We start from the raw sequence: 55,527 nt of genomic DNA on the forward strand, positions 1-55,527 counted from the left end.
CAGTACAGCAGGCTCCAGCAGCAGGAGCAGATGCTGGCGAACGTGCAGGAAATGCACGAGATGCGGGTGGTGCGCGAGCGCACCAAGGGCGACCGGATGGAAGACCGCATGAAGGAGGCGCGCGACGCCGAGGACCGCGCGGCCGCGGACGACGCCATCTACGATCTCATCGACCAGCATCTCGCCTACAGGTCGGACGACACGTAGGTCCTTTCGACTATCCGGCCAAATATCCGGAAAGACAGGCGATTTACCGTCCTCTCATCAAGCTTGCGTGAAAATGGATTTGGCAGCCGGTAGCGTCACGGCTTCGTCATCCGCCACCAGCCTCCCGTAAGGTTGAGCAGCGATAGTCGCATCAGGACGATGACGAGGTTTGCCGAAGCAGCCGTGGCAATGGCGCGGGCGGACCGGATGTCCACGATGGTCATGAGGCCGGCGGACCGCCATGAGGACGGGTCCGGCACGCGGGAATCACCTGAAAGGCTTTGAGACGTGGCAATAACTCCCCCCAGCGATCTGGTGCTCGACGTTGTGCGCGCCGCCGATCCGGCACAGGTTCAGGAAGCGCAGGCCAAGCTGAAATCGAACAGGGCCGCCTTCGAGGCGACCAGCCTTGCCGAGGCGGGCGCCGGCTTCCAGGCCGCCGTCGGCATTCTCAATCGGGACACGACCACCGCCAGCCACGCGGCGAGCGCGGGCGTTCAGGCTGTCGGCGGGAAGAATATCCCGGAGCACCTGCGCAAGTTCGAATCCATGGTGCTGCAGAATTTCGTGAAGTCGATGATGCCCGCCGAGAGCGAGGAGCTTTACGGCAAGGGCACGGCCGGCGAGATGTGGCGCGGCATGATGGCCGACCAGCTCGGCGATGCGATCGCCAAGGGAGGCGGTATCGGTATTGCCGAAAGCCTCGCCAAGAAGAGCGGCATCACCACCAATCCGCGGGACAAGGATGTCGACCGCGTCGCCGCCGGCATGGTGCAGACCATGCAGCGCGAGGCCTTTGCCGATCTGACGCCCGGCATCAAGGACGATCACAAGAAATCGCATAAGGTTTAAGCGGAGCATAACAAAATGGAACAGGCGAACAACGAACTCCGGATCCGCACCGTTCTCGGCCGACTCGAGACGATCATCGACAACGAGAACGACAGCATCGGCAGCGACCCGGAATTCGACCTGCCGACGTCGAACGCCCACAAGAGCCGCTGCCTCTATGAGCTCGCCATGCTGACGCGTGACGTGCCGCCGGACGAAGTGCCGCCGACCTTCTCCACGCAGCTCGGGCGCCTGCGCGAAAAGCTGGCCACCAACGCCCAGCGCATCTCCGCCCATCTGGAAGCCGTGCGCGAGGTCGTCACCATCCTGAAGAATGCCGTGCAGGACCTCGAGGCTGACGGCACCTATTCGCAGGAACAGTTCCGCCTGGGTTACGGCACATGATCAAGCTCGTCGGCACCGGCGTCTGGATCCTCGCGATCACGCTCGCCTCGGTCTATTTCTCGCTGAAGATGGCCTCGGCTCCCAAGGTCGACACGGCCGCCGCCGCGCGCGAGGCCGCGATGGAATTCGTCAGCGGCTATACGACCACCGTGCCGGTGATCGGCGAGGGCGGCGTCAGCGGCTATCTGCTGACCAAGCTCGCCTACAAGGCCAACAAGGAGCTTGCCGCCAAGCAGGTCGTACCGCTGCCCGAGATGATCACCGACGAACTCTACACCCTGCTCGTCGGCAAGAAGATGATCGATGTCGGGGCGACCGGCAATTTCGATCTCGACGCCTTCCGCGGCGTGGTGAAGGAGGGGCTGAACCGCCGTTTCGGCGCGGAGGTCATCGCCGAGGTCTATGTCGAGCAGATCGACTATCTCACCACCGCCTCGGTGGAGGACCCGCCGCAGAAGAAGGGCGTGACCCTTTTGAAGGGCGAAGTCCCGACCGTCGAGCAGACGCAAAAAAGCGGGCACTGATCCCCGCCATATAGCAATTCCAGCAAAAGTGCGCAGCGGTTTTGCGTCCGGAGTTGCGTAGAAACAAGGAGATAGAGCGTTTTCGCGATTCGGGGAAAAGCGGAAACGCTCTAGGAGTGCAGGAAGGCCGGTTCGTCAGATCGAGCCGGCCTTTGCCGTTGCTGCCGGGCCGTGCGCCGGCCTTGGTCGCGCCAGCTTGTGGCGAAGCACATGGCAAAGGAGGAGGGGAGCGGCGAAATCGGGCTTCCGGGCAAGGCGGGCGGTGATGCCCTGCCTGCTGGCGGCCTCGGGACGCCGGGAACCGTCGGCCGGCACATCGAACAGTCCGCGCACGCTGAGGACGAGCCGCGCATCCCCGGCGCCGACATGGCGGTCGATCCACTTTTCCTGCGCGGGGCTTCCCATCGATACGACGAGGATATCCGCACGGGCGGCGCGGACGCGGTCCATGATCGCGCCGGATTCTTCCGGGTCGAATGCGCCGTCGGCGATCGGCAGGATGGTGTGCCAGGGGGCATGGCGCTGCAGGTCCCCGGCCGCCTGCTTCAGTGTTTCCGACGTGCCGCCGATCAGGGCGACGCGCATCGGCCTGGCGAGGTAGGTCAGGAGCGCCGGAACGAAGGCCGTGCCGGTGAAGCGTGCCGGAAAGCGCTTGCCGTGCAGCATGCGCGAGGCCATGTCGATGCCGCTTCCCTCGGGCATGACGATCTGGCGCTCCAGCACGGCGCGGTATTCCGCATCCCATGTCAGGCGATTGGCGTTTCTTGCATCGAGGAAGGCGATGACGTTCTGGCCGAAGGGCATGGTCGCCACTTCCTCGGCAAGCGAGAAACTTTCGGCCCAGCCGAGATCGCAGACCGCAAGGCCGAGTATCTCCCGCTGGGAGGCGACGATGTTGCCCGATGCGAAGGCCATGGCCCGGTTCCCTCATACGACTTTCGGCAATCCCGCTTCGAACGGATTGCTTCGCGGCCGGTCTAGCAAGTCCGGCTGAAGGGCCGTTTAAGGAATTCCGGAAAAGGTGAGGGAAGGTGTTCATCCTTCGCTAACCATGAGGCCAAGGCATTGATGTTGCCTATCATTTCTTCGAGAAAGGCTGCCGCTGCTGTGAAAATCCTCCGGGCAACATGGAACAAAGGCCGGCGATCTGAGTGGTTTCGCCATGCCGCATAGCGGCTCCCCTCATCGCTGACAGGAAAAAGGGCCTGCGGTCGATTTCGTGTGCTCTTCCCGTCGATGGCGCTTGAATTTATGTGTTTTGGACAGCATAGGGCGTTGAGAGGCCATCCCGCCGAACGGCCGCCCCGTTAGGGTGGCGCAATTCATTCAGGGAGAGAAATGTGACCACCATTATCGATGGGAAGCAGGTTGCCGCTTCCGTGATTGACGCCGTGAAAGCCGCGACCGTCGCGCTCGAAAAGGACGCCGGCTTTAAGCCCGGTCTTGCTGTCGTCATCGTCGGCGACGATCCGGCCAGCCACGCCTATGTTTCCTCCAAGAGCCGCATGGCCAAGGAATGCGGCTTCAACTCCGTCCAGCACACGCTGCCGGAGGAGACGACGCAGGAAGAGCTCGCCCATCTGGTGGAAACGCTGAATGCCGACGAGGCCATCCACGGCATCCTCGTGCAGCTTCCGCTCCCGAAACACCTCGATTCCGACCCGATCATCCAGTCGATCCGGCCCGAGAAGGACGTCGACGGCCTGCATGTCGTTAATGCCGGCAAGGTGGCGACGGGCGATCTCGACGGCGGCCTCGTCTCCTGCACGCCGGCCGGCGCCATGGTCTTCGTGCGCCGCATCCACGGCAACGATCTCTCCGGCCTCAATGCCGTGGTGATCGGCCGCTCCAACCTCTTCGGCAAGCCGATGTCGGCCCTGCTGCTCGCCGCCAATGCGACGGTGACGACGGCCCATTCGCGCACGAAGGACCTCGCCGCCGTCTGCCGCAACGCCGATATCCTCGTTGCCGCCGTCGGCCGGCCGGAAATGGTGAAGGCCGATTGGGTCAAGCCCGGCGCGACCGTCATCGATGTCGGCATCAACCGCGTTCCCGCGCCGGAAAAGGGTGAGGGCAAGACGCGCCTCGTCGGCGACGTCGCCTTCGAGGAATGCGCGAAGGTCGCGGGCGTCATCACGCCGGTTCCCGGCGGTGTCGGCCCCATGACCATCGCCATGCTGATGGCCAATACGGTGATCGCCGCCTATCGCAAGGCCGGCAGGACGCCGCCGAAGTTCTGAACCGCTTTCCCGCAAAAGGCGCCCTCGGGGCGCCTTTTCATCTGGCGGGTGCCGGCCCCGTGGAGGCGCGCACGATGAGGTCCGCCTTCCACAGTTCCTGCTGCGGCACCGTTTCGAGCTGCAGGATCTCCGCGATGAGCCGCCGCGCGATGCGCTGGCCGGCGGCGCGCAGCGACGAGCGCGTCGTCGTCAGCGGCACCATGAAATTCTCCGGCTTCAGCATCGGCAGCACGTCGTCATGGGCGATGAGCGAGATATCCGTACCCAGTTTCAGGCCGGCCTGGTTGATCGCCCGCACGGCCCCGAGCGCCAGCACGGTGCTGGAGCAGAGCACGGCCGTCGGCGGCGTCTCCAGCCGGAGGAAGCGCTCCATGGCGCGGAAGCCGTATTCGTCCGTCATCTGCGAATGCTGTACGCAGTCCTCGCGCAGCACGAGCCCGTATTCGCCCAGCGCCCGCTCGGTGCCCTTGCGGCGGCGCATCGCGAAGGTGAGGTAGTCCGGTCCGTTGATGAGGGCGAAGTGCCGGTGGCCGAGCTGGGCGAGCAGACGCGCCGCATCGTAGAAGACACCGGTATTGTCGATGTCGAGGAAGGGATAGTCGGACGGAATGCCGATGGAACGCCCATGCACGATGAAGGGCGTCTTGAGCGACTTCATCATGGCGATGCGCGGGTCCTTCTCGCGCATATAAGCGAAGAACAGCGCATCCACATTGCCGCTTGCCACCAGCCGCCGGCAGGTGGCGACCTCGTCCTCGGGATGGCTCGGATTGATGACGAAGTGGAAGTCGTGCTTGACCGCCTCGTCGCCGAGCCCGGCCAGGAACTCGCCGAAATGCACGTCGGACTGGATGCCGTCGGCCGTCGGCATGACGAGGCCGATGGAGCCGGCGCGGCCGGTCGCAAGGCGCTGGGCCGCGCGGTTGGGGCGGTAGCCGGTCTCCCGGACGGCATCGAGCACGCGCTGGCGGGTTTCGGCATTGACCTCCGGATAACCGTTCAAAGCCCTGCTCACGGTTGTCTGGGAGAGGCCCAGCAATTGCGATAACTGCTTGAGATTCACATGCTTAGCTTTCTAGAACCATTCAAAGCGCTTTGGATTTCTGGCGCGCATATCTCCGGATTGTCCCAAGGCGCCCCGGCATCTAACATCAGCAAATCCGCGAGTAAAAGCGGATTTGGGCTTTTTGCGTTGCAAAACTACGCTGCGCTGCGTCAGCCTCGCGCCTTTCGTTCAAGTCGGGAAGGGTACTTGACGAAGGCGCGGGGGAAATGGGATGAAAGTGCATCCAAAGCGCTTTGAATTTGGGGGCGTTTTTGAAAATGCCCGCCCGGGGAGAGGGCGGGTTTGCTATGGGAGGCAAATCAGGTGAAGAAGACCTTGTTGATGACCGCTGCCCTCGCGCTCTTCATGGCGGGCAGCGCCGTTTCGGCCGATCTGAAGTTCAAGCCCGGCGAGGATTCCCGGTTCAACTGGCAGAGCCTGGAGGATTTCAGGAAGGGCCACGACCTCAAGGGCCAGACGCTCACCATTTTCGGCCCCTGGCGCGGCGAGGACGAAGCGCTCTTCAAGAATGTCTATGCCTATTTCGTCGAGGCGACGGGCGTCGACCTGAAATACTCCTCCTCCGAGAACTACGAGCAGCAGATCGTCATCGACACGCAGGCCGGCAGCCCGCCGGACGTCGCCATCCTGCCGCAGCCGGGTCTCATCGCCGACCTTGCCTCCAAGGGCTACCTGACGCCGCTCGGCGACGAGACCAAAAAGTGGCTGCTCGACAACTATGCCGCCGGCCAGTCCTGGGTCGATCTTTCGACCTTCAAGGGCAAGGACGGCACGGCCGCGCTCTATGCCTTCCCCTACAAGATCGACGTGAAGTCGCTCGTCTGGTACGTGCCCGAAAACTTCGAGGACGCCGGCTATGAAGTGCCGAAGACCATGGAAGACCTCAAGGCGCTGACGGAAAAGATCGTCGCCGATGGCGGCACGCCCTGGTGCATCGGCCTCGGTTCGGGCGGCGCCACCGGCTGGCCGGCGACCGACTGGGTCGAGGACCTGATGCTGCGCACGGCATCGCCGGAAACCTACGACAAGTGGGTCAAGAACGAGATCCCCTTCACCGATGCCGCCGTGGTCGGCGCGCTCGACGAATTCGGCTGGTTCGCCAAGAACGACACGTTCGTCGACGGCGGCGCGGCGGCGGTCGCCTCCACCGACTTCCGCGACAGCCCGAAGGGCCTCTTCGCCTCGCCGCCGAAATGCTACCTGCACCATCAGGCATCCTTCATCCCGTCCTTCTTCCCGGAGGGCACGGTGGTCGGCCAGGACGCGGACTTCTTCTACATGCCGCCCTATGCCAGCAAGCCGGAGCTCGGCAACCCGGTCCTCGGCGCCGGCACGCTCGCCATGATCACCAAGGATACGCCCGCCTCGCGCGCCTTCATCGAGTTCCTCAAGACGCCGATCGCCCATGAGGTCTGGATGGCGCAGTCGAGCTTCCTGACGCCCTTCAAGAGCGCCAACAAGGAAGCCTATGCCAACGCCCCGATGAAGAAGCAGGGCGAGATCCTGCTCGATTCGACGACCTTCCGCTTCGACGGTTCCGACCTGATGCCGGGCAAGATCGGCGCGGGCGCGTTCTGGACGGGCATGGTCGATTTCGTCGGCGGCAAGTCGGCCAACGACGTCGCGGCCGATATCCAGAAGGCCTGGGACGCCATCAAGTAATCCGGCGAACCGGCCGGCATCCGCCGGCCGGTTTCCCACGCATGCGAAGTGCACCGGACATGCGGCAAGGCCGCGTGGACGATCGATGCGCCTCCGAGGGTTCTTGAGGGGAGCATTCCTGGGGAGGAGCTGCCATGTCGCAATTGTTATTCGCCGTCTTCACGATGGTCGGGGGCGTGCTCGCCTGTGCCGCCTATTTCTTCGGGACCAACTGGCTGCTCGACAGGATATTCCCCTCCAAAGGGCGGACGGGGGCCGAGGCGTCCCGCAACCTCAGGATCACCAATGCCATCCGGCCGTGGCTCTTCATGGCGCCGGCGCTCTTCGCGCTCGCCATCTATCTCGTCTATCCCGTCTTCGAATCGGTGCGCCTCTCCTTCCACGACCGTTCCGGCACCCGCTTCATCGGCTTCAGCAACTTCGCCTGGATGATCAATGACGGCGAGTTCCGCCAGTCGATCTTCAACAATTTTCTCTGGCTGCTGGTGGTGCCGGCGCTCGCCACCTTCTTCGGCCTCGTCATCGCCGCGCTCACCGACCGCATCTGGTGGGGCAATATCGCCAAGACCCTGATCTTCATGCCGATGGCGATCTCCTTCGTCGGCGCCGCCGTCATCTGGAAATTCGTCTACGACTACCGCTCGGAGGGCTCCGAGCAGATCGGCATCCTCAATGCCGTCGTCGTCGCCCTCGGCGGCACGCCCGAGGCGTGGATGACCATTCCCTTCTGGAACAACTTCTTCCTGATGGTGATCCTGATCTGGATCCAGACCGGCTTTGCCATGGTCATCCTTTCGGCCGCGCTGCGCGGTATTCCGGAAGAGACCATCGAGGCGGCCGTCATCGACGGGGCGAACGGCTTCCAGATCTTCTTCAAGATCATGGTGCCGCAGATCTGGGGCACGATCGCCGTCGTCTGGACGACGATCACCATCCTTGTCCTCAAGGTCTTCGACATCGTGCTCGCGATGACCAACGGCCAGTGGCAGACGCAGGTCCTGGCCAACCTGATGTTCGACTGGATGTTCCGCGGCGGCGGCGATTTCGGGCGCGGCGCGGCCATCGCCGTGGTCATCATGATCCTCGTCGTTCCGATCATGATCTGGAACATCCGTAACGCCACCCGGGAAATGGAAGGCCATTGAGATGATCGCATCGTCCCGTTCGCCGCTCATCATCCTCGTCCATCTTTCGGTCCTGCTGCTCGTCGCGCTCTGGACGCTGCCGACCGCCGGCCTGTTGATCTCCTCGCTGCGCGACAAGGACCAGCTCGCCGTCTCCGGCTGGTGGACGGCGCTCTCCACCTCCTCGCAGAACCTCACCGGCCGCGCGAGCGCGCCGGATGCCCAGATCGAGCGTGACGGCAAGTTCGTCATCTCCGGCAACCTGACGGAGGGCGGTCCAGCGAAGGTCTCGGCCTTCGGCGTCCGCCCCATGCAGCCCGCCGCCTTCGAGCCGGGCACGGCCGCCGATATCGGCGACGGCCAGACACTGACCGTCAACGAGGACGGCAGCTACGAGCTCGTCTCGCCGGCGAGAATGGAAGGCACGCGCGGCCAGCGCATCTTCTACACCGCCTCCGTCCCGCCGCGCTTCACGCTCGACAACTATCGCGAGGTGCTGAGCGCCGCCGGCATCGGCTCGTCCTTCATCAATTCGCTGACGGTGGCGATCCCCTCGACGATCATCCCGATCCTCGTCGCCGCCTTCTGCGCCTATGCGCTCGCCTGGATGCCGTTCCCCGGCCGGGCGATCCTCATCGCGGTCATCGTCGGCCTGCTCGTCGTGCCCCTGCAGATGTCGCTGATCCCACTGCTCCGGCTCTATAACGGCGTCGGCGCCTTCTTCGGCGTGCCGGCCAAGACCTATGTCGGCATCTGGCTCGCCCATATGGGCTTCGGCCTGCCGCTCGCCATCTACCTCCTGCGCAACTACATGGCCGGCCTGCCGCGCGAGATCATGGAATCGGCCCGCGTCGACGGCGCGTCCGATTTCGACATCTTCGTGAAGATCATCCTGCCGCTCTCCTTTCCGGCGCTCGCCTCCTTCGCCATCTTCCAGTTCCTGTGGACATGGAACGACCTGCTCGTCGCCATGGTCTTCCTCGGCACGGGCAATGACGAGCTGGTGCTGACCGGGCGCCTCGTGAACCTTCTCGGATCGCGCGGCGGCAACTGGGAAATCCTCACGGCCTCCGCCTTCATCACCATCGTCGTCCCCCTCATCGTCTTCTTCAGCCTGCAGCGCTATCTCGTGCGCGGCCTGCTGGCGGGGTCGGTCAAGGGCGGCTGACGCATACCTATAGGACAAGCAGAATGACGACGTCGGATTCCACCCTTCTCACGCCGGACAAGGACTGGTGGCGCGGCGCGGTGATCTACCAGATCTATCCGCGCTCCTTCCAGGACACCAATGGCGACGGGATCGGCGACCTCAAGGGCATCACCGAGCGCCTTGCCCATGTCGCGTCCCTCGGCGTGGACGCGATCTGGATTTCGCCCTTCTTCACCTCGCCGATGAAGGACTTCGGTTACGACGTCTCGGATTATCTCGATGTCGACCCGATCTTCGGGGAGCTTGCCGATTTCGACGCGCTGATCGCCGAGGCCCACCGCCTCGACATCCGCGTGATGATCGATCTCGTGCTGTCGCACACTTCCGACAAGCATCCCTGGTTCGTCGAAAGCCGCTCGCGGCGGACCAATCCCAAGGCGGACTGGTATGTCTGGGCGGATTCGAAGCCCGACGGCACGCCGCCCAACAACTGGCTGGCGATCTTCGGCGGTTCCGCCTGGCAGTGGGACGCGACGCGCCTGCAATATTACATGCACAATTTCCTGACCTCGCAGCCGGATTTGAACCTGCACAATCCGGAAGTTCAGGACGCGCTGCTCTCCGTCGCCCGCTTCTGGCTGGAGCGCGGCGTCGATGGCTTCCGCCTCGACACGATCAACTTCTACTTCCACGACAAGGAATTGCGCGACAACCCGTCGCTTCCCCCCGAGCGCCGCAACGCGCAGACGGCGCCCGCCGTGAACCCCTACAACTACCAGGAACATCTCTACGACAAGAACCAGCCGGAGAACCTCGAATTCCTCAAACGCTTCCGCGCGCTTCTCGAGGAATTCCCGGCCATCGCGGCGGTCGGCGAGGTGGGTGACAGCCAGCGCGGCCTCGAAATCGCCGGTGAGTACACCTCCGGCGGCGACAAGATGCACATGTGCTACGCCTTCGAGTTTCTGGCGCCCGATCCGCTGACGCCGGCCTTTGTCGCCGAGACGCAGCATGCGCTGGAAAAGGCGGCGCCCGAAGGCTGGGTCTGCTGGGCCTTCTCCAACCATGACGTCATGCGCCATGTCAGCCGCTGGGGCTTCGGCGTGACGGATCACGAGGCGCATGCCAGGCTGCTGGCGAGCCTCCTCATGTCGCTGCGCGGCTCCGTCTGCATCTACCAGGGCGAGGAACTGGCCTTGCCGGAGGCCGAGCTTGCCTACGAGGACCTGCAGGATCCCTACGGCATCCAGTTCTGGCCGGATTTCAAGGGCCGCGACGGCTGCCGCACGCCGATGGTCTGGAGTGCCGGCGAGCAGTCCGGCGGCTTCAGCGATGGCAGGCCCTGGCTGCCGGTCTCGGTCGCCCATCTGGAGCGCGCGGTCGACATGCAGGAGGGGGACGAGGCGTCGGTCCTGTCGCACTACCGCCGCTTCCTCGCCTTCCGCAAGGAGCATGTGGCGCTGGTCAAGGGCGAGATCGAATTCCTTTCGGCCGAAGGGGCGATCCTCTCCTTCGTGCGCAGCCACGGCAACGAGAAGGTCTTCTGCGCCTTCAACATGAGCCCGGTGCCGCGCCTTGCCGACCTGCCGTCCGGCACGCTGGAGGTGCTGGAAGGCCATGGCTTCGCTAGCCTGATGCATGAGGAAAATATAGAACTTCCGGCCTGGAGCGGGTTCTTCGCCCGCTTCGCGTGACGACGGCGCCAAAACGTAAAGGGGAGAGAGACATGACAGGGCTGGTGCTCAGGGATATCCGCAAGTCCTACGGCGCGGTGGACGTGATCCACGGCATCGATCTCGATATCAAGCAGGGCGAGTTCATCGTCTTCGTCGGCCCGTCCGGCTGCGGCAAGTCGACCCTCCTGCGCATGATCGCGGGCCTCGAAGAGATCACCGGCGGCGACATGACCATCGACGGCGAGCGCGTTAACGACGTGCCGCCCTCCAAGCGCGGCATCGCCATGGTCTTCCAGTCCTACGCGCTCTATCCGCACATGACCGTCTACGACAACATGGCCTTCGGCATGCGGATCGCCGGCGAGAGCAAGGAGGAGATCGACCGGCGTGTGCGCTCGGCCGCCGATATCCTCCAGCTCACCCAATATCTCGACCGCCTGCCCAAAGCGCTTTCGGGCGGCCAGCGCCAGCGCGTCGCTATCGGCCGCGCCATCTGCCGCGATCCGAAGGTCTTCCTCTTCGACGAGCCGCTGTCGAATCTTGATGCCGCCTTGCGCGTCGCCACCCGCATCGAGATCGCCAAGCTCAACGAGCAGATGGCCGACACGACGATGATCTACGTCACGCACGACCAGGTGGAGGCGATGACGCTCGCCGACCGCATCGTCGTGCTCTCAGCCGGCCATATAGAGCAGGTCGGCCCGCCGCTCGAACTCTACGAGCGCCCGGCGAACCTCTTCGTCGCCCGCTTCATCGGCTCGCCCGCCATGAACATCATCCCGGCGAAGATCACCGCCGCTGGTGAGGCGACCGCGCTGGAACTGACCGGCGGGCGCACCTCCAGCGTCGATATCCCGACGGCGGCCTCCGAAGTCGGCAAGACGGCGAGCTTCGGCGTGCGGCCGGAAGACCTGCAGATCACCACCGGCGAGGACTTCCTCTTCGAGGGCACGGTCTCCATCGTCGAGGCGCTCGGTGAGGTGACGCTGCTCTATATCGAGGGTCTCGTGCCGGGCGAGCCGATCATCGCGAAGATCCCCGGCATCCTCGCCGTCAGGCGCGGCGACAAGGTCCGCTTCACCGCCGACAAGGCAAGGCTGCATCTCTTCGACGCCGCCGGGAACAGCTACCGCGCCGCTTGAGCGTGGGCGCTGAGACAGGGACGGGCAGCAGGATTTCGCCTTGCCGCTCAACCCGTTATTAAGCCTTGCCGGGCTAGCTTTCCCGCAAATCGAAAGTGCCGGGGCAGCAGGCGGATGAGCATCTATGGGCAAGGGCAGCGGGGCAGCTACCTGAACAAGGAAGAGTCCTTCATGTACGATCGGGAAAAGTCCTTCCCGATGGAGGATACCTGCAACGAGGCCCGCATCGAGTTCACCGAGAGCGGCGGGCTCGTCAACCTTGTCTCCCGCCGCGGCATCATCATCAAACTCTCGCGCAGCGGCGCCGTCATCACCATGACGACCAAGTTCCAGCTGCCGCGCAATTTCTACCTCGACATCGTCAGCGCCCGCATCCCGATGATCGGATGCCTGACACAGCGCATCTATACGAACGACGTGGTGGAGGCCCGCTTCCTGCGGCTCCTGTCCGACAAGGACCTGCAGCGCATCTTCGTCTACTCGACCCACCGGAACCATCAGGGCCGGACGCTGGATATCTATAGCTGAGGGCTTGGGAGGCGCTGCCCCTCATCCCGCTGCCGTTTCCCATGAATTGAAGGAAACCCGTGCGGCAATGTCCCTTCTCCCCGCCTGCGGGGAGAAGGTGGCCGGCAGGCCGGATGAGGGGCCGCCCGCCCGATTACGCGAACAGCACGCTCGCTCCATGATCGGCCGGCCCCGCGATTGCGCGGAAGGGCGCGAAGAGCTCGCGGCCCATGCCGAATTCGTTGCCGGAAAGATCGGTCGTCGCCTGCGGGCGGGCGTCGAATTCCGCGGCTTCCACCAGAACCTCGATGGTGCCGTGGGCGGCGTCGAGCCGGATCGTGTCGCCGCTGCGGATGCGGCCGATCGGACCGTTGTCGACCGCTTCGGGCGTCACATGGATGGCCGCCGGGACCTTGCCGGAGGCGCCGGACATGCGGCCGTCGGTGAGCAGCGCCACGCGCTGGCCGCGGTCCTGCAGGATGCCGAGCACGGTGGTCAGCTTGTGCAATTCGGGCATACCGTTGGCCTTCGGGCCCTGGAAGCGGACGACCGCGATGAAGTCCCCCGTCAGCTCACCGTTCTTGAAGGCGACATTGAGTTCCTGCTGGTCGTGGAAGACCTTTGCCGGCGCTTCGATGACATGGCGCTCCGGCTTGACGGCGGAGATCTTGATCACCGCCTTGCCGATATTGCCCGTCAGCATCTTCAACCCGCCGGTCGGCTGGAAGGGCGCCTCGATGCTGGCAAGGATCTTCGGATCGTGGCTGACCTTCGGTGCCGGCTCGCGGCGCACGCTGCCGTTCTCGCCGAGCCTCGGATCGATCGTATAAGCCTGCAGGCCCTGCCCGTAGACCGTACGCACGTCGTCATGCAGCATGCCGGTCTTCAGCAGTTCCTGGATGAGGAAGCCCATGCCGCCGGCGGCATGGAAATGGTTCACGTCGGCAAGCCCGTTCGGATAGACGCGGGCGAGCAGCGGCACGACGTCGGAAAGATCGGAGATGTCCTTCCAGGTCAGCACGATGCCGGCGGCGCGCGCCATGGCGAGAAGGTGCAGCGTGTGGTTGGTCGAGCCGCCGGTGGCGTGGAGGCCCACGACGCCGTTGACGATGGAGCGCTCGTCGATCATCTCGCCGGCCGGGGTGAACTCGTTGCCCTCAGCGGTGATGGCGAGCGCCCGTTTGGCGGCTTCCTTGGTCAGCGCGTCACGCAGCGGCGTGCCGGGATTGATGAAGGAGGCGCCGGGCATGTGGAAGCCCATGATCTCCATCAGCATCTGGTTGGAATTGGCGGTGCCGTAGAAGGTGCAGGTGCCGGGGCCGTGATAGGACTTGGATTCGGCCTCCAGCAGCTCGGCGCGGCCGGCCTTGCCTTCCGCATAGAGCTGGCGCACGCGGGCCTTCTCGTCGTTCGGCAGGCCGGATGTCATGGGGCCGGCGGGAATGAAGACGGCCGGCAGGTGGCCGAAGGTCAGCGCCGCGATGGTGAGGCCCGGCACGATCTTGTCGCAGACGCCGAGATAGACGACCGAATCGAACATGTTGTGCGACAGGCCGACGCCCGCCGCCATGGCGATGAGGTCGCGCGAGAAGAGCGAGAGCTCCATGCCCGGCTGGCCCTGGGTGACGCCGTCGCACATGGCCGGCACGCCGCCGGCGACCTGCGCCACGCCGCCCGCTTCCCGCGCGGCCTCGCGGATCAGCGCCGGATAGGTCTCGAAGGGCTGGTGAGCCGAGAGCATGTCGTTATAGGCGGTGATGATGCCGAGGTTGGGAACGCGCTCGCCGGCGAGCGCGTCCTTCTCGGCGGGGGAACAGACCGCAAAGCCGTGCGCAAGGTTGCCGCAGGAGAGCACGGCGCGGTGCACGCCCTTGGAGGCGGCGGCCTGCACGCGCTCCAGATAGGGCAGGCGGTGGGGCTTCGAACGTTCGACGATGCGGGCGGTAATGGCTTCGATGCGTTTGTCGGCGGACATGGGATCTATCCTGACTTTCTCGATTGCATTCTTGCACGGCAAGGCGAGCGGGAAAGCTGCGCCATCCGCGGGGGCAATGGCGTCCCTCGACGCCGGTCATGTTCGGCTTCAGCCGGCCGGGTGCTCTAGGGCGCCCAGTAGATATCGAGCGGCGTCGCCGCGCGCCGGAGAATGGCGCGGATCGGCATGTCGGCCTCCGGTCCGTCCTCCTTAGCGGCAGAAAGAACGTCCATCTTGCCCTGGCCCTCGATATGCAGCACCAGAAGGCGGGCATCCTGAAGGCTGGTAAAGGTGAAGGTGAGGCGGGTTTCGCCCGCGCCCTCCGCTTCCATGGTGATCACGCCGCGCGGCGTCTCGGATGAGATCGCCTCGGCAAGGTTGCTGCCGCCGGGGAAGAACGAGGCCGTATGGCCGTCCGTTCCCATGCCGAGAATGGCGACGTCGAAGGGGTGGTCGAGGCTTGCGGCATCGGCCGAGGCGATCTTCGCCGCTTCTTCCGCGCTGCCGGCGTCCCGGTAGAGCGGCAGGAAGGCGGCTGCCTTCGCCTTGCCCTGCAGCAGGTTGTCGGCGACGAGCAGGTGGTTCGAGCGCGGATTGTCCGCCGGCACGAAGCGCTCGTCGACGAGCGTGACCGTCACCTTGCTCCAGTCGATGTCGCGGGTGGAAAGCGCCTTGAAGAAGGCCTTGGGCGTCGAGCCGCCCGATACCGCGATGGTCGCGCGGCCGCGCGCGGCGATGCCGTCCGCGAGCGCGGCGGAAACCCGGTCCGCCAGCCCCTCGGCCAATGCCGCGCCATCCTTGAATTCATGCAGTTGCGCGCTCATCGGGCTTCCTTACGTTTCGTGCCAGGTGCGGCCGTCGCGCTCGATGAGGGCGATGGCCTGGCTCGGGCCCCAGGTGCCGGCGGTGTAGCCCTGCGCCTGCTGGCCGGTCGCTTCCCATGCCTTCAGGATCGGGTCGACCCAGCGCCATGCGGCTTCCACCTCGTCGCGGCGCATGAAGAGCGTCTGGTTGTTGCGGATGACGTCGAGCAGCAGGCGCTCGTAGGCGTCGGCATTGCGCGCGTCGAAGGCCTCGGCGAAGCTCATGTCGAGCGAGACGTTGCGCAGGCGCATGCCGCCGGGACCCGGGTCCTTGATCATCAGCGACTGCTTGACGCCCTCATCCGGCTGCAGGCGGATGATGAGCTGGTTGGCCTCGATGCGGCCCGCCGAGGGATCGAAGATCGAATGCGGGATCGGCTTGAAGGTGATGACGATCTCGGACATGCGCGTGGCAAGACGCTTGCCCGTGCGGATGTAGAAGGGCACGCCCGCCCAGCGCCAATTGCCGATCTCGGCCTTGATGGCGACGAAGGTCTCCGTGTTGGAGACGCCGCCTTCCAGCTCTTCGAGATAGCCCTTGACCGGGCCGCCCGAGGAGGCGCCGGCGCGGTACTGGCCGCGCACCGTCAGGCGCTCGACATTGTACTGGTCGATCGGCTTCAGCGCGCGCAGCACCTTGAGCTTCTCGTCACGCACGGCTTCGGCGTCCATGGAGGAAGGCACTTCCATCGCCACGAGGCAGAGAAGCTGGAGGATATGGTTCTGCACCATGTCGCGCAGCGCGCCCGCCTTGTCGTAGTAGCCCGCGCGGCTTTCGAGGCCGACCGATTCGGCGACCGTGATCTGCACATGGTCGATATGGGCGGAGTTCCACAGCGGCTCGTAGAGCGCGTTGGCGAAGCGCAGCGCCATCAGGTTCTGCACCGTCTCCTTGCCGAGATAGTGGTCGATGCGGAAGATCTGCTCTTCATGGAAGACCTTGCCAATCGTGTTGTTCAGCTCGTTGGCGGAGGCAAGGTCGCGGCCGATCGGCTTTTCGACGACGATGCGCGTCTGCTTGGTGATCAGCTTGTGGTCGCGGATCTTTTCCGAGATGTCGCCGAAGATGGCGGGCGCCACAGCGAGATAGAAGGCGCGCACGCGGTCCTTGCCCTCGTCGAGCAGGGCCTTCAGCTTGTCCCAGCCCTGGTCCGACTTGGCGTCGACCGCGACGTAGAACAGCCGGTCGCAGAAGATCCTGACCTGCTCGTCGTCGAATTCGCCGGCCTTCAGATGCTCCTTCAGCGCATCGACGGCGAACTTGCGGTATTCCGCATCCGTGAAGGCGGTACGCGACGCGCCGATGATGCGCGTCGGGTCCGAAAGCTGGCCGGCGAGCTGCCGGTGGTAGAGGGCCGGAAGGAGCTTGCGTTCCGCAAGGTCGCCGGTTCCGCCGAAGACGACATAGTCGAAGGGTTCAACGGGAATGATCTGGCTGCTCATCGGATATCTCGATCTCGTTCTGTTGGCGGGTGTTATAATCTAATCGATTTAAAAACGCCAGCGTGCAACGCAACAAAATCGGTGTTTCCATTCGATCAGAGCCTGTCGCGCAGCGCGTACCACGTCATGGCGAGGAACAGAAGCGGCGAACGGAAGCGCTGACCGCCCGGAAAGGCCGGAATTTTCAGGGCCTTCATCAGGTCGAGATCGCTGCTGCCGCCCGTTACCTCGTCGGCATAGAGCTTGCCGCAATAGTTTGACAGCATGACGCCATGGCCGGAATAGCCGCCGATGGTGGTGATGCCGGGCATGACCTCGCGCACATAGGGCTTGCGCGGCATGGTGATGCCGACGGAGCCGCCCCAGGCATGGGTGAGCTCGATGCCCTTGAGCTCCGGATAGACCTCCTCGATCTGCCGGCGGATCGGCGGCGTCATGTCGTCGAGGTTTTCCGAATAGGCTTCGCGGCCGCCGAAGAGCAGCCGGCCGTCGCGGGTCTTGCGGAAATAGCGCACGACGAACCGCGTATCGGCGATGGCCTCGCCGCCGGGAATGACCGAGGGGAACCTGTCGAGCGGCACCGTCGCGCCGATGAAGGAGCGGATCGGCATGACATGCGCTTCCGTCTTCGGCTCCAGGTCGCCGATATAGGCATTGCAGGCGATCAGTGCCTTGTCGGCGCGGATCGTGCCCTTCGCGGTGGTGATCACCGCCTTGCCGCCGGCACGCTCGATCTTCAGGGCAGGGGTCTTTTCATGCAGGCTGGCGCCGGCGGCCTGTGCAGCGCGGGCGACGCCGACCAGCAGCTTCATCGGGTGGATGTGGCCGGTGCCGGTGTCGCGGATACCGAAGAAGAAGCGTTTCGAGCCGACGCGCTCCTCCGTCTCCGCCCGGTCCATATAGGTCATGTGCGGATAGTCGTAGCGCGTCGCGGCGATTTCGACGTGATCGCGAAAATCCTTCTCGAAACTCGCCTTGTGGCTGACATTGAGCTGGCCGGGCACATAGTCGATGTCGAGGTTCTGGGAACTGGCGAAGTCGTGGATATGGCGCTTGGCGTCCTCGGCCATGTCGAAGAGGGCCTTTGCGCGTTCGTAGCCGAGTTCGGCTTCCAGTTCCTCCGCCTCGGCGCGCTGGCCGGTGCCGAGCTGGCCGCCGTTGCGCCCGGACGCGCCGTCGCCGAAGCGGTGCGCCTCGATGAGCGTGACGCGCACGCCCTTCCGCGCGAGATTGTAGGCGGCCTGCAGGCCGGTGAAGCCGCCGCCGACGATGGCGACATCGGTTTCGACGGAGCCGTCGAGGGCCGCATATTCGGGGCGCTCGCCGACGCTTGCCTCATACCAGGAGACGCCGGGGGAAATCGGGCTTTGCCAGGGCATTGCACACACTCATGTTCAAGAGGGTGCAGCGGCGTGCCGGGGCGCCGCCGCTCTCAGGGTCTGGTCTCTTGCAGCGGCCCGGACCGCCGGCCGCTCAGACGTTGAGCAGCAGGAACTCGCGTTCCCAGGGGCTGATCACCTGCATGAAGGTCTCGAACTCGCCCCGCTTGACGCCGGCATAGAGGCCGATGAACTCGGCGCTCAGCACCTCGGCCAGAGCCGGATCGGATTCGAGCAGCGACACGGCCTCAAGCAGGCCACGCGGCAGGTCGATAGAGCCCTCGTTGGCGGTGTCCTCCGTCGGCGCGGTCGGCTCGAGCTTGTTCATGATGCCGAGCAGGCCGCAGCCGAGCGAGGCCGCGAGCGCGAGATAGGGGTTGGCGTCCGAGCCGGGAAGCCGGTTCTCGATGCGCCGCGCCGCGGCATCCGATACCGGCACGCGGAAGGCCGTCGTGCGGTTGTCGTAGCCCCAGGCATTGTTGACGGGCGCCGACATGTCGGGCGTCAGGCGCCGGTAGGAGTTCACATAGGGCGCCATCATGACGAGCGTCTTCGGCACATAGGCCTGCATGCCGCCGATGAAGTGGAAGAATTCCTGCGAGGCCGAGCCGTCCGGATTGGAGAAGACGTTCCGGCCTGTCTCGATCTCCACCACGGACTGGTGGATGTGCATGGCCGAGCCCGCCTGTCCCTGCATGGGCTTGGCCATGAAGGTGGCGTAGATGCCGTGCTTCATCGCCGCTTCGCGGATCGTGCGCTTGAACAGGAACACCTGGTCGGCAAGCTCGACGGGATCGCCGTGGCGCAGGTTGATCTCGAGCTGCGCCGGGCCTTCCTCGTGGATCAGGGTATCGATCTCGAGCCCCTGCTTTTCCGAGAAGTGGTAGATGTCGTCGATCAGCTCGTCGAATTCGTTGATGCCGGCGATGGAATAGCCCTGGCCGCCCTGGATGGCGCGGCCGGAGCGGCCCTTCGGCGGATGCAGCGGATAGTCCGGGTCGTCGTTGACGGCGACGAGGTAGAACTCGATCTCCGGCGCCACCACCGGCTTCCAGCCGCGGTCGCTATACATCTTGACGACGTTTTTCAGCACGTTGCGCGGCGTGTAGGGCACGTTCTCGCCGGTCGAACCGACGATGTCGCAGATGACCTGCGCGGTCGGATCGGTCTCCCACGGCACGACGGAAAGCGTCGAAAGATCCGGCACGAGCTTCAGGTCGCTGTCGCGTGGCTCGTAGCGGAAATTGCCGGTCTCCTCCGGATAGTCGCCGGAGATCGTGTGGCGATAGAGCGCCGACGGCAGCGCCAGCGAGGTGTTCGAGGTGAACTTCGACGACGGCATCATCTTGCCGCGCGGCACCCCTGCAAGGTCCGGCGTGATGCATTCGATGTCTTCGATGCCGCGGGCGCGAAGCCAGTCTGCGGCGTCCTTCCAGGTCTTTACCCCGCGCGGCACGCTGATGGCGGGAGGGATTTTAGAGGAGCGTGCGGCCTTTTCGATGGTGGGGGTAACGACTTTCTTTTTGGACGGCATGAGACACCGGGTTTGGTTGACGATGCGCCATCATAGCCGGAGTTTGACCCTTGGCTAGCTCCCCCCGGGGGGTAGAAAAGACGATTTTTCAGGAATTTGCGCGCTTTTCGCCGGTTGACTTTCGCTCGTGATGGCCGAAAGGAAGGCGAAACGGGGATCGGACACGTGGCGGAACGGCGGGACGTCGTCATCATCGGAGCGGGCGCGGCGGGCATGATGTGCGCCATCGAGGCGGGCCGGCGCGGCCGCCGCGTGCTGGTGCTCGACCATGCCCGCGCGCCCGGCGAGAAGATCCGCATTTCCGGCGGCGGGCGCTGCAACTTCACCAATATCCATGCCGGGCCGAAGAACTTCCTCTCGGCCAATCCGCATTTCTGCAAGTCGGCGCTCGCCCGCTACACGCCGCGCGATTTCCTCGACCTCGTCGAGCGCCACCGCATTCCCTGGCACGAGAAGACGCTCGGCCAGCTCTTCTGCGACAATTCGGCGAAGGACATCATCGCCATGCTGCTGGCGGAGATGAAGGCCGTTGGCGCGGACCTGCGTCTTTCCACGTCGATCAGCGCCGTCGAGCATGACGGTGCATCCTTCCGGGTCGTCACTGAAAACGGAACGGTGGACGCGGCATCGCTGGTGATCGCGACGGGCGGCAAGTCGATCCCCAAGATGGGCGCCACCGGCTTTGCCTACCGCATCGCCGAGCAGTTCGGCCTGCCGCTGGTGGAAACGCGCGCCGGCCTCGTCCCGCTGATGCTCGATCCGGCGACGCTCGGCGCCCATGAGGGCCTGCCCGGCGTGTCGGTGGAGGTCGTCGCCCGCCACGGGCGGACGGAGTTCCGCGAGGCGGCGCTCTTCACCCATCGCGGCCTCAGCGGCCCCGCCATCCTGCAGATCTCGTCCTACTGGCGGGAGGGCGAGGAGATTGCCCTGACGATCCGTCCCGATGTGGATTTCGCCGCGATCGTTGCCGCCGCCCGGCGGCAGAACGGCCGCCAGGCGCTGCAGACCGTGCTGGCGGAGCACATGCCGAAGAAGCTGGCGCAGCTCCTCGTCACCGAGCTCGGCATCGACGGCCCGCTCGCCGAGCAGTCGGGAAAGCGTATCGAGGCGCTCGTCCAGCGCCTTCGCGACTGGCGCCTGCGTCCGCCGGCCTCGGAAGGCTACCGCACGGCGGAAGTCACCCTCGGCGGCGTCGATACCGCCGCGCTCGATTCGCGCAGCATGGCGGCGAAGGCGGTGCCGGGGCTCCATTTCGTCGGCGAGGCGGTGGACGTCACCGGCTGGCTCGGCGGCTACAATTTCCAATGGGCCTGGGCCTCGGGCTTTGCCGCGGGGCAGGTGGCCTGACGGGCATTTACCATCCTTTAAGGCCTTGCGGCGGATGCTGTCCAAGGTCGGCGTTTCCGGGCTTTCCAGCCTGACGGGCGGAAAGCGGGGACAACATGATGTGGGCCGGCTGGCCGGTTGATCCGGATTGCCTGTATCTCGTAACGGAGTGTCGCCGCATGCCCGCCAGAAACCGCCAAGCCCGCGCCCTCGCCATCGCCGCCACCGCCGGGGAGAGCCGTCGCCGGCTTGCCGCCGTCGGCATCAATTGCGCCCTCGCCGCCGGCCTCCTCGCGCTGCTCGCCATGCTGGCGTTCTGACGCCCTGCCGGTTGTCATAAATCGGTTTAAAAAGTGAGAGAATTTTAAAGATTGCCGCCGAATATCGCCGGATAGGGTTCCGGATGCCGCGTCGCCGTGAGGGTTGCCGCGCGGCTGGCAATGACTGCTCCCCCGGATGCGCGGCATTGCGGCCGCATGAAAGTCGGTAATCCGGCGTCCGAATCCTGGGGAGGCCCGAAAAGGGCAGGGGTGGAGCACGCCGACAACGGATGTTCCGCCATGTTCATTGATAAGATTCTCGCCCGCTTCAAGATCCAGACCAAGGTTCTTGTCTTCATCCTGCCATTCGTTCTCAGCATCTGCGCGGTCGGCTTCACCGGCCTTTATGCGTCCGGCCTCCTGCAGGGTCGCATGGAAATCTCCAACAGCGTCCTCCAGTCGCTGAGCGGCTTCAAGGACGTCTATGCCGGCATGAACCGGTTCCTGCGCGAGACCTCCGAGGAAAGCCGCGACGCCGTGCACGAGCGGCTGAGCGCGCAGGGCGCCGTCCTGCAGGCGACGATGGATGCGCTGGCGCCCGACGCCGACAAGTCGCGCCTTATCGATGCGCAGGCCCAGACGAAGGATATCGAGGCCCGCATGGACGGTCTCTGGGCGCTCTATGTGCAGGAAAACGACCTGCACGGTGCGATGGGCAACACCCTCAATGCTCTCGGCGCCGACCAGGTGAAGATCCTCGACGAGGCCACCAAGCTCCAGCGCTCCGTGCGGCAGAACGAGAATGCCGCCAAGAGCATGCTGCGCGAGGCCGAACGCCTGACCAATGCCAGCAAGTTCTTTGCCGATTTTCTCGCCGATTTCGGCAAGGGCGCAACCCCCGAGGAGCAGCTCAAGCTCGTCAAGGAACGCTATCCGCTCATTTCCAAGACCGAGCGCTCGATCACGACGATCCTGCCGAAGAGCCAGAAGGTCGTTTCCATCACCATCCGCAACACGATCGACGAGCTCGGCGGCTTCCTGTCGTCCTCCGATCCGGCGGCCGTCACCATTCCGGACATCGGGCGGCGCGTCAGCCGCTTCCGCCAGGTCGCCATCCAGCTCCAGGGCGCGGCCGGCGAGAAGATGCGCGAGGCGACCCGCCTCTTCACCGAGCTCGACGAGCCGATCATCAAGTCCGAGGCGATCCTCGCCGCCACGCGCAAGCTCGTCTCCACCATCGACGACATCAAGGTCGGGGCTGCGCGCTTCCTCGGCCAGACGTCGGACACCAATCGCGTCAAGCTGCTCGGCCATCTCGCCATCCTGCGCATCGACATGAAGGGCCTGCGCGGCAGCGCGAGCGGTCTTGAGTTCTTCGACACGGTCGACGAGAGCCTGTCGCCGATGCTGGAGCGGATGGAGGCCGACAGTGCCGCCCTCGTGAAGATCAGCACCGAGCGCGCCGCCGATTTCGAGGCCGCCGGCCAGTCGATCGACACGATCTGGAACCTCCTCAGCCAGTTCGCCGAGGAGCAGAAGACCAGCGCCGGCACCGAGCGCGAGAAGGCCAACCAGGTCTCGGTGCTCGCGACCGTCGCGGGCGCGGCCATCGCCATCCTCGCCGGCATCGCGCTGGTGCTGACGTTGAAGGGGCCGATCGGCCAGATCACCGGCGCCATGCGCCGGCTTGCCGACGGCTTCCTCGACACGGGCATTTCCGGCGAAGGCCGCGCCGACGAGATCGGCGACATGGCCCGCGCGCTCGGCGTCTTCAAGGAGAACGCCCTGTCGAAGATCCGCATCGAGGAGGAGAGCGAGCAGCAGCGCGCCGCGGCGGAAGCCGAGCGCGCCCGCAACGACGCCGAAAAGCAGTCGCTCGACCGCGAGATCGACTTCGCCGTCAATGCCCTCGCCGCCGGCCTCGGCCGCCTTGCGCAGGGCGATCTGTCGCGCCAGATCGAGACGCCCTTCAACGGCCGCCTCGAGCAGCTCCGCCAGGATTTCAACGTCTCGCTGGTCCGCCTCCAGGATACGCTTGGCCAGATCCGCACCAATGCGCTGTCGATCCAGCGCAGCGGCTCGGACATGCTGCAATCGGCCGATGCGCTCTCCAAGCGCACCGAATCGCAGGCCTCCTCGCTGGAGGAGACGGCGGCCGCCGTGGAGCAGATCACCGCCACCGTGCGCTCCTCCGCCGAGCGGGCGCATGAGGCGAATCTCGTCGTCGGCACGACGAAGCGCAGCGCCGACAGCTCCGCGGAGGTCGTCAGCAATGCGATCGCCGCCATGGGTCGCATCGAGGGCGCCTCGCGCCAGATCGAGCAGATCATCGAGGTGATCGACGACATCGCCTTCCAGACCAATCTCCTGGCGCTCAATGCCGGCATCGAGGCCGCCCGCGCGGGCGAGGCGGGCAAGGGCTTTGCGGTCGTGGCGCAGGAAGTGCGCGAGCTGGCCCAGCGTTCGGCCAGCGCCGCCCGCGAGATCAAGGGCCTCATCGAGAAGTCGACGAGCGAGGTCAGCGCCGGCGCGCATCTCGTGCAGGAGACCGGCTCCGTGCTCGCCTCGATCAGCCAGCAGATCGTCACCGTCAGCCAGCATGTGGACATGATGGCGACGGCAAGCCGCGACCAGGCGGCGGCGCTGCAGGAGGTCAACGGCTCCGTCAACCAGATGGACCAGATGACCCAGCAGAACGCCTCGATGGTCGACCTGACGACCGCCGCAAGCCGCAAGCTGGCGGGCGATGCCGACACGCTGATGATGCTGGTCGAGCAGTTCCGCCTGGAGGCGAACGAAGAGGTGCTGTACCGCGCGGCCTGATCACCGCCGCACAGGAAACGAACCCCCGGCGCGCAGGGAGCCCGCCGGGGGTTTTTGCTGCTTCACGGCTGGCAAGAGCGGCCTGTGACAAACCGAGGACGCATTCGCGGCTATCATCCGGCTGGTGTGAACCATCCAGGCCCTGAGGCAAACGCAATATCAGGGCTTGCAACGGAGGCTGTCATGACCGGAACGAACACATTCGCCCTTACTTTCGCTCTGATGCTCGGGACGGCGCTGCCTGCGCTGGCGGACCAGCCCGGCGCCGACTGGATGCCGCTCGAAGAGGTTGTCGGGAAACTGAAGGCCGCCGGCTACACGGCAATCCATCAGATCGAGGCCGACGACGGGCGTTGGGAAGGAGAGGGCATGAAGAACGGTACGCGAATGGAGTTCAGCGCGGATCCCCGCACCGGCGCGATCCTGACGGAGCACCCGGACAACTGACCGCCTCGCGCATTTCCAACGCGCGAGGCCATGAACGCGGCCGCCGACCTGCAAGGCGCTCGAAACGAAAAATCCCCGGCGCAGGGAACGCCGGGGATTTCCTTTCGACCGGATATCTGCCTGTCAGCCGCGACCCTGCGTCACGATGACCGGGATCAGCAGGTCGCCCCAGTTGCCCTCGCCGCCGTGGTGACGGGCGGAGCGGACGAGCTCCACCGAGACGCCGGCCTCGACCGCCTTCATGACGGACTGGTTGAGGCGGTGCAGGTCGTTGGCGACCATGCGGATCATGGCCTGCTGGTCGGGGGTCATGGCGGAAGCCTGTTCTTCGGCTCGTTCCTTGACGCGGGTCTGGACTGTCATGGCATTTCTCCTCTTGTAACGGGGTTCTTGAAAGTGAATTGAAAGGCTTATTCGGCGGCCGGGCGGAACTGCTCGTGCTCGGTCGATTCATGCATGGCGGTCGTCGAGGACTGGCCGCCGGTAATCGCCATGGAGACGGCGTCGAAATAGCCGGTGCCGACTTCGCGCTGGTGTTTGGTCGCGGTGTAGCCGTTGGCCTCCGCCGCGAATTCCGCTTCCTGCAGTTCCGAATAGGCCGCCATCTGGCGGTCCTTGTAGCCGCGGGCCAGCTCGAACATACCGTAGTTGAGCTGGTGGAAGCCGGCGAGCGTGATGAACTGGAACTTGTAGCCCATCGCACCGAGCTCGCGCTGGAACTTGGCGATGGTCGCGTCGTCGAGGTTCTTCTTCCAGTTGAACGAGGGCGAGCAATTGTAGGCGAGCAGCTTGCCGGGATGCGCCTTGTGCACCGCCTCGGCGAACCTGCGGGCCTGTTCGAGGTCCGGCTTGCCGGTCTCCATCCAGATCAGGTCGCAATGCGGGGCATAGGAGATGGCGCGGGCGATGCACGGCTCGATGCCGTTCTTGACGTTGTAGAAGCCTTCGACCGTGCGGCCCTTGTCCGTGTCGACGAAGGGCTGGTCGCGCTCGTCGATATCGGAGGTCAGGAGTTTTGCCGCCTCGGCGTCCGTGCGGGCGACGATCAGCGTCGGCACGCCCATGACGTCGGCGGCAAGGCGCGCGGCATCGAGGTTGCGGATATGCGCGGCGGTCGGGATGAGGACCTTGCCGCCGAGATGGCCGCACTTCTTTTCGGAGGCGAGCTGGTCCTCGAAGTGGACACCGGCGGCGCCTGCCTCGATGAAGGCCTTCATGATCTCGAAGGCGTTGAGCGGGCCGCCGAAGCCGGCCTCCGCGTCGGCGACGATGGGGGCGAACCAGGTGTCGACCGAAAGGCCGTTGCCTTCCGCCGTCTCGATCTGGTCGGCGCGCTGGAGCGTGCGGTTGATGCGCTTGGCCAGTTCCGGCGCGGCGTTTGCCGGATAGAGCGACTGGTCGGGATACATGGCCGAGGCGGTATTGGCGTCGGCGGCGACCTGCCAGCCGGAGAGATAGATCGCCTTCAGGCCGGCGCGGACCATCTGCATGGCCTGGTTGCCCGAGAGCGCGCCGAGCGCGTTGACGAAGTCTTCCTCGTGGATGAGCTTCCAAAGGCGATTCGCGCCGTTCTCGGCCAGCGTATGGCGGATCTGGACCGAGCCGCGCAGCTTCTCGACCGTCTCGGCCGTATAGGGGCGTTCGACGCCGTCGAACCGGCCCTTCGGTGCGCTCGGGACGAGGTTGTAAAAATCGGTCATGATATCCTCCGGTATGATGTCTCTGGATCGGGATGTCGCTGTCTTGCTGCCCCGATTTCATGTGACACTATTTACATCGCAGCGCACAATACGGCGAGGGAAAACCGGAAAATCAGCGGGATAATCGGGTAATGATGTCTTGTCTTTGACAAGGCGGCTCTGTAAAAAAGTAAAATCTGTAAAATTGACAGCGTGGCCGATCGTGTAAAGGATTTGACACATGGCGGAGAACAAGATCTTTGCCGGGCCGAAGGTCCGGCGCATCCGCAACGCGCTCGGCCTCACCCAGACGGCGATGGCGGAAGGCCTGTCGATCTCGCCGTCCTATCTCAACCTCATCGAGCGCAACCAGCGTCCGCTGACCGTGCAGCTCCTCCTGCGCCTTGCCTCCGTCTACAAGGTGGACCTGGACGAGCTGCAGGGCGAGAGCGCCGGCAATGCGCGTCAGCTCCGCGAGGTCTTCGCCGATCCGCTGCTCGCCGGCGAGCTGCCGGGCGATCACGAGCTGGTGGAGATCGCCGATGCCGCGCCGAATGTGGCGAGCGGCATAATGAAGCTCTATCGTGCCTACCGCGAGCAGGCCGCGCGCCTGACCGATCTTGCCGAAGTCCTCGCCCGCGAAGGCCATGCCACCACGCTGTCAGGCACGCTGCTGCCGATGGACGAGGTGCGCGACAAGCTGGAAAGCCGCCCCAACTATTTCGGCGCCATCGACGAGGCGGCCGAGCGCTTTCATGCGGCGCTGGCGCCGGGCGACGACCTCGCATCGGCGCTCAAGGGCTGGCTGCGCAAGGAGCACGGCGTCGTCGTGCGCCTCCTGCCGGTCCACACCATGCCGAACCTGCGCCGCCGCTTCGACCGGCACTCCATGCGGCTCTTCCTCTCCGAGCGCCTGTCGCCCTTCGACCAGCTGCGCGAGATCGCCATGGAGACGGTGCAGCTCGCCTTGCAGGACGAGATTTTCGCCGAGCTCGACCTGCTCGCCTTCACGACGGCGGAGGCCAAGCGCATCGCCCGCTTCGAGCTGGCGCGCTACGCCGCCCATGCGCTGATGATGCCCTACGAGGCTTTCCATTCCACGGCGCAGCGCGTGCGCTACGATATCGACGTGCTGCGCTCGCGCTTTTCGGTTTCCTACGAGCAGGCGGCGAACCGGCTCACCATGCTGCAGCGGCCGGGAAAGGCAGGCGTGCCCTTCTTCATGCTGGAGATCGACAATGCCGGCCATCGCTTCCGGCGCGCGGGTGCGCAGGGCTTTCCGCAGGCGCGCTTCGGTGGCGGCTGTCCCAAGCTCGGCGTCCATGCCGCCTTTTCCCAGCCCGGGCAGATCCTCGTCGACCGGGTGGAGATGCCGGACGGCGGCACGTTCCTGACGGTCTCGCGGACGCTGGAAGGGCCGCAGGCCGCCTTCGCCGAGCGGGTGCGCCGCACGGCGCTGCTGGTCGGCTGCGATGCCGCCCATGCCGAGGAAACCGTCTATGGCGAGGCGGCGGGGCGAGGGGACGCGATCGCGGTCGGCGCCGCCTGCCGGCTGTGCGAGCGGCAGGGCTGTCTTGCCCGTGCCGAGCCGCCGGTCACGCGCCCGCTCGGGCTGGACGAAATGGTCGCCGGCCTCAGCCTTTTCGACTTCCAGTAAATTTCCGCTTGATTTCCGCCAAGGATGCGGTTTGAAATATGATAGGAATGGGAACAATGTGATATAAAAATTCGCTCTATGTTTGCGTGAATGCAGCTTGTCGCCTCTCGAAAAACAACCATAATCGGCGACTGTTCTTCTACGAACTCATAGGCCCGTGAAAGAAACTGGGAGATAAATCAATGATAAGGCATACTCTTTGGGCGACGGCCGCGGCCGCGGCGTTTTTGGTTGCCGGCGGTGCGTTTGCACAGGAAAAAGTGGTCAACGTCTACAACTGGTCCGATTATATCGACAGTTCGATCATCGACGATTTCACCAAGGAAACCGGCATCAAGGTCGTCTACGACGTCTATGACTCGAACGAGATCCTCGAGACGAAGCTCCTGGCCGGCGGCACGGGCTACGACGTGGTCGTTCCGACCAACACCTTCCTCCAGCGCCAGATCGCTGCGGGCGTCTACCAGAAGCTCGACAAGTCCAAGCTGCCAAACCTCAAGAACATGTGGGACATGGTGGCCGAGCGCATGCAGCCGTTCGACCCGGGCAACGAATATTCCATCAACTACATGTGGGGCACGATCGGCATCGGCTTCAACAAGGCCAAGATCAAGGAAGCGCTCGGCACCGACGAGGTCGATAGCTGGAAGGCGGTCTTCGATCCGGAATATGCCGCCAAGCTCAAGGATTGCGGCATTAACTTCCTCGATTCGCCGACCGACATGATCCCGGTCGTGCTGGCCTATCTCGGCCTCAATCCCGACAGCCATGACCCGGCCGATATCGCCAAGGCCGAGGAAGCGCTGCTGAAGGTTCGCCCCTTCGTCCGCAAGTTCCATTCCTCGGAATTCATCAACGGCCTTGCCAACGGCGATATCTGCGCCGCGGTCGGCTGGTCCGGCGATATCTTCCAGGCGCGCGATCGCGCCGATGAGGCCAAGAACGGCGTGGAAGTCGGCTATGCCATCCCGAAGGAAGGCACGCAGATGTGGTTCGACCAGATGGCCATTCCCGCCGACGCGCCGCATGTCGAAGAGGCGCACGCCTTCCTCAACTACATCATGCGCCCGGAAGTCATCGCCAAGTCGACGGAATACGTTCACTACGCCAACGGCAACAAGGCTTCGCAGGCGCTGCTGCCGGAAGACATCATCAAGGACCCGACGATCTATCCGGATGACGAGACCCTGAAGAAGCTCTTCACCAACACGACGCTGGATTCCAAGACGCAGCGCGTGTTCACGCGAACCTGGACCAAGATCGTGACCGGCCAGTAACCGGCTCGATAAATTGCCCGGAACCGGTTTCCGGGCAATTTCATTTTGTTCGACGCAGTTCCCGCCGCAAGCCGCCGCTTCGTCTCGCCGGAACTGCCGGGAATGCCAGAAAAAGAGAGTTGGGGACAGGCAATGAAATCTCTCGGCAATATCCGTCGTTCCTTCGCGCCCTGGATGGATCCGGACGCAAAACCGTTCATCACCTTCCGAAACGTCACGAAGAAGTTCGGCGATTTCACTGCCGTCGACGACCTCACCCTCGATATCTATCACCGCGAGTTCTTCGCCCTGCTCGGGGCCTCGGGCTGCGGCAAGTCCACGCTCCTGCGCATGCTGGCCGGCTTCGAGCGGCCGACCTCCGGCGAGATCATCCTCGACGGCCAGGACATCGCCGGCATCCCGCCCTACAAGCGGCCGGTCAACATGATGTTCCAGTCCTACGCGCTCTTCCCGCACATGACGGTGGAGAGCAATATCGGCTTCGGCCTTAGGCAGGACGGCATGCCGAAGAACGAGATCGCCGAGCGCGTCGCCCAGATGCTGAAACTGGTGAAGCTCGAGAAATTCGCCAAGCGCAAGCCGCACCAGCTTTCCGGCGGTCAGCGCCAGCGCGTGGCGCTCGCCCGCTCGCTCGCCAAGCGCCCGAAGGTGCTGCTGCTCGACGAGCCGCTCGGCGCGCTCGACAAGAAGCTGCGCGAGGAAACCCAGTTCGAGCTGATGGACCTGCAGCAGGAACTCGGCCTCACCTTCGTCGTCGTGACGCACGACCAGGAGGAGGCGATGACCATGGCCGACCGCATCGCGGTGATGAGCCACGGCAAGGTCATCCAGGTCGCCACCCCGGCGGAAATCTACGAGGCGCCGAATTCCCGCTTCGTCGCCGACTTCATCGGCGACGTGAACATCCTCGACGGCAAGGTCGCGGCGAGCGGCAACGGCAAGATCGAGCTGGCCGCCAACGAGGGCTTCACCATCCGCACCGCCGCCGCCAATGCGCCCACGCCCGGCACCGCCGCCGGCTTCGCGATCCGCCCGGAAAAGCTGAAAGTGTCGCGCAATGCGCCCGCAGACGCCACGTTCAACGCGGCGCAGGGCGAGATCTGGGATATCGGCTATCTCGGCGACATGACCGTCTTCTACGTCAAGCTGGACAGCGGCAAGGTCGTGAAGGCCTCCATGCTGAATGCCCAGCGCGAGGTGGAAAATCCCATCGCCTATGACGAGAAGGTCTGGGTCTCCTTCGGCGAGACGGCCGGCGTCGTATTGAAGGATTGATGCGATGAACAAGCTCGGCTCCGCCATCTTCAGCCGCCTTGTCATCATCGTTCCCTATGCCTGGCTGCTGTTCTTCTTCCTCATCCCCTTCTTCATCGTCTTCCGCATCTCGCTCTCCACCACGGCGATCGCCCAGCCGCCCTACGTGCCGGTCTTCGCGCTGTCGGACGGGCTTTCCGGTCTCTGGGCAAAGCTCGGCGAGCTGCATTTCGACAATTTCGTCTGGCTGACGGAGGATGCGCTCTATTTCAACGCCTATCTGTCGAGCCTGTGGATCGCGGGGCTCTCGACCGCCATCACGCTGCTGATCGGCTATCCCATCGCCTATGGCATGGCGCAGGCGCCGCGCTCGCTGCGTCCGACGCTGCTCATGCTGGTGATCCTGCCCTTCTGGACGAGCTTCCTGATCCGCGTCTATGCCTGGATCGCCATCCTCAAGCCGGAGGGGCTGCTCAACCAGTTCCTCATCGGCACGGGCATCATCGACCAGCCGCTGGTCATCATGAACACCAACTGGGCGATCTATATCGGCATCGTCTATTCCTACCTGCCCTTCATGGTGTTGCCCCTCTATTCGGCGCTCGAGAAGATGGACAACACGCTGATCGAGGCCGCGCAGGATCTCGGCTGCTCGCAGATCTCCGCCTTCTGGAAGATTACCTTCCCGCTCTCCATTCCGGGCGTCGTGGCCGGTTGCATGCTCGTCTTCATCCCGGCCGTCGGCGAGTTCGTCATCCCCGACCTTCTCGGCGGGTCGCAGACGCTGATGATCGGCAAGACGCTGTGGAACGAATTCAACGCGAACCGCGACTGGCCGGTCTCCGCCGCCGTCGCGACCATCCTGCTCCTCATCCTGGTCGTGCCCATCGTGTTCTTCCAGAATGCGCAGGCCAAGGCCGAAGAGCAGGGGAGATAAGCCCATGAACAACTCCTGGTCCCGTTTCAACATCGTCTCGGTCGTTCTCGGCTTTACCTTCCTCTACCTGCCGATCGTGCTTCTGGTCATCTTCTCCTTCAACGAGTCCAAGCTCGTGACGGTCTGGGCCGGCTTCTCGACGAAATGGTACGTCTCGCTCTTCCATAACCAGGGCCTGATGGATGCGGCCTGGGTGACGGTCCGCGTGGGCCTGCTGGCGGCGAGCGTGGCGACCGTCCTCGGCACCATGGCGGCGCTGGCGCTGACGCGTTACACGCGCTTCCGCGGCCGCCTTCTCTTCTCGGGCATGGTCTATGCGCCGCTCGTCATGCCGGAGGTCATCACCGGCCTGTCGCTGCTGCTGCTCTTCGTCGCCATCGGCTTCGACCGCGGCTTCTGGACGGTGACGCTGGCGCATATCACCTTCTCCATGTGCTTCGTGACGGTGGTGGTGCAGTCGCGCCTGCTCTCCTTCGACCGCTCGGTGGAGGAGGCGGCGCTCGACCTCGGCGCGACGCCCGTCAGGACCTTCTTCGAGGTGACGCTGCCGATCATCGCGCCGGCCGTGCTGTCCGGCTGGATGCTGGCCCTGACGCTCTCGCTCGACGACCTCGTCATCGCGAGCTTCACCTCGGGCCCTGGCGCGACGACCCTGCCGATGAAGATCTACAGCCAGGTGCGCCTCGGCGTGACGCCGGAAATCAACGCGGCCTGCACATTGCTCATCGGCATCGTCGCTGTCGGCGTCATCATCGCGTCGGTCATGACGAAGCGGCGCGAGCTGCAGCGGGTGCGCGACGAGCAGGCGGCCTTCGCCGGCCGCTGATACGGCCGGATCACCGGCGGGGCTCTTGCCCCGTCAGGACCGCGATGGGCGAGATCACCGGCTCCGGCCAGGAGCCGCCGACAAAGAAGCTGATCGCCGGACTGGTCGGGGCGCCGCCCTCCTGCGGGCGGTCGGCAAGGCTGCCGGCCAGCGCGAGGCTGCCGGTGCGGTAGGGGATCAGGCCCGAAAGCGTCAGCAGCCTGTCGGTTCCCTCGATCTCCGCCTTGGTGAGTTCGGCAAGCCCGCGATTGAGCTTCGCATCCATGTCCGCCCGCACGAAATCGAACGAGCCGTCGGCGACGTTCGACGTGCTGAAGAAGGTGTTCTGTGCCGCCCGCTGCTCGAAGGCCGGGCGGTTGAAATGGGTGAGGGTGCCCGGCCCCATGCGCAGCCGGAAACGGCCCGACATGTCGGAGACCGTCGTTGCCCAGAGCGGCAGGTCCGTCGAGAGCTCGAAATCCGCCGAGCCGATGCCGGTCGGCAGCGGGCCGGGCAGCGCGAGCGTGCTGACGATGGCGCCGATATCGACATTGCCGAGCGACATCTGCAACTGGCCACCGCCGCGGAAGCCGCTTTCGGCGAGCACGATGCGCCCCGTCATGCGCCCGCCGAGAAACGCGCTGTCGCCGACATCGAAGGAGGCCCGGCCGTTCTCGACGCGCATCCCGGCGGCGAGATCCTGCAGCGAGAACGGTGCGAAGTCCGCGCTCTTTGCGGAAAGCCGCAGGTCCATGGCGAACTGGCGGATGAAGGTGGTATCGATGCCCGGCGCATTCGGGTCGGTGCCGGGAAGAGGCGAGAAGGCGGTGAGGAAGGCGCGCAGGTCCATCTTGTCGAAGGCGAGCGTGCCGTCCACCTTCGGCAAGCCGTCCGCCGGCATGGCGATGTCGAGAACGCCCGTCGCCTCCGCATTGTCGAGCACCAGCTTGACGTTCTCGAGCCGTGCCGAAGCACCCGAGCTGGTGACGTTCGCCTCGGCGCTCACCTGACCAATATTGCCGACCGCCGGAATGTCCTTGCCCTGCCAGGCGAGCAGGCGGCTGAGCGACGGCGTCGAAAGCTGCATGGCGCCGGAGATATAGGCATTGCCGGAAAGATTGGCGGTGCCGTCGAAACCGAACTTCGCCGGGTCGGCGGAAAGGCTGGTCTGGATCTCGGCGTCCCGCCCGGCGAGAAGTGCGAGCGGATGGCCGGTGGTGAAGGACCAATGGGTCATCTCGCCGTTGACGACGCCGGAAAGCGAAAGCTCAAGTGTCCGACGGAGCGCGGGCCAGTCGATGCTGCCGTTGATGTCGGTGATGCGGTAGGGCTTCTCGCCCCGCGCGATGTCGAGCACGCCGTCGCGGATGGAGATCGTGCCGATGCGCTCGTCCTTAATGTCGGCGGGCTGGCCCTCCGGGGCCTTGGCGGTCGCGTCGATCGCCTGGATCAGCCAGCCGCTGTGGCGCCAGTTGAAGACGCCGTCGGCGCTCCATCCGGCATGAACGACGGGGCGCACGAGCTCGAAATCGCTGAAGCCCGTCTGGCCGCGCACGGCGCCGAGGAGGTCGAAGGTCGCCGAGACCTTCTCGACGGTAGCGAGCTCCCCGCTGGTGCCGTCCGCCTTCGCGCCGACGATGCGCACATTGCCGAGCGTCACGCGCGGATAGGGCCAGAAGGAAAATTCCGCTTTCCGGCCGACATGCACCGCAGCGCCGGTCCAGTTTTCCAGCGCCTGCTCGATGTCGCGCTCCACCGCCGCCGTCTGCACGAGGAAGGGGAAGGCGATGCGCCCCGCCGCGACGACGAGGAGAACCGCAAGGATGCCCCGCACCAGAAGCTTCGAACGGAGGAAACGGGATAGGGTCATGCGGGGCGCGGCTCCTCTGCCGGCAATCTTATCTCAAGCGAAACGGGGATAGGCGCTCGTGCGGAAGAAATCAAATGCCGCCATGGCGGAATTGCGTTCGGCGACGGCGCGAACGGGCGTTCCCCGCTTTATAGTGCGACGCAACATGCTATACGAATGCCATGGAGTGGAGGACAGCATGACGTCAGAAATGCCCCTGTGGGAACCTTCGGCAGAAATCCTGGAAAAGAGCCCGATGGCGCTCTTCATGAAGGCCGCCGGCCGGCGGGCCGGGCGCGCCTTCGCCTCCTATGACGAACTGCACGACTGGTCCGTCGCGGACCGGGCCGGCTTCTGGACCGCCGTCTGGGACGAATGCGGCGTCATCGGCGAGACCGGCGCGACGGCGCTCGAAAACGGCGAGCGCATGCTGGAGGCCCGCTTCTTCCCGGACGGACGGCTGAACTTTGCCGAAAACCTCCTGCGGAAGACCGGCGCGGGCGATGCCATCGTCTTCCGCGGCGAGGACAAGGTCTCCTATCGCTGGTCCTGGGACGAACTCGGCGCCCGCGTCTCGAAGCTCCAGCAGGCCTTTGCCGCCATGGGCATCGGCGAAGGCGACCGTGTCGCGGCCATGATGCCGAACATGCCGGAGACCATCGCGCTGATGCTCGCCGCCGCCTCGCTCGGTGCGATCTGGTCCTCCTGTTCGCCCGATTTCGGCGAGCAGGGCGTGCTCGACCGCTTCGGCCAGATCGAGCCGAAGCTCTTCATCGCCTGCGACGCCTATTGGTATGCCGGAAAGCTGCAGGACGTGTCCGGGAAGGTGAAGGCCGTCGCGGCCAGGCTGGAGACGCCCGTCCTCGTGGTGCATTATGCCGGCGATGCCGAGGCGCTCGCCGCCGCGCTGCCGGACGGCCGCACGCTCGACGCACTGATGGCGCCCTTTGAGGCGAAGCCTCTCGCGTTCGCACGGCTGCCGTTCCGTCATCCGCTCTACATCCTCTTTTCCTCCGGCACGACGGGCGTGCCGAAATGCATCGTGCATTCGGCCGGCGGCACGCTGCTGCAGCACCTGAAGGAGCACAGCCTGCATTGCGGGCTCGTCGAGGACGAACGGCTGTTCTATTTCACCACCTGCGGCTGGATGATGTGGAACTGGCTGGTCTCCGGCCTTGCGGTCGGCGCGACGCTCTGCCTCTTCGACGGCTCGCCCTTCCATCCGGATGGCAACGTGCTGTTCGATTATGCCGAGGCGGAACGGTTCGCCGTCTTCGGCACCTCCGCCAAATATATCGATGCGGTGCGCAAGGGCGGCTTCACGCCGGTGACGACGCACGATCTTTCGAGCCTGCGCCTTCTTACCTCCACCGGCTCGCCGCTGTCGCCGGAAGGCTTTTCCTTCGTCTACGAGGGCATCAAGCCGGACGTGCAACTCGCCTCGATTTCCGGCGGTACGGATATCGTCTCCTGCTTCGTGCTCGGCATTCCCCTGAAGCCGGTCTGGCGCGGCGAGATCCAGGGCCCCGGCCTCGGCCTTGCCATGGACGTCTGGAACGAGGACGGCCATCCGGTGCGCGAGGAGAAGGGCGAGCTTGTCTGCACCAGGGCCTTCCCCTCCATGCCCGTGATGTTCTGGAACGATCCGGACGGCGCGAAATACCGCGCCGCCTATTTCGAGCGCTTCGACAATGTCTGGTGCCACGGCGACTTCGCCGAATGGACGAGCCATGGTGGCATCATCATTCATGGCCGTTCCGACGCCACGCTCAATCCCGGTGGCGTGCGCATCGGCACGGCCGAAATCTACAACCAGGTCGAACAGCTCGAAGAGATCGCTGAAGCCCTCTGCATCGGCCAGGACTGCGACGACGACGTGCGCGTCGTGCTCTTCGTGCGCCTTGCGCCCGGCGTCGTGCTGGACGAGGCGCTGGAAAAGAAGATCAGGACGAAGATCCGCACCGGCGCATCGCCCCGCCATGTGCCGGCAAGGATCATCGCGGTCGCCGACATTCCCCGCACCAAGTCGGGCAAGATCGTCGAGCTTGCCGTGCGCGAGGTGGTGCACGGGCGTCCGGTCAAGAACAAGGAGGCGCTCGCCAATCCGGAAGCGCTGGCACTTTTCGCCGACCTGCCAGCGCTGAGATCCTGAGCGTCGCGGTTTAACGGTTTCAGGTCCGCCGCGTTAACCAAGTTTTCGGACAGGTGAACGAAACCTTTGTGCCGAAACCGGCCAGGTAAGCATTTGTTAAGTCGGGATGACGCAAGGTCGTGCCAACTTGAGCATGCCCGATGAGAGGGCTTTCCGGTCGTATCCGACCCCGGTGGCATGAAGCCGTTGACCCTGGCTTTTGTTGGACAGCATTCAAACTATCGGGGCGGCTTCTGCCGCCCTCTTTTTTATCCTTTATTCGCTCGCCTCAGTCCGCCAGCACGCGCGGGGAGGGGAAGACCACCTCGACCAGCGTGCCCTCGTTCGGCGTGGAGCTGATCGCGAAATTCGCCCGGTTGGCGTCGACCATCGCCTTGGTCAGCGGCAGGCCGAGGCCGGTGCCGTCGCCGCGCTTGCGCGCGCCCGTCGTCACCTGGCGGAAGGGCTTCATCGCCTGCTCCAGCTCGCTGCGCGTCATGCCGACGCCGGTATCGCGGATGCGCAGCACCACGCTGCCATTCGCCTCATAGGCGGTGGAGACGACGATCTGCCCGCCGGACGGCGTGAAGCGGATGGCGTTCGACAGGATGTTGAGCGCGATCTGCTTGATCGAGCGCAGGTCCGCCACGATCTGCGGCACATTGGTCGAAAGCGAGGTGCGGATGATGACGCGCTGAGCGTTCGCCTGCGGCTGCACCAGCGAGACGGCTTCCGAGATCGTCTCGTTGAGGCCGACGGCGGTGAATTCCAGCTCCATTTCGCCCGCCTCGATCTTGGAGATGTCGAGCAGGTCGTTGACGATGTCGAGCACATGGCGGCCGGACCGGCCGATGTCGTTGGCATATTCGATGTAGCGCGGATGGCCGATCGGCCCGAAGCGCTCCGTCGCCATCATGTCGGAAAAGCCGATGATGGCATTGAGCGGCGTGCGGATCTCGTGGCTGACGCGGGCGAGGAAATCGCTCTTGTGGGCGTTCGCCGTCTCGGCCGCGCGCTTGGCGTTGCGAAGCTCCTCCTCCGTGCGCTTCCACTGGGTGATGTCGCGGATGACCGCGCAATAGCCGGCGGAAGAGGAAAGGCGCCCCATGGTCATGAAGAGGGGAATGAAGCCGCCGCCCGCCTCGCGGCCGATGACCTCGCGCCCATCGTTGAGGACGCTGGCGACACCATGGCCGGAAAGGCCGGCGAGATAGTCGAGCACCGCCTTCTGGCTCTCATGGGCGAAGAGCATCGCGAAGGGACGGCCGCGCGTCTCGTCCTCGTCATAGTTGAAGAGGGCGCTCGCGGAACGGTTCATGGAGCGGATGTCACCGTCCTGGCCGACGACGACGACGCCGTCGGTGGCGGTTTCCAGAATGGAGCGCAGCTCGCTGACCTCGATGCGCAGCGCCGCGGCGGCGGCCTGGTCGGCAGGCCGTTCCTCGGATTCGGTCGGGGCCGGGGCAGCGTCGACCAGCTTGAGGACCGGCTTTTCCTGCACCGGCGTCAGCGCCAGCATGAGCGCCGTGCCGTCTTCCCAGCGGATCGACTGGAGTCGGGCGCGCACCGCGCTGGAGCTCTCGCCGTCGGCATGGCGGAGCGCCATGGTGCCGCCGCTCTCCTCGGCCTCCTCGTCGGGGCCGGCCAGCAGGATGTCGAGCCCGCCGGAGGCTTCGAGGTCCTTGAGGTCTGAATAGCCCGTCAGGCGGAAGAATTCCGGATTGGCATGGATGAGCCGGTCGCCGACATGGACGAGCAGCGCCACCGGCAGCGCGTCGACGACGGGGCCGGTCAGCCCATAGTCCATCTGGCGGCGCGAGGGGGCAAAGCCCGTGCGCTCGCCGGCAGGCTCTTCGTGCAGCATGTCGTCGGCATGGGGGCCGACTTCGAGGCCGGGCATTTCCGCTGCGGCTTCGTGGGTGGCGGTGGTCGCCACATCGTCCGCATCATCGCCGGCGGCTTTGTCGGCATCATCCGCCGTTTCCTCCGCCGGCCGATCTTCGGGCTTGCGCTTGCCGAAGGTCTCGCCGAGCTGGCGGGCGATCTCGCGGAATGCCGCCTGCTCGCCGGTGGAAAGGCCATCGAACAGGCCACCGCGATTGCGCCGGGTCTCGAGCTGCACGACCTTGTCGGAATGCCGGCGGGCGGGCGTCTCGACGAGGCGCAGCGCAGGCCGTTCGCCCCGGAATGCGTCTTCCTCGTCGCCATCGGGCGCGGGGGCCGCTTCCGCATCCACGCCTTCGGCTTCGGACTGGTCCGTCTCGACGGTCGTCGCTTCTTCGTGATCCGTGGAGGTTGCTTCCTCCGGCGAAATGGCATCGTCGCTGCCCGCATCCGCCATTTCCGGCGGCATCTCGTCCGCGTCCTGCGCCGCCGTCTCCAGCAGGGTGCCGGTCTCCTCGGCGAAGGCCTCTTCCACCAGCGCTTCGCCGGCCGGCTCGGCATCGCCCAGCGTCAGGCCGCGGGCATGCGGGTCCTCGGCCGCATCGGCGATGCGCACGATGCCGAAGCCGCGGAAGCCGTCGAATTCGCGGTTGCGGGAATAGGTGGGCAGGGCGGCGAGGTCGACGGGAACGACGAGGTTCGTGCCTTCGACCGGCCACTGGATCGTCTTGCCCGACCAGGTGTCGCGGCGGCGCAGGAGATCGCCGATCTTTCCGTCCGGGTCGAGATCGAAGCGGCCGGCGACATCGCTGAAGCGCTCGCCGGAAATCGCGGCGGCATGCGGCCCGACGGCGGCGGCGAACTCCTCCGAAATCTCGCTGAACCGGCCCTCGGCATCGATCTTCCAGACGAAACGGATCGGACGGCCCTGCGGGTTGAAGACGAAACCGGCCTTCTCCGCCGTCTCGCTCACGGGGGCAGGGGACTCGACGGCATCGGCGGCCGTAATCTCGGTGGGGGCCTCGACGTTATCGTCGTCGGCTTCTTCGGCGGCAATCTCTTCCGCCTCTTCCGCCGGGGCATCCTCGATGGGAGCCTCTTCGCCGTTCGAAACCGGCTCGGGAGTTTCCGATACTGCCGCGACGGTCTCCGCGGCAGCGGCGGGCGTCTCCTCGACGGCCGGCTCCGCTTCGGCCTGCTGGACAGGCTCGTCCTCCTCTGGGTCGAGATGGCCCAGAATAGTCTCCACGGCGAAAAGCAGGTGCAGGGCGGGGTCGTTGGAAATCTTGCCGATGGCGGCGGGCAGATGCCCGCGGCCGGTGGCGACGGGACGCTTGACGAGGTGTTCGGCGCTACGGCCGGCGGCCTCCACGAGGGCAAGGCGGGTCTGCTGGCTGATGGCCAGCCGGTCGAAGCCGTCCGAGGCGGCGACGACGGCGCCCTCGCCGTCGAGCACGGCCATGTGCGTGTCGGGATCGTCGAAGCCGGCGAGCATCGCGGCGGCCGCGTCCGCGCCGCCCTGGCTGCCGGCGACGGGCACGCTGAACAGGATGGCATCGTCGCCGCGGCGGATGGTGATCGCCTCGACCGACGCATGGACCGGCACGCTGCGGAAGCCGCTGCCGATGCGCATCAGGAAGCTGCGCCGCTCGCCCGGTGCACCTACCTGCCGCGCGGTCGCGGCAAGCTGGCGGAAGGCGACATCGGTGCGGTCCGGGCCGATATCGAGGAAATCGTAGATATTGTCCTGGCCGAAGAGGGCGGCGCCCCGGCCGTTCGACCAGAGCACCCGCGCCATGTCCTTGGAAAACAGCACGACCGCCTCGCCCCGTGCAAAGGGCAGGCGCACCCGTTCATGGACGGCGACGTCGATAAAGGGATACTGTTTCGCGGACATGTTCAGGCCTGCATCTTGCTCCGGCACCCCGGTCTTCGATTAACGCTTTATTAATAGCGGCGCACAGGCGGGGGGTCCAGCGCCGGACCCGCGCAGCCCCGGGCTTTCGGGCGGAAAGGTTAACGGCGTGTCGGATTTATTGTGCATCGCACAAAAATGTTGCAATGCGAAAAGAAATCGCCTATATGGAGGCCATCCAAGAACACGGCGCCTCTAGAGAGGGCCAAACCAAGGAGCGCAGACAATGGCTACCAAGAAGACCGACGACGTATTCTCCATCGCTTCCATCGATCCGGCCAAGCTTTCCGAGAGCTTCCGCGAATTCGCCGAGAAGGGCGCCTCGCAGACCAAGGAAGCCTATGCCAAGATGAAGGAAGCCGCCGAGGACGCAACGAAGACCGTCGAAGCGACGCTCGAAAGCGCGCAGGCCGGCTCCGTCGAACTCGGCCTCAAGGCCATCGAAGCGCTCCGCACCAATGCCGAAAGCTCGCTTTCCCACATGGAAGCCCTGCTCGGCGTGAAGTCCGTTTCCGAACTCTTCGAACTGCAGACCGCCTTCCTGCGCAAGCAGGCCGAAGTCGTCGTCGAGCAGGCCAAGTCCCTCCAGGAAACCTCCAAGAAAGTTGCCGAGAAGGTCGCCGCTCCCGGCAAGTCGGCCGCCGAAAAGGCCATGAAGTCCTTCAAGTCGGTCTGAACCGCCGCGTGAGGCGGGTTCCGACCCTGTGATGGGATGGCCGGGCGATTGCCCGGCCATTTTCGTTTGTGGAGTGTGCAGAAAACGCTTGAAAAAAGGTGCGGCTGCCCGTATGTGACCCACCAAGCGCGCTGGACGCGCCTTGTTGTGCGGTTGTAGCTCAGTTGGTTAGAGCGCAGGTTTGTGGCACCTGAGGTCGTAGGTTCGATTCCCACCAACCGTACCACTCTTCTCCCCCATATTTGAATTTCTGCTGATCTAGGCCCCTGCCGGGCTTCACAGGAACATCGCGTGTTCCTTGCGCACGAGTTCCTGCACGAATTCGGCGACGGTGCGCACGCGCACGAGGTCGCGCGCGCTTTCGTGCCATGTCGTCCAGTAGGCGCGGCGGATCGAGGTGGCGGGGAGCAGCCGGACGAGTTCGGGATATTGCCGGGCGATATAGTCGTGCAGGATGCCGACGCCCGCGCCCGAGCGCACGGCCTCCGTCTGGCCGGTGGCGCTCGAAATCTCGAAGCCGGCGTCCCAGCTGCGCATGATCTCGCCGGTGAAGTTGAGCGAGGCCGTGAAGATGAGGTCCTCCACATAGCCGATGCGCCGGTGCGCCTTGAGGTCCTCGACGCTCTCCGGCGTGCCGTTCTCCGCCAGATAGGCCTTTGAGGCATAAAGGCCGAGCGTATAGTCTGTGAGCTTGGAAGAGACGAGCCGGCCCTGTTCCGGCCGCTCCAGCGTGATCGCGATATCCGCCTCGCGCTGCGACAGCGAGAAGGAGCGGGGGACCGGCACGAGCTGGATCTTCAGTTCCGGGTGCCGCGCCGTCAGCCGGCCGAGCCGGGGGGCGAGGAAGGAGACGCCGAAACCGTCCGGCGCCCCGACGCGCACGGTGCCGGCGACCGCCGTGTCGATGCGCCCGATGCTGGCCTGCACCGCCAGCATCTCCGTTTCCATACGTTCGGCCGCGCGCAAAAAGGCCTCGCCCTCGGCGGTGAGGTCGCAGCCATTGGTGCGGCGGATGAGGAGGCGCGTCTTCAGCGCTTCCTCCAGCGCGCTGACGCGGCGGCTGAGCGTGGCGTGGTTGACGCCGAGCCGGCGGGAGGCGGCAAGGAGCTGCCCCGTGCGCGCCACCGCCAGGAACATGCGGGCGTCATCCCAGTTCATCGCAGCCTCCGACTTTAATTTCTGCACAACGGTTCCTTATCTCAGGCGCTTGAGTTGTGCAAATTGAAGTGCGATCATCCCCTCATAACCACGGAGGACTCCCCATGTACGAGATCGGACACTTCATCAACGGCAAGCACGTCCCGGGCACGAGCGGCCGCACCGCGGACGTCTACAATCCCGCCACGGGCGAGGTTCAGGCCAAGGTCGCGCTGGCGAGCGACGCCGAGCTGCAGGCCGCCGTCGACGCCGCCAAGGCCGCGCAGCCGAAGTGGGCCGCCACCAACCCGCAGCGCCGCGCCCGCGTCTTCATGAAGTTCGTCGACCTGCTCAACCAGAACATGGAAGAGCTGGCCGTGATGGTTTCGCGCGAGCACGGCAAGACGGTCGAAGATTCCAAGGGCGACGTCATCCGCGGCCTCGAAGTCTGCGAATTCGTCATCGGCATCCCGCATCTGTCCAAGAGCGAGTTCACCGAAGGCGCCGGCCCCGGCATCGACATGTATTCGATCCGCCAGCCGGTCGGCATCGGCGCGGGCATCACGCCGTTCAACTTCCCGGGCATGATCCCGATGTGGATGTTTGCCCCGGCGATCGCCTGCGGCAACGCCTTCATCCTCAAGCCTTCCGAGCGCGATCCGTCCCTGCCGATCCGCCTTGCCGAACTGATGATCGAGGCCGGCCTGCCGGCGGGCATCCTCAATGTCGTCAACGGTGACAAGGCCGCGGTCGATGGCATCGTCTCCCATCCGGATATCGGCGCGGTCTCCTTCGTCGGCTCCACGCCGATCGCCCGCTACGTCTACGGTGCCGCCACCGCCAACGGCAAGCGCGCCCAGTGCTTCGGCGGCGCGAAGAACCACATGATCATCATGCCCGACGCCGACCTCGACCAGGCCGTCAACGCTCTGATGGGCGCCGGCTACGGCTCTGCCGGCGAGCGCTGCATGGCCGTCTCCGTCGCCGTCCCGGTCGGCGAGGAAACCGCCAACCGCCTGATCGAGAAGCTGACGCCGAAGATCGAGAGCCTGCGCATCGGCCCCTATACCGACGAGAAGGCCGACATGGGCCCGGTGGTCACCAAGGAAGCCCAGGCCCGCATCCGCAGCCTCATCGACAAGGGCCTGGAAGAAGGCGCCAAGCTCGTCGTCGACGGCCGCGATTTCAAGCTGCAGGGCTACGAGAACGGCTATTTCGTCGGCGGCTGCCTCTTCGACAACGTCACGCCGGACATGGAAATCTACAAGACCGAGATCTTCGGTCCGGTCCTCTCCGTCGTGCGCGCCAAGAACTACGAGGAAGCCCTCGACCTGCCGATGAAGCATGAATACGGCAACGGCGTCGCCATCTATACCCGCGACGGCGATGCCGCCCGCGACTTCGCCAGCCGCATCAATATCGGCATGGTCGGCGTCAACGTTCCGATCCCGGTTCCGCTGGCCTACCACTCCTTCGGCGGCTGGAAGGCTTCCGCCTTCGGCGACCTCAACCAGCACGGCACGGACTCCATCAAGTTCTGGACCCGCACCAAGACCGTGACGAGCCGCTGGCCGTCCGGCATCAAGGACGGCGCCGAATTCGTCATGCCGACGATGAAGTGATCCGTAACGATCAGAAACAGGAAAGGGCTCCCGTCGGGAGCCCTTTTTGCATGCGCACATTATTTGTGCCTTGCGAAGAATAGGCCGGTCGTTCGGCCCGTTACCTCCTCGGTTCATGCACTGAAGGGGGCAAACATGGCATTGGCAGGATCGCCGCAGGCCGCAGGGCAGGCGGGGGGCTTTCATCGTATTTCCTTTACCGGCAAGGCATCCGAATATTTCGGCATCTGGATCGTCAACGTGCTTTTGACGATCGTCACGCTCGGCATCTATTCCGCCTGGGCCAAGGTCCGGCGCAACCGCTATTTCTACGGCAACACCGTCCTGCTCGGCCGGTCCTTCGAATATCATGCGCGGGGCGTGCAGATCCTCGTCGGCCGGCTCATCGTCCTCGGCGCGTTCGTCGTGCTGAACGTCCTGGCCGCCGTCGTGCCGTTCCTGGTGCTGCTGCCGACCATCGTCGTGCTGGTCGCCTTGCCGTGGCTCGTCGCGAGGGGCCTGCGCTTCGCCGCGCGCGTCACGAGCTACCGCAACGTGCGCTTCGATTTCGTCGGCGGTGCCGGCGGCGCGTTCAAGGCCTTCATCCTCGGCGGCCTGCTTTCCGTCATCACGCTCGGCATCCTCACGCCGCTCGCCAGCCGCTGGGTGTCGCGCTATCTCGGCGCGAACCTGCGCTATGGCGGCAAGTCCTTCGATACCGATCCGCCGCTCGGGCCGCTTTACAAGTCCTGGCTGCTTTCCTTCCTCATCGCGCTGATCGGTCTCGGCATCATCGCGGTCATCGTCGCGGCCAATTTCGCGCTGATCGCCGCGCTGATCGAGACACCCGGCTCGCTGGCGCCCGAGCAGCAGATCCCGCTGATCGTCAGCGCGGTCATCGGCTATATCGTCATCTTCGCCACGATGGGCATTGCCGGGCTCTTCTACCGGGCGGGCGTGCGCAACGTCGCCTGGTCCTCCACGACCTTCGACGGCAGGCATCGGCTGATGAGCGACGTTTCGCGCATCCGTTACACCTGGATCGCCATTTTCAACGTGATCGTGACGATCTTCACCCTCGGCCTGATGCGGCCCTGGGCGGCCGTTCGCCTTGCCCGCTATACGTGGGAGCACACCGGGGTTACCTTCTCGGGCGACGTCGGCGAGCTGTTCAGCAGGATCGAGGAACAGGGTTCGGCCGTCGGCGCCGAGTTCATGGACTTCGAAGGGTTCGATTTTGGCTTCTGACAATGCCGCCATCGCCGGTGGGGAATGGCACCCCGCCGGCTCCAGCCGATCGGTCGAGGCGCATCTCGTCGAAAAGGGCGGCGAGATCGCCGCCGTGCCGGTCGGGGGCGAAAGGCCGCTGGCCGGCGCCGGTCTTTCCTGGCTGGAGATTTCCAGCCGGGTCGGCTCCATCCCCCGCCGGGTGACCTTCCCGGACGGTTCGATCTTCGAGACCTGGGACAACGAGGGCATTGACCGCTACCTCGCCGCGCGGGGCAGGGGCGGGGCCGGCATGGTGCACTGGCTGGAGCAGTTCCGCCTGCGCCTCATCGTCATCGTGCTGCTCGCCTTCGCGCTCGGCAGCGCCGTCTATCGCTGGGGCGTGCCGGCGCTCGTCGAGGTCGCCGTCGTCACGACGCCGCCCATCGTGCCGCAACTGATGGGCAAGGGCACGCTGGAGGCGCTCGACAAGACGACGTTCTCGCCGACAAAGCTTTCCGAGGAGCGCCGCAGGGAGATCGCCGACGGCTTCGCCCGCATCGCGGCGCAGTCGTCGGCCGGCGCGGGCACCTATAATCTCAATTTCCGCGACGGCGGCATCATCGGTCCCAACGCCTTCGCCTTGCCGGACGGCACGCTCGTCGTCACCGACCAGCTCGTCGAGATGGCGGGTGGCGATACGGAAATGATCATCGGCGTGCTGGCGCACGAGATCGGCCACGTCGAGTTGAAGCACAGCCTTCGCCAGTTCTACCGGGCCGCCGGCATGACCGGCCTCATCATGCTGATCGCCGGCGACGTCGGCTCGGCGGTCGAGGATGTCCTGGTGCAGGGCGGCGGCCTGCTGGCGCTTTCCTATTCGCGCGCGGCGGAAGCCGAGGCCGACCGGCGCTCGGTCGAGCTGATGGCGAAGGCCGGCTACGACCCGGCGGCCATCGCCCGCTTCTTCACGCTCATCGAGGAAAAGCTCGGCGACAAGTCCGATACCAATATCCTCTCCACCCATCCGGGCACGCCGCAGCGCAGGAAGGATATCCTCGATTATGCCAGGACCGTTACCGGTCAGCCGGCGCCGGAGGGCCGGTAAATGGTTGCATCCGCTTCAACCGGTGCTTAAACCTTACCGCAAGAGTCGCCTTTAACGGGTTGATTCCCGGCTGCCGCATAACATGAATGTGTTTTTCCGCTTTTTGGAATTGTTCTAAACCGCGATCTGTCCTATATGTGATCCACTTCAAAACCGAATTCGGAGTTTCCCATGCGTCTGACGAAGCAAACCAACTATGCCGTGCGCATGTTGATGTACTGCGCGGCGAACGGGGACAAGCTCAGCCGCATCCCGGAAATCGCGAAGGCCTACGGCGTTTCGGAACTCTTCCTGTTCAAGATTCTTCAGCCGCTGACCAGGGCTGGCATCATCGAGACCGTGCGCGGCCGCAACGGCGGCGTGCGCCTGCCCAAGCCGGCGAGCGAGATCACGCTGTTCGACGTGGTGCGCGTGACGGAGGATTCTTTCGCCATGGCCGAATGTTTCGAGGCGGGCGAGATCGAATGCCCGCTCGTCGATAGCTGTGGCCTCAACGCGGCGCTGCGCAAGGCGCTGAACGCCTTCTTCGAAGTGCTGCAGCAGTACACGATCGACGATCTCGTCAAGGCGCGCCCGCAGATCGGCATGCTGCTCGGCCTCGATCACACCCGCGCCGCCCAGGCTCAGGCCCAGCAGCAGCCGGCGGCCTGAGGCGCGCCGCGCCGGATCGTCAGATTCCTGCGCCCGCTTCGTTCCTCACATATTCCCTGAGAATGAATTCGATGGCCGTCGGATCGAGCTCGGCCTTGTCTATGCGGAAGTCGACGCCGTAATCGTCGATCTTCTGGAAATAGGCATCGCTGATCGACGAGGAAATGACGCCGACCGGGCCGATATAGCCGGCATGGCGCAGCCCCGGCACGGTCTCGCGGAAGTCCGCCTGCGGCTGCAGCCGGTTATCCATCAGGATCATGTCGAGCGTCACTCCGGACGAGCGGATGAAATCGAGCGCCGCGTCCACCGTCTCTACATAATGCAGGGCGATGGCATAGCTCGCCACCTTGCGCATCAGCGCGCTGAGAATGACATTTTCCGCAGGATCGTCATCAACGAGCAGAATATGCACTTGTGCTGTCATGGCGGTGGGTGACCCGATTGGCATTATGGGCGCCGGCCTCGAAGAAAGCCGTAGCTACTCTTGTTCAGGCCGCGAATATTAACAAGTCCCTAACTCTGCTATACCGGACGCCCGGCTCCGTTTTCCCGCTTTACTGGATGATCTGCTCGCGGATCGCCTTGGCGACCATCTGGGTGCGGTTGACGACGTCGAGTTTCTTCAGGATCGTCGCCGTATGCGAGTTCACCGTATGCTCCGAGACGGAGACGATGAGGGCGATCTCGCTTGCCGTCTTGCCGTAGGAGATCCAGCGCAGGATTTCCGTCTCGCGCGGCGTCAGCCCCATGCCGGCCTTGTTGGCGAGTACCTGCCTGTAGAAATAGTCGAAGGTGCAGTTCGCCTCGTAGCAGATCTCGAAATGCTCGCGCCGGCCGATATCCTCGCCGTCGCCGAGGAAGAGGACGACATAGCGCGTACCCGCGACGGAATGCACGGGGACCGCGAGCGCCATGTCGAAGCCGATCTGGTCGAGGAAATCGGCGCCTTCGGTGGAACCGTTCTGCGCCGCGTCCGAGGCGCGCCACACCGTCGGGATCGTCGACTTGTAGAAGCTTTTGAAGAGGGCGGAATCGTTGAGGCGGTGACGCTTGTCATAGGCTTCGGCAAGGCCGGCGGGCAGGTCGTGCAGCACCAGCCGGCCGGCGAGCAGGCTGGTCTCGTGCTCGTTGGCGAGCTGCAGGACGCCGAAATGCTCGAAGCCGTGGCGCAGGGCCATCGTATGGAAGATACGAAAGAAATCGACGCGATTGAGAGCCTTCTCCAGATCGCCTTCGAAATCGTATCGCCTGTAGTGTCTGTTCAATACGGCCACGCGGCCTCCACCCCCGGATTCCACGCGATGCAATCTAGCGCCGCAATCTCTGGCGGCAAAGGCTTTTGCCGGACAATTTAGCGCAGGTCTCTCATTTTCTGCCCGTCACGCGCTGCAAGCCGATGATGGAAAAGGGAAAAACGGCGTCGGCGCTACGGGCGAAAATCCCGGTTTTGCAGGCATTTCGAATGCTGTGGAGAATAATCTTCCAGGGATTTTTCCGTTTGGACAAAATTGTCCGCCGACTTATTGCAATCCTGCGGCAAATGTCGTTCCATCCGCGCAAGGCCGGGGCTGGACCTGCACCCGCGTCCGCACACAACGAACAAAAAAGCAAACCTGGGAAGCTCACTATGAAAAAGCTGACTACTCTCCTCGCAGCGACGGCGCTTGCCTCGATGATGGCAGGCGCTGCCTGGTCGAAGACGCTGGTCTATTGCTCGGAAGCCTCGCCCGAAGGGTTCGACCCCGGTCTCTATACCGGCGGCCAGACCTTCGACGCCACGTCGCGCACCGCCTATAACCGCCTCGTCGAGTTCAAGCACGGCAGCACGGAGCTGGAACCGGGCCTCGCCGAGAGCTGGGAAGTGTCGGCCGACGGCAAGGAATACACCTTCAAGCTGCGCAAGGGCGTGAAGTTCCAGACGACCGAGTACTTCACCCCGACCCGCGAACTGAACGCCGACGACGTCATCTTCTCGTTCGAGCGCCAGTACAAGGAAGACAATCCGTGGAACAAGTATGTCGCGGGCGCTTCCTGGGAATATTTCGCGGGCATGGGCTTCCCGGATCTGATCGAGAAGATCGAGAAGGTCGACGACCTGACGGTCAAGTTCGTGCTGAAGCGTCCGGAAGCGCCGTTCATCGCCAATCTCGGCATGGACTTCGCCTCGATCCTCTCCAAGGAATATGCCGACAAGCTGCAGGCTGACGGCAAGATGGAACTGCTGAACCAGCAGCCGCTCGGCACCGGCCCGTTCACCTTCGTCGCCTACCAGACGGATGCGGCGATCCGCTACAAGGCCAACCCCGACTACTGGAACGGCAAGCAGCCGGTCGACGATCTCGTCTTCGCCATCACCACGGACGCCGCCGTCCGCGCGCAGAAGCTGAAGGCCGGCGAGTGCCACATCATGGCCTATCCGAACGCCGCCGACGTTGCCGAGCTGAAGAAGGACGAGAACCTCCAGGTTCTGGAGCAGGAAGGCCTGAACGTCGCCTACCTCGCCTACAACACGCTGGTTCCGCCGTTCGACAAGGTCGAGGTCCGCAAGGCCCTCAACATGGCCGTCAACAAGCAGGCCATCGTCGACGCGGTCTTCCAAGGCGCGGCAACGGTCGCCAAGAACCCGATCCCGCCGACCATGTGGTCGTATAACGACGCCGTCCAGGACGACAAGTACGATCCGGACGCGGCCAAGAAGATGCTCGAGGAAGCCGGCGTCAAGGATCTCAAGATGAAGATCTGGGCCATGCCCGTCGCGCGTCCCTACATGCTGAACGCCCGCCGTGCGGCCGAGCTGATGCAGGCCGACCTCGCCAAGATCGGCGTCACGGCCGAGATCGTTTCCTATGAATGGGCCGAATACCTCAAGCTCTCCTCCGCCAAGGACCGCGACGGTGCGGCCATCATGGGCTGGACCGGCGACAACGGCGATCCGGACAACTTCCTTGACACCCTGCTCGGCTGCGACGCCGTCGGCGGCAACAACCGCGCGCAGTGGTGCAACAAGGAATTCGACGACCTGATGACGAAGGCGAAGGAAACCTCCGACATCGCCCAGCGCACCAAGTTCTATGAAGACGCCCAGGTCATCTTCAAGCGCGAAGCGCCGTGGAACACCATCGACCATTCGCTGGTCGTCGTCCCGATGAGCAAGAAGGTCTCGGGCTTCAAGATGGACCCGCTGGGGATTCATCGCTTTGACGGTGTAGACATCGCCGAGTAATATCGGGCAAAAGAAAGGCACGCCGCAAAGAGCGTGCAATGGCCGGCGGTCCGAAGGCATTCGGGCCGCCGGTTTTTCAAAAGAAGAAGGGATTGGCTCCCATGTTGCGCTTTATCTTCGGACGGCTCGCCGTCCTGATACCCACGTTCATCGGGGTATCGATCATCGCGTTCGCCTTCATTCGACTTCTGCCGGGCGATCCGGTCATGCTGATGTCGGGCGAACGCGTCATGTCGCCGGAACACCATGCCGAGCTGATGCACCAGCTCGGCCTCGACCGGCCGATGTACATCCAGTATTTCGACTATCTGACCGGCCTGCTCTCGGGCGACTTCGGCTCGTCGATCGTCACCAAGCGGCCGGTGCTTGAGGATTTCATGAACCTCTTCCCCGCCACGCTGGAGCTTTCGCTCTGCGCCATCATCGTTGCCGTCGTGCTCGGCATTCCGGCCGGCGTGCTTGCCGCGGTCAAGCGCGGCACCTGGCTCGACCAGTCGATCATGGGCGTCGCCCTGGTCGGCTATTCGATGCCGATCTTCTGGTGGGGGCTGCTGCTCATCATCTTCTTCTCCGGCTATCTCGGCTGGACGCCGGTCTCGGGACGCATCTCGCTGATGTACTTCTTCCCGCAGGTCACCGGCTTCATGCTGATCGACAGCCTGATCTCGGGGCAGGCGGGGGCGTTCAAGTCGGCGCTGACCTACCTGATCCTGCCGACCGTGGTGCTGTCGACGATCCCGCTTGCGGTCATCGCGCGCCAGACCCGCTCGGCCATGCTCGAAGTGCTTGGCGACGACTATGTCCGCACCGCTCGCGCCAAGGGCCTCTCGCCCTTCCGCGTCATCGGCATCCACGCGCTGCGCAATGCCATGATCCCCGTCATCACCACGATTGGCCTGCAGGTCGGCGTGCTGCTTGCGGGCGCCATCCTGACCGAGACGATCTTCTCCTGGCCGGGCATCGGCAAGTGGATGGTCGACAGCGTCTTCAAGCGCGACTATGCCGTGGTGCAGGGCGGGCTGATGCTGATCGCCGCCGTCATCATGATCGTCAACCTCGTGGTCGACCTGCTTTACGGCTGGGTCAATCCGCGCATCCGGCACTAGGAGGGCGCTCCCATGAGCTCAGTACAGACAACGTCCGAGGCCAAGACGGGCGGCACGCCGCCGTCGGGCCTTTCCGAATTCTGGTTCTATTTCTCGCGCAACAAGGGCGCGGTCATCGGCCTCTTCATCTTCCTGGTGATCCTGTTCGTCGCCGTCTTCGCGCCCTTCGTCGCGCCGCACAATCCGAGCATCCAGAACCGTGAACTCCTTCTCCTGCCGCCGGTCTTCCAGCAGGGCGGGACCTGGGGGCACATCCTCGGCACCGACGCCGTCGGCCGGGACATCCTCTCGCGCCTTATCTACGGCGCGCGCTTCTCGCTCTTCATCGGTCTCGTCGTCGTGACGCTGTCGGTGGTCTCGGGCGTGCTGATCGGTCTGGTCGCGGGCTATTTCCGCGGCAAGGTCGATACCTTCATCATGCGCATCATGGATATCATCCTGGCCTTCCCCTCGCTGCTGCTCGCCCTCGTGCTGGTGGCGGTTCTCGGCCCGGGCCTGCTCAACGCCATGATCGCCATCTCGCTCGTCAACCAGCCGCATTTCGTGCGCCTGACGCGCGCGGCGGTCATGACGGAGAAGTCCAAGGATTATGTCGTCGGCTCGCAGGTCGCGGGCGCGGGCACCCTCCGCCTGATGTTCCTGACGATCCTGCCGAACTGCCTTGCGCCGCTCATCGTCCAGGCGACGCTCGCCTTCTCGGCGGCGATCCTCGACGCGGCGGCCCTCGGCTTTCTCGGCATGGGCGCCCAGCCGCCGACGCCGGAATGGGGCACGATGCTCGCCGAAGCGCGTGAATTCATCCAGCGCGCCTGGTGGGTCGTCACCTTCCCCGGCCTTGCCATCCTCGTCACCGTGCTCGCCATCAACCTTATGGGTGACGGCCTGCGCGACGCCCTCGATCCCAAGCTGAAGAGGTCGTGATGTCGCTTCTCGAAATCAAGAACCTCACCGTCGAGTTCCAGACGGCATCCGGTCCCTTCCGCGCCGTGGACGGCGTATCGCTCAAGGTCGACGAGGGCGAAGTGCTCGCCATCGTCGGCGAATCCGGCTCGGGCAAGTCCGTCTCCATGCTCGCCGCCATGGGCCTCCTGCCCTGGACGGCGAAGGTGACGGCGGACGTCCTCACCTTCAACGGCCGCGACATGAAGGCCATGTCGGATGCTGAGCGGCGCAGGATCATCGGCAAGGATATCGCCATGATCTTCCAGGAGCCGATCGCCAGCCTCAATCCGTGCTTCACGGTCGGCTACCAGATCGAGGAAGTGCTGCGCATCCACACGGACCTCAATCGCAAGGCGCGCCGCGACCGGGCGATCGAGCTGTTCCAGCTCGTCGGCATCCCGAACCCGGAAGAGCGCCTTGGCCACTATCCGCACCAGATGTCGGGCGGCCAGTGCCAGCGCGTGATGATCGCGACCGCGCTTGCCTGCAATCCGAAGCTTCTGATCGCCGACGAGCCGACCACCGCGCTCGACGTGACGATCCAGAAGCAGATCCTCGACCTCCTGATGAAGCTGCAGGCCGAACACGGCATGGGCCTCATCATCATCACCCACGACATGGGCGTCGTCGCAGAAACCGCCGACCGCGTCATCGTGCAGTACAAGGGCCGCCAGATCGAGGAGGCCGACGTGCTCTCGCTCTTCTCGGCCCCGAAAAGCGTCTACACCAAGGCTCTTCTCGCGGCCCTGCCGGAGAACGCCACGGGCGGGCGCCTGCCGACGATCACGGAAAAGCTGACCGACGCCGAGATTTTCGCAGGAGCCGTCCGATGACCCCGGTTCTCGAAGCGCGCGACCTCAAGCGCGACTATCACATCCCCGGCAGCTTCATGAAGCCGTCCAAGACCGTTCACGCCGTCAAGGGCGTGAGCTTCAAGGTCGAGGAGGGCAAGACGCTTGCCATCGTCGGCGAAAGCGGCTGCGGCAAGTCCACCCTTGCCCGCATGGTCACGATGATCGATCCGATCACCGCGGGCGAAATGCTGATCGACGGCCGCAAGGTCGACATCGCCAGCGAGCCGCTGACGCCGGAAATGCGCAGCAAGGTGCAGATCGTCTTCCAGAACCCCTATGGCTCGCTGAACCCGCGCAAGAAGATCGGCGACATCCTGACGGAGCCGCTGGTCATCAACACCAAGGTTCCGGCGGACGAGCGGCGCGACCGCGCCATGGCCATGCTGAAGAAGGTGGGGCTGGAGGAGAAGCATTACGGGCGCTACCCGCACATGTTCTCCGGCGGCCAGCGCCAGCGCGTGGCGATCGCCCGCGCGCTGATGCTCAATCCGCGCCTCCTCGTGCTCGACGAGCCGGTCTCGGCGCTCGACCTCTCGGTGCAGGCCCAGGTTCTCAACCTGCTCGCCGACCTTCAGGACGAGTTCCATCTGACCTATGTCTTCATCAGCCACGACCTTTCGGTCGTGCGCCACATCGCGGACGACGTGATGGTGATGTATTTCGGTGAGGCCGTGGAATATGGCAGCCGCGACCAGGTCTTCGACGACCCGCAGCACAGCTATACCAAGACGCTCTTCGCCGCGACGCCGCGTGTCGATATCGACGCCATCCGCGCCCGCGTCGAGCGACGCAAGCGCGTCGCCTGAGGCGAGCGGCGCGTGACCGACGCCCGCGCCATCGTCGTCATGGGCGTTTCCGGTTGCGGCAAGACCTCGGTCGCCGAGGGTCTTGCCGCAAGCCTCGGCGCCGCCTTCATCGAGGGCGACAGCCTGCATCCCGCCGCCAATGTCGAGAAGATGTCCCGCGGCATTCCCCTGACGGACGAGGACCGCTGGCCCTGGCTCGACATGATCGGCCGGGCGCTGGCCGATGCGCGCGCCGCGGGCAACGGCGTCGTTGTCTCCTGCTCCGCCCTCAGGAAGGTCTACCGCGAGCGCCTGCGCAGTGCCGCCGGCGGCACGCTTTCCTTCGTCTTCCTCAGGGGCAGCCGCGACCTTCTGATGACGCGCATGGCCGCGCGGGAAGGGCACTTCATGCCCGTCAGCCTGCTCGACAGCCAGCTCGCCACGCTGGAGGACCCGTCCGGCGAACCGGGCGTCGTGACGGTCGATATCGATGCGCCCGTCGAGGCCATCGTCGCCGCCGCCCTCCGGGGATTGGCATCCTGAGGGAGAATTTGCGGGGCCGCCTCTGGCGCCCCGCCGGCCGTCCGCCTATAGACGGCGGGCCTGCCGGCCATCGCGTGGCGGTGGGTTTCCGATATTTCCGCGACCTGACAGGAACGAGACATGGATATCAAACGCTTTGAAACCGGCCCGCGCATGAGCCAGGCCGTCGTGCACAATGGCACCGTCTATCTGGCCGGTCAGGTCGGCGAGGCGGGTTCTGACGTCACCGAGCAGACGAAGCAGGCGCTGGCCGAGGTCGACCGCCTTCTGGCGCTCTCCGGCACGGACAAGACGCGCATCCTCTCCGCCCAGATCTGGCTTGCCGACATGGCCGATTTTTCCAAGATGAACGCCGTCTGGGATACCTGGGCGCCGCAGGGCCACACGCCCGCTCGCGCAACCGGCGAATCCAAGCTCGCGACGCCGGATTACCTCGTCGAGGTCATCGTCGTCGCCGCGCTCTGACAAGCACGGCAGACCGGAATGAAAAGGCCCGCTTGCGCGGGCCTTTTTGCGTCATGCGGATTTGGCGAGCCGCGCCTGTTCGTCGAAGAACAGCGCCTGGCTGATCAGCGCCTTCACCATGTCCGGGTTGAACGGCTTGGTGACGAGGAAGGCCGGTTCCGGCTTCTCGCCGGTCAGGAGCCGTTCCGGGAAGGCGGTGATGAAGATCACCGGGATCGTGCTGTTCTTCAGGATGTCGTTGACGGCGTCGATGCCCGAGCTGCCGTCGGCGAGCTGGATATCCGCCAGCACCATGCGCGGCGAGGTGCGGTGATAGAGCTCGACGGCCTCCGAATGGGTGCGCGCGATGCCGGTCACCCGATGGCCGAGGCCCTTCACCATATCCTCGATATCCATGGCGATGAGGGGTTCGTCCTCGATGATCATGATATCGGTCGCCACCTGACGCGAGATGTCGCGCGAGGCCTCGTCCAGCAATGCGCTGAAGCGGTCCTCCGGCACATCCATGATATCGGCGCCCTCGGCAATGTCGAAGCCCTCGACGGCGACGAGCAGGAAGGCCTTGCGTTCTGCCGGCGGCAGGTTGGAAAGGTTCGCTGCCGCCTGCCGCTCCCAGCCGAAGGGCGAGGTGTTTTCCGGCAGGGTGATGTCGAGATTGTCGAAGAGCGTGCAGTAGAGCCGGTAGAGCGCGATGCGGTCGCTGCGCCCTTCCGGATAGAGCGAGATGTCGCTGACGAGTGCTTCGAGCATGGCGGCGACATAGGCGTCGCCGGATGTCTGCGAACCCGTCACGGCACGGGAAAACCGCCTCAGATAGGCGAGATGCGGTGCGATACGGGTGGAAAGTGACATTTCGTTCTCCCTGGCTATGTTCCGTATCGGAACCGTTTCCGCTAGAGTTCACCTTGCGGAAACCTATTGGTAGCATGCTAAGTCTGACTTGCTATTGGGAATATTGGGCAAAAGGAAGATAGCGGGCGGCAAGCGATGGAAACAAGACCATGATAGAGCCCGGTAAAGACAAGAGACGCGGCGCCGCCTCCGCGAGGGCTGCGTTCGATCCCAATGGCCCCGTCGGCCGCAAGCTGAAATCCTTCTACGACGTCATCGAGACCGAGCCCGTGCCCGATCGCCTGCTCGACCTTCTGGAAAAGCTCGACGATGCCGAGCGCAGAGCCAAGGGCGGTTCCTGACGTCATTCGTTTTCCCTGTTCAAGACATCAAGAAACGGGCCCCGGGGCCCGTTTCGCGTTTC

General features: G+C 64.7%; 50 protein-coding genes and 1 tRNA gene (1 of these 51 running past the window's edge). 35 read left to right on the top strand and 16 right to left on the bottom strand.

The window, feature by feature from the left end; all coding sequences use genetic code 11:
• Positions 1-207, top strand: the 3' portion of a protein-coding gene (locus DSD28_RS17560) for a hypothetical protein (RefSeq protein ID WP_119257717.1). Its footprint begins 192 nt before the window's first position; only the last 207 of its 399 coding nucleotides appear in the window; the start codon falls outside the window, past its left edge; the stop codon is at positions 205-207.
• Positions 208-302: 95 nt separating this feature from the next.
• On the opposite strand, the gene DSD28_RS26395 is transcribed toward DSD28_RS17560, so the two are convergent.
• Positions 303-431 carry a hypothetical protein gene (locus DSD28_RS26395; protein ID WP_281048104.1) on the bottom strand — a complete coding sequence of 43 codons (129 nt, stop codon included), beginning with the start codon at positions 429-431 and terminating at the stop codon, positions 303-305.
• Positions 432-495: 64 nt separating this feature from the next.
• On the opposite strand from DSD28_RS26395, the gene DSD28_RS17565 reads away from it, so the two are divergent.
• Genes DSD28_RS17565 through DSD28_RS17575 form a run of 3 tightly spaced genes read left to right on the top strand, consistent with a single transcriptional unit; the run spans position 496 to position 1,967 of the window.
• A complete protein-coding gene (locus tag DSD28_RS17565; RefSeq protein WP_119257718.1) occupies positions 496-1,059 on the top strand; it encodes a rod-binding protein in 564 nt (187 codons plus the stop codon).
• A 15-nt stretch (positions 1,060-1,074) separates the two neighbouring features.
• Positions 1,075-1,443, top strand: coding sequence for a hypothetical protein (locus DSD28_RS17570; RefSeq protein ID WP_119257719.1), 369 nt, complete (start codon positions 1,075-1,077; stop codon positions 1,441-1,443).
• Positions 1,440-1,967, top strand: a complete 528-nt coding sequence (locus tag DSD28_RS17575) for a hypothetical protein (RefSeq protein WP_119257720.1) — start codon at positions 1,440-1,442, stop codon at positions 1,965-1,967. Before DSD28_RS17570 ends, DSD28_RS17575 begins: the two co-directional genes overlap by 4 nt.
• Positions 1,968-2,102: 135 nt before the next feature.
• Here the strand turns inward: DSD28_RS17575 and DSD28_RS17585 are convergent, their stop codons facing one another.
• A complete protein-coding gene (locus DSD28_RS17585; RefSeq protein WP_119257721.1) occupies positions 2,103-2,882 on the bottom strand; it encodes a WecB/TagA/CpsF family glycosyltransferase in 780 nt (259 codons plus the stop codon).
• 425 nt (positions 2,883-3,307) lie between these two features.
• Between DSD28_RS17585 and folD the strand changes: the two genes are divergently transcribed.
• On the top strand, positions 3,308-4,207 hold the full coding sequence (gene folD / locus DSD28_RS17590) for a bifunctional methylenetetrahydrofolate dehydrogenase/methenyltetrahydrofolate cyclohydrolase FolD (protein ID WP_119257722.1): 900 nt from the start codon (positions 3,308-3,310) through the stop codon (positions 4,205-4,207).
• A 37-nt stretch (positions 4,208-4,244) separates the two neighbouring features.
• On the opposite strand, the gene DSD28_RS17595 is transcribed toward folD, so the two are convergent.
• Positions 4,245-5,270: a substrate-binding domain-containing protein gene (locus tag DSD28_RS17595; protein WP_119257723.1), complete on the bottom strand. Its 1,026-nt coding sequence runs from the start codon at positions 5,268-5,270 to the stop codon at positions 4,245-4,247.
• A 324-nt stretch (positions 5,271-5,594) separates the two neighbouring features.
• Here DSD28_RS17595 and DSD28_RS17600 point away from each other — a divergent pair, with 324 nt between their 5' ends.
• From DSD28_RS17600 to DSD28_RS17625, 6 genes are all read left to right on the top strand, one after another.
• A complete protein-coding gene (locus tag DSD28_RS17600; RefSeq protein ID WP_432430870.1) occupies positions 5,595-6,935 on the top strand; it encodes an ABC transporter substrate-binding protein in 1,341 nt (446 codons plus the stop codon).
• A 134-nt stretch (positions 6,936-7,069) separates the two neighbouring features.
• A complete protein-coding gene (locus DSD28_RS17605; protein WP_119257725.1) occupies positions 7,070-8,080 on the top strand; it encodes a carbohydrate ABC transporter permease in 1,011 nt (336 codons plus the stop codon).
• 1 nt (position 8,081) lies between these two features.
• Positions 8,082-9,227 carry a carbohydrate ABC transporter permease gene (locus tag DSD28_RS17610; RefSeq protein ID WP_119257726.1) on the top strand — a complete coding sequence of 382 codons (1,146 nt, stop codon included), beginning with the start codon at positions 8,082-8,084 and terminating at the stop codon, positions 9,225-9,227.
• 23 nt (positions 9,228-9,250) lie between these two features.
• A complete protein-coding gene (locus tag DSD28_RS17615) occupies positions 9,251-10,903 on the top strand; it encodes an alpha-glucosidase (protein ID WP_119257727.1) in 1,653 nt (550 codons plus the stop codon).
• Between the two features lie 32 nt (positions 10,904-10,935).
• Positions 10,936-12,027, top strand: a complete 1,092-nt coding sequence (locus DSD28_RS17620) for an ABC transporter ATP-binding protein (protein ID WP_119257728.1) — start codon at positions 10,936-10,938, stop codon at positions 12,025-12,027.
• Positions 12,028-12,141: 114 nt separating this feature from the next.
• Positions 12,142-12,555, top strand: coding sequence for a hypothetical protein (locus DSD28_RS17625; RefSeq protein WP_119257729.1), 414 nt, complete (start codon positions 12,142-12,144; stop codon positions 12,553-12,555).
• 133 nt (positions 12,556-12,688) lie between these two features.
• On the opposite strand, the gene edd is transcribed toward DSD28_RS17625, so the two are convergent.
• From edd to DSD28_RS17650, 5 genes are all read right to left on the bottom strand, one after another.
• A complete protein-coding gene (gene edd, locus DSD28_RS17630; RefSeq protein ID WP_119257730.1) occupies positions 12,689-14,509 on the bottom strand; it encodes a phosphogluconate dehydratase in 1,821 nt (606 codons plus the stop codon).
• Between the two features lie 125 nt (positions 14,510-14,634).
• Positions 14,635-15,333, bottom strand: a complete 699-nt coding sequence (gene pgl / locus DSD28_RS17635; protein WP_119257731.1) for a 6-phosphogluconolactonase — start codon at positions 15,331-15,333, stop codon at positions 14,635-14,637.
• A gap of 9 nt (positions 15,334-15,342) precedes the next feature.
• Positions 15,343-16,815 (bottom strand): glucose-6-phosphate dehydrogenase, encoded by a 1,473-nt coding sequence (gene zwf / locus DSD28_RS17640; protein WP_119257732.1) that lies wholly within the window; start codon positions 16,813-16,815, stop codon positions 15,343-15,345.
• Between the two features lie 95 nt (positions 16,816-16,910).
• Positions 16,911-18,194, bottom strand: a complete 1,284-nt coding sequence (locus DSD28_RS17645; RefSeq protein ID WP_119257733.1) for an NAD(P)/FAD-dependent oxidoreductase — start codon at positions 18,192-18,194, stop codon at positions 16,911-16,913.
• Positions 18,195-18,288: 94 nt separating this feature from the next.
• Entirely contained in the window at positions 18,289-19,728 is a 1,440-nt protein-coding gene (locus DSD28_RS17650) for a glutamine synthetase family protein (protein WP_119257734.1), read from the bottom strand.
• A gap of 165 nt (positions 19,729-19,893) precedes the next feature.
• On the opposite strand from DSD28_RS17650, the gene DSD28_RS17655 reads away from it, so the two are divergent.
• The 4 genes from DSD28_RS17655 to DSD28_RS17670 all read left to right on the top strand — a co-directional run bounded on the left by DSD28_RS17655 (position 19,894) and on the right by DSD28_RS17670 (position 24,584).
• Positions 19,894-21,075, top strand: coding sequence for an NAD(P)/FAD-dependent oxidoreductase (locus DSD28_RS17655; RefSeq protein WP_119257735.1), 1,182 nt, complete (start codon positions 19,894-19,896; stop codon positions 21,073-21,075).
• A 158-nt stretch (positions 21,076-21,233) separates the two neighbouring features.
• Entirely contained in the window at positions 21,234-21,374 is a 141-nt protein-coding gene (locus DSD28_RS17660; protein WP_162911444.1) for a hypothetical protein, read from the top strand.
• 240 nt (positions 21,375-21,614) lie between these two features.
• A complete protein-coding gene (locus tag DSD28_RS17665; protein ID WP_119257737.1) occupies positions 21,615-24,137 on the top strand; it encodes a methyl-accepting chemotaxis protein in 2,523 nt (840 codons plus the stop codon).
• A 183-nt stretch (positions 24,138-24,320) separates the two neighbouring features.
• The gene (locus tag DSD28_RS17670) at positions 24,321-24,584 is read left to right on the top strand and encodes a PepSY domain-containing protein (RefSeq protein ID WP_205536213.1); all 264 of its coding nucleotides are present in this window, start codon (positions 24,321-24,323) and stop codon (positions 24,582-24,584) included.
• A 123-nt stretch (positions 24,585-24,707) separates the two neighbouring features.
• On the opposite strand, the gene DSD28_RS17675 is transcribed toward DSD28_RS17670, so the two are convergent.
• Together DSD28_RS17675 and aceA are read right to left on the bottom strand one after the other, a co-directional pair.
• On the bottom strand, positions 24,708-24,947 hold the full coding sequence (locus DSD28_RS17675; protein WP_023516665.1) for an SMc00767 family acetate metabolism repressor: 240 nt from the start codon (positions 24,945-24,947) through the stop codon (positions 24,708-24,710).
• Positions 24,948-24,994: 47 nt separating this feature from the next.
• Positions 24,995-26,284: an isocitrate lyase gene (aceA, locus tag DSD28_RS17680; protein WP_119257738.1), complete on the bottom strand. Its 1,290-nt coding sequence runs from the start codon at positions 26,282-26,284 to the stop codon at positions 24,995-24,997.
• Positions 26,285-26,504: 220 nt separating this feature from the next.
• Between aceA and DSD28_RS17685 the strand changes: the two genes are divergently transcribed.
• The 5 genes from DSD28_RS17685 to DSD28_RS17705 all read left to right on the top strand — a co-directional run bounded on the left by DSD28_RS17685 (position 26,505) and on the right by DSD28_RS17705 (position 32,214).
• Positions 26,505-27,920 (top strand): helix-turn-helix domain-containing protein, encoded by a 1,416-nt coding sequence (locus DSD28_RS17685; protein ID WP_119257739.1) that lies wholly within the window; start codon positions 26,505-26,507, stop codon positions 27,918-27,920.
• A 167-nt stretch (positions 27,921-28,087) separates the two neighbouring features.
• On the top strand, positions 28,088-29,197 hold the full coding sequence (locus DSD28_RS17690; RefSeq protein ID WP_413251133.1) for a polyamine ABC transporter substrate-binding protein: 1,110 nt from the start codon (positions 28,088-28,090) through the stop codon (positions 29,195-29,197).
• A gap of 132 nt (positions 29,198-29,329) precedes the next feature.
• Positions 29,330-30,472, top strand: coding sequence for an ABC transporter ATP-binding protein (locus DSD28_RS17695; RefSeq protein ID WP_119257741.1), 1,143 nt, complete (start codon positions 29,330-29,332; stop codon positions 30,470-30,472).
• Between the two features lie 4 nt (positions 30,473-30,476).
• A complete protein-coding gene (locus tag DSD28_RS17700) occupies positions 30,477-31,388 on the top strand; it encodes an ABC transporter permease subunit (protein ID WP_119257742.1) in 912 nt (303 codons plus the stop codon).
• Positions 31,389-31,392: 4 nt separating this feature from the next.
• Complete coding sequence (locus DSD28_RS17705; RefSeq protein ID WP_119257743.1) at positions 31,393-32,214, top strand: ABC transporter permease; 822 nt, start codon at positions 31,393-31,395, stop codon at positions 32,212-32,214.
• Positions 32,215-32,224: 10 nt separating this feature from the next.
• Here the strand turns inward: DSD28_RS17705 and DSD28_RS17710 are convergent, their stop codons facing one another.
• On the bottom strand, positions 32,225-34,063 hold the full coding sequence (locus DSD28_RS17710; RefSeq protein ID WP_119257744.1) for an AsmA family protein: 1,839 nt from the start codon (positions 34,061-34,063) through the stop codon (positions 32,225-32,227).
• Between the two features lie 178 nt (positions 34,064-34,241).
• On the opposite strand from DSD28_RS17710, the gene DSD28_RS17715 reads away from it, so the two are divergent.
• Positions 34,242-36,194 (top strand): acetoacetate--CoA ligase, encoded by a 1,953-nt coding sequence (locus DSD28_RS17715; RefSeq protein WP_119257745.1) that lies wholly within the window; start codon positions 34,242-34,244, stop codon positions 36,192-36,194.
• Positions 36,195-36,462: 268 nt separating this feature from the next.
• Here the strand turns inward: DSD28_RS17715 and DSD28_RS17720 are convergent, their stop codons facing one another.
• Positions 36,463-39,954, bottom strand: a complete 3,492-nt coding sequence (locus tag DSD28_RS17720; protein WP_119257746.1) for a PAS domain-containing sensor histidine kinase — start codon at positions 39,952-39,954, stop codon at positions 36,463-36,465.
• Positions 39,955-40,198: 244 nt separating this feature from the next.
• On the opposite strand from DSD28_RS17720, the gene DSD28_RS17725 reads away from it, so the two are divergent.
• Positions 40,199-40,648, top strand: coding sequence for a phasin (locus DSD28_RS17725; protein ID WP_119257747.1), 450 nt, complete (start codon positions 40,199-40,201; stop codon positions 40,646-40,648).
• A 149-nt stretch (positions 40,649-40,797) separates the two neighbouring features.
• Positions 40,798-40,874, top strand: a tRNA-His gene (locus DSD28_RS17730).
• A gap of 50 nt (positions 40,875-40,924) precedes the next feature.
• Here the strand turns inward: DSD28_RS17730 and DSD28_RS17735 are convergent.
• Complete coding sequence (locus DSD28_RS17735; RefSeq protein ID WP_119257748.1) at positions 40,925-41,806, bottom strand: LysR family transcriptional regulator; 882 nt, start codon at positions 41,804-41,806, stop codon at positions 40,925-40,927.
• Positions 41,807-41,910: 104 nt separating this feature from the next.
• On the opposite strand from DSD28_RS17735, the gene DSD28_RS17740 reads away from it, so the two are divergent.
• The 4 genes from DSD28_RS17740 to rirA all read left to right on the top strand — a co-directional run bounded on the left by DSD28_RS17740 (position 41,911) and on the right by rirA (position 46,351).
• Positions 41,911-43,407, top strand: coding sequence for a CoA-acylating methylmalonate-semialdehyde dehydrogenase (locus tag DSD28_RS17740; protein WP_119257749.1), 1,497 nt, complete (start codon positions 41,911-41,913; stop codon positions 43,405-43,407).
• A 135-nt stretch (positions 43,408-43,542) separates the two neighbouring features.
• Positions 43,543-44,634: a YjgN family protein gene (locus tag DSD28_RS17745; RefSeq protein WP_119257750.1), complete on the top strand. Its 1,092-nt coding sequence runs from the start codon at positions 43,543-43,545 to the stop codon at positions 44,632-44,634.
• Positions 44,624-45,700, top strand: a complete 1,077-nt coding sequence (locus DSD28_RS17750) for a M48 family metallopeptidase (RefSeq protein WP_119257751.1) — start codon at positions 44,624-44,626, stop codon at positions 45,698-45,700. The genes DSD28_RS17745 and DSD28_RS17750 overlap by 11 nt, the downstream gene beginning before the upstream one ends.
• 171 nt (positions 45,701-45,871) lie before the next feature.
• A complete protein-coding gene (gene rirA / locus DSD28_RS17755; protein WP_119257752.1) occupies positions 45,872-46,351 on the top strand; it encodes an iron-responsive transcriptional regulator RirA in 480 nt (159 codons plus the stop codon).
• A 19-nt stretch (positions 46,352-46,370) separates the two neighbouring features.
• On the opposite strand, the gene DSD28_RS17760 is transcribed toward rirA, so the two are convergent.
• Positions 46,371-46,778 carry a hypothetical protein gene (locus DSD28_RS17760; RefSeq protein WP_245424865.1) on the bottom strand — a complete coding sequence of 136 codons (408 nt, stop codon included), beginning with the start codon at positions 46,776-46,778 and terminating at the stop codon, positions 46,371-46,373.
• 130 nt (positions 46,779-46,908) lie between these two features.
• The gene (locus DSD28_RS17765; protein WP_162911445.1) at positions 46,909-47,628 is read right to left on the bottom strand and encodes a helix-turn-helix transcriptional regulator; all 720 of its coding nucleotides are present in this window, start codon (positions 47,626-47,628) and stop codon (positions 46,909-46,911) included.
• A gap of 353 nt (positions 47,629-47,981) precedes the next feature.
• Here DSD28_RS17765 and DSD28_RS17770 point away from each other — a divergent pair, with 353 nt between their 5' ends.
• The 7 genes from DSD28_RS17770 (at position 47,982) to DSD28_RS17800 (ending at position 54,272) form a co-directional block, all read left to right on the top strand.
• On the top strand, positions 47,982-49,577 hold the full coding sequence (locus DSD28_RS17770) for an ABC transporter substrate-binding protein (protein WP_119257755.1): 1,596 nt from the start codon (positions 47,982-47,984) through the stop codon (positions 49,575-49,577).
• A gap of 101 nt (positions 49,578-49,678) precedes the next feature.
• A complete protein-coding gene (locus tag DSD28_RS17775; RefSeq protein WP_119257780.1) occupies positions 49,679-50,683 on the top strand; it encodes an ABC transporter permease subunit in 1,005 nt (334 codons plus the stop codon).
• 12 nt (positions 50,684-50,695) lie between these two features.
• Positions 50,696-51,604: an ABC transporter permease subunit gene (locus DSD28_RS17780; protein WP_119257756.1), complete on the top strand. Its 909-nt coding sequence runs from the start codon at positions 50,696-50,698 to the stop codon at positions 51,602-51,604.
• Positions 51,604-52,458 carry an ABC transporter ATP-binding protein gene (locus DSD28_RS17785; protein WP_119257757.1) on the top strand — a complete coding sequence of 285 codons (855 nt, stop codon included), beginning with the start codon at positions 51,604-51,606 and terminating at the stop codon, positions 52,456-52,458. The genes DSD28_RS17780 and DSD28_RS17785 overlap by 1 nt, the downstream gene beginning before the upstream one ends.
• Entirely contained in the window at positions 52,455-53,285 is an 831-nt protein-coding gene (locus DSD28_RS17790; RefSeq protein ID WP_119257758.1) for a dipeptide ABC transporter ATP-binding protein, read from the top strand. Before DSD28_RS17785 ends, DSD28_RS17790 begins: the two co-directional genes overlap by 4 nt.
• A gap of 39 nt (positions 53,286-53,324) precedes the next feature.
• Positions 53,325-53,807 carry a gluconokinase gene (locus DSD28_RS17795; protein ID WP_119257781.1) on the top strand — a complete coding sequence of 161 codons (483 nt, stop codon included), beginning with the start codon at positions 53,325-53,327 and terminating at the stop codon, positions 53,805-53,807.
• Between the two features lie 120 nt (positions 53,808-53,927).
• Entirely contained in the window at positions 53,928-54,272 is a 345-nt protein-coding gene (locus DSD28_RS17800) for a RidA family protein (RefSeq protein WP_119257759.1), read from the top strand.
• 51 nt (positions 54,273-54,323) lie between these two features.
• Here DSD28_RS17800 and DSD28_RS17805 read toward each other — a convergent pair whose 3' ends face one another.
• On the bottom strand, positions 54,324-55,124 hold the full coding sequence (locus tag DSD28_RS17805; RefSeq protein WP_119257760.1) for a response regulator: 801 nt from the start codon (positions 55,122-55,124) through the stop codon (positions 54,324-54,326).
• A 149-nt stretch (positions 55,125-55,273) separates the two neighbouring features.
• On the opposite strand from DSD28_RS17805, the gene DSD28_RS17810 reads away from it, so the two are divergent.
• Positions 55,274-55,465 carry a NepR family anti-sigma factor gene (locus DSD28_RS17810; RefSeq protein ID WP_119257761.1) on the top strand — a complete coding sequence of 64 codons (192 nt, stop codon included), beginning with the start codon at positions 55,274-55,276 and terminating at the stop codon, positions 55,463-55,465.
• The last annotated feature ends 62 nt before the right edge of the window (positions 55,466-55,527 follow it).

Source organism: Shinella zoogloeoides (assembly GCF_003574625.1).
Taxonomy (GTDB): Bacteria; Pseudomonadota; Alphaproteobacteria; order Rhizobiales; family Rhizobiaceae; genus Shinella; species Shinella zoogloeoides_A.

What these genes read in the sequence shown, in the direction of transcription:
- DSD28_RS26395 (WP_281048104.1), bottom strand. Translation starts at nt 431, where the DNA reads ATGACCATCGTGGACATCCGGTCCGCCCGCGCCATTGCCACGGCTGCT.
- DSD28_RS17570 (WP_119257719.1), top strand. Translation starts at nt 1,075, where the DNA reads ATGGAACAGGCGAACAACGAACTCCGGATCCGCACCGTTCTCGGCCGA.
- DSD28_RS17575 (WP_119257720.1), top strand. Translation starts at nt 1,440, where the DNA reads ATGATCAAGCTCGTCGGCACCGGCGTCTGGATCCTCGCGATCACGCTC.
- DSD28_RS17585 (WP_119257721.1), bottom strand. Translation starts at nt 2,882, where the DNA reads ATGGCCTTCGCATCGGGCAACATCGTCGCCTCCCAGCGGGAGATACTC.
- DSD28_RS17600 (WP_432430870.1), top strand. Translation starts at nt 5,595, where the DNA reads ATGACCGCTGCCCTCGCGCTCTTCATGGCGGGCAGCGCCGTTTCGGCC.
- DSD28_RS17605 (WP_119257725.1), top strand. Translation starts at nt 7,070, where the DNA reads ATGTCGCAATTGTTATTCGCCGTCTTCACGATGGTCGGGGGCGTGCTC.
- DSD28_RS17610 (WP_119257726.1), top strand. Translation starts at nt 8,082, where the DNA reads ATGATCGCATCGTCCCGTTCGCCGCTCATCATCCTCGTCCATCTTTCG.
- DSD28_RS17615 (WP_119257727.1), top strand. Translation starts at nt 9,251, where the DNA reads ATGACGACGTCGGATTCCACCCTTCTCACGCCGGACAAGGACTGGTGG.
- DSD28_RS17620 (WP_119257728.1), top strand. Translation starts at nt 10,936, where the DNA reads ATGACAGGGCTGGTGCTCAGGGATATCCGCAAGTCCTACGGCGCGGTG.
- DSD28_RS17625 (WP_119257729.1), top strand. Translation starts at nt 12,142, where the DNA reads ATGAGCATCTATGGGCAAGGGCAGCGGGGCAGCTACCTGAACAAGGAA.
- edd (WP_119257730.1), bottom strand. Translation starts at nt 14,509, where the DNA reads ATGTCCGCCGACAAACGCATCGAAGCCATTACCGCCCGCATCGTCGAA.
- pgl (WP_119257731.1), bottom strand. Translation starts at nt 15,333, where the DNA reads ATGAGCGCGCAACTGCATGAATTCAAGGATGGCGCGGCATTGGCCGAG.
- zwf (WP_119257732.1), bottom strand. Translation starts at nt 16,815, where the DNA reads ATGAGCAGCCAGATCATTCCCGTTGAACCCTTCGACTATGTCGTCTTC.
- DSD28_RS17645 (WP_119257733.1), bottom strand. Translation starts at nt 18,194, where the DNA reads ATGCCCTGGCAAAGCCCGATTTCCCCCGGCGTCTCCTGGTATGAGGCA.
- DSD28_RS17650 (WP_119257734.1), bottom strand. Translation starts at nt 19,728, where the DNA reads ATGCCGTCCAAAAAGAAAGTCGTTACCCCCACCATCGAAAAGGCCGCA.
- DSD28_RS17660 (WP_162911444.1), top strand. Translation starts at nt 21,234, where the DNA reads ATGCCCGCCAGAAACCGCCAAGCCCGCGCCCTCGCCATCGCCGCCACC.
- DSD28_RS17665 (WP_119257737.1), top strand. Translation starts at nt 21,615, where the DNA reads ATGTTCATTGATAAGATTCTCGCCCGCTTCAAGATCCAGACCAAGGTT.
- DSD28_RS17670 (WP_205536213.1), top strand. Translation starts at nt 24,321, where the DNA reads ATGACCGGAACGAACACATTCGCCCTTACTTTCGCTCTGATGCTCGGG.
- DSD28_RS17675 (WP_023516665.1), bottom strand. Translation starts at nt 24,947, where the DNA reads ATGACAGTCCAGACCCGCGTCAAGGAACGAGCCGAAGAACAGGCTTCC.
- aceA (WP_119257738.1), bottom strand. Translation starts at nt 26,284, where the DNA reads ATGACCGATTTTTACAACCTCGTCCCGAGCGCACCGAAGGGCCGGTTC.
- DSD28_RS17685 (WP_119257739.1), top strand. Translation starts at nt 26,505, where the DNA reads ATGGCGGAGAACAAGATCTTTGCCGGGCCGAAGGTCCGGCGCATCCGC.
- DSD28_RS17695 (WP_119257741.1), top strand. Translation starts at nt 29,330, where the DNA reads ATGAAATCTCTCGGCAATATCCGTCGTTCCTTCGCGCCCTGGATGGAT.
- DSD28_RS17700 (WP_119257742.1), top strand. Translation starts at nt 30,477, where the DNA reads ATGAACAAGCTCGGCTCCGCCATCTTCAGCCGCCTTGTCATCATCGTT.
- DSD28_RS17705 (WP_119257743.1), top strand. Translation starts at nt 31,393, where the DNA reads ATGAACAACTCCTGGTCCCGTTTCAACATCGTCTCGGTCGTTCTCGGC.
- DSD28_RS17710 (WP_119257744.1), bottom strand. Translation starts at nt 34,063, where the DNA reads ATGACCCTATCCCGTTTCCTCCGTTCGAAGCTTCTGGTGCGGGGCATC.
- DSD28_RS17715 (WP_119257745.1), top strand. Translation starts at nt 34,242, where the DNA reads ATGACGTCAGAAATGCCCCTGTGGGAACCTTCGGCAGAAATCCTGGAA.
- DSD28_RS17720 (WP_119257746.1), bottom strand. Translation starts at nt 39,954, where the DNA reads ATGTCCGCGAAACAGTATCCCTTTATCGACGTCGCCGTCCATGAACGG.
- DSD28_RS17725 (WP_119257747.1), top strand. Translation starts at nt 40,199, where the DNA reads ATGGCTACCAAGAAGACCGACGACGTATTCTCCATCGCTTCCATCGAT.
- DSD28_RS17735 (WP_119257748.1), bottom strand. Translation starts at nt 41,806, where the DNA reads ATGAACTGGGATGACGCCCGCATGTTCCTGGCGGTGGCGCGCACGGGG.
- DSD28_RS17740 (WP_119257749.1), top strand. Translation starts at nt 41,911, where the DNA reads ATGTACGAGATCGGACACTTCATCAACGGCAAGCACGTCCCGGGCACG.
- DSD28_RS17745 (WP_119257750.1), top strand. Translation starts at nt 43,543, where the DNA reads ATGGCATTGGCAGGATCGCCGCAGGCCGCAGGGCAGGCGGGGGGCTTT.
- rirA (WP_119257752.1), top strand. Translation starts at nt 45,872, where the DNA reads ATGCGTCTGACGAAGCAAACCAACTATGCCGTGCGCATGTTGATGTAC.
- DSD28_RS17760 (WP_245424865.1), bottom strand. Translation starts at nt 46,778, where the DNA reads ATGACAGCACAAGTGCATATTCTGCTCGTTGATGACGATCCTGCGGAA.
- DSD28_RS17770 (WP_119257755.1), top strand. Translation starts at nt 47,982, where the DNA reads ATGAAAAAGCTGACTACTCTCCTCGCAGCGACGGCGCTTGCCTCGATG.
- DSD28_RS17775 (WP_119257780.1), top strand. Translation starts at nt 49,679, where the DNA reads ATGTTGCGCTTTATCTTCGGACGGCTCGCCGTCCTGATACCCACGTTC.
- DSD28_RS17780 (WP_119257756.1), top strand. Translation starts at nt 50,696, where the DNA reads ATGAGCTCAGTACAGACAACGTCCGAGGCCAAGACGGGCGGCACGCCG.
- DSD28_RS17785 (WP_119257757.1), top strand. Translation starts at nt 51,604, where the DNA reads ATGTCGCTTCTCGAAATCAAGAACCTCACCGTCGAGTTCCAGACGGCA.
- DSD28_RS17790 (WP_119257758.1), top strand. Translation starts at nt 52,455, where the DNA reads ATGACCCCGGTTCTCGAAGCGCGCGACCTCAAGCGCGACTATCACATC.
- DSD28_RS17795 (WP_119257781.1), top strand. Translation starts at nt 53,325, where the DNA reads ATGGGCGTTTCCGGTTGCGGCAAGACCTCGGTCGCCGAGGGTCTTGCC.
- DSD28_RS17800 (WP_119257759.1), top strand. Translation starts at nt 53,928, where the DNA reads ATGGATATCAAACGCTTTGAAACCGGCCCGCGCATGAGCCAGGCCGTC.
- DSD28_RS17805 (WP_119257760.1), bottom strand. Translation starts at nt 55,124, where the DNA reads ATGTCACTTTCCACCCGTATCGCACCGCATCTCGCCTATCTGAGGCGG.
- DSD28_RS17810 (WP_119257761.1), top strand. Translation starts at nt 55,274, where the DNA reads ATGATAGAGCCCGGTAAAGACAAGAGACGCGGCGCCGCCTCCGCGAGG.